The following is a 56,010-nucleotide window of genomic DNA, read 5'->3' as shown; positions in this document are numbered from 1 at the left end:
AATGGATTTGCCTGCCAGCGAAAAATCTAGACCGGTCATGAAGCGAGCGCTGCATTATCGGCCTCAAGCGCGGCATTGACCGCAGGCATCACCTGATCGCAGAACAGCTCCAGCGAGCGCAGGGTGTTGGCAAACGGCATCGAGGCGATCTGCATGAAGACGCTCAGATGGGTGATGCCGAATTCTCGCGCCTCGGCCACGATGCGTTGCGTGACCTCTTCGACATCGCCGATGATGGCGCGTTGCAGAACTGTGTCGATGTCGGGCTCATTGTCGAAGGGCACGATCTTGAGGTCCGCGCCGTCCATCAGCGGTTCGGGGCGGCGCATGTTGTTGGCCATGCGCGCATGGATCAGAACCTGCACGGCCGCGGCGCGGGCATCGTCCTTGTCATTGGCGACGTAGACATAGCGCTGTACCGCAAACGGGAAATCATCGCCCATCAAGCCGTTCTCGGTCCGCGTTTCCTTGTACAGCCGCCGAGCGGTGCCCACGATTGCGTTTGGCCCGATGGCCGGGGTGGTCAGCGTTTCAGCCCCGTAGTCGATCATCTTCTGGCGCATTTCGGGCGCGTTGCCGACTGCGAGGGTGCGGATGCGATCTTGAACCGGCGCGATGGACAGCGCCGCGTTGCTGATCTGAATGTGGTCGCCCTGATAGTCGATCACGCCGCTATAGACGCCCTGTTCGATGCAGTCCCAAATCTCCAGCCCGCGCATCAGACGGTCATTGATCTCAAACCCGAACTTCTTGAATTCGCGCGGCTGATATCCGGTGCCCAGACCCAGTACGAGACGGCCTTCTGTCAACTGATCGGTCAGGCAGATATCCTCGACCAGACGCAGGGGCTCATAGAAAGGCATCACCACAACCGCAGGACCTACCTTGATCCGCTTGGTTTGCGCGGCCATGTGCGAAGCCATCATCAGCGGCGAGGGCGAGATGCAATAGTTCGATAAGTGATGTTCGGCGAACCACGCCACGCCAAAGCCTGCGTCATCAACCATTTTCGTCATGCTGCGCATCTGGTTAAACACATCTGAATGTGAAGACCCGTCAACAGGCTTGGTCATCAAGTTGAACAACGAAAATTCCATGTCCTTCGGGCTCCGGTCTGGCTGCTACATGTATTCCGCGCAGTTTGACGAAACGTTGACAAAGCACCAAATGGTGAATCCTTTATCAGCGACAAAGAATTTCTTATGGGCTTTGTGCCTCTTGCCTCAACCAGGTCAGAAAGGTCTGAACGCGGGGCTGTTCGACGCGGCGTTCGGGACAGATAAAATAGTAGGAAAACGGCCCCTCGACGGGCTCGAACGGCAATTGGACCAAAGCACCTGAGGCCAGCAGATGTCGGGCAATTACATCGCGCACTACACCGATGCCCTGACTGTAGAGAATGGCGTTCACTGTGGCGCTGCTGTCGCCGAAATAGACCCCGTGTTCGAACGCCGCCGGATCTCCGCCATTTATTTCAATCACAGCACGCCATTCATTGTAATTGGTGTCGTGCAGAAAGGGCCGGTCTGCCAGCGCGCCGATATCTGAAATGTCGCCCAACATCGCGGCAGTTTGCGCTGAGGCGACGAGCATGTGCTGTTCACCGAAAAGATACTCTTCATAACCATCCGTGTATCCGCCCGAACCCCAGCGAATGGCGACATCCGCATCCTCTTGCCCAAAGCCTGTCTTTGCCACGGTCGACAACGTCAGCAAGTCGACCGAAGGATTGGCCGCCACAAACCGATGCGCCCGCGAAGCAAACCATGTCGAGGCAAAGGACGGTAGCAAGCTGACCGTCAGCGTCGTCCGCCCGGCATCAGGGGCCAGATTCTGCACACATTCGCCCAGTGTGTTGAGGATCTCAGCCACGTCTTCGGCGAATTGTTCACCTTTTTCAGTCAACAGGATCATGTTGTTGCGACGACGGAAGAGTTTGACGCCCAAACGATGCTCTAACAGTTTGACCTGCTGGCTGACCGCCGGTTGTGTCAGGTTCAGTTCCGCAGCGGCCAGCGTGAAACTATGCAACCGCGCGGCCGCTTCAAAGGCGATCAGGGTCTGTAATGGTGGCAGCGAACGCCGCATACGATTGCTGTCAAAGCCAACCGGTTCAAGTTTCGACAATGCATCGGGCCGAAGATGATCCAGTTTGTTTCGAAGGGCACGTCGCATCGCAGACCTGCATAAGTTTTTGTTGGGCAGAGCTTAAGCAATTCGTTCTTGTGATCAAGGCGGTCGCCCTCGCACAAAGGTATGAGCCAGACGGAGGCGACGTGCTAGACACCACCGAAATCACATCCGCGATGCGCAAAGCGGTGATGCCCGTTACGATTGTCACCACCAGTGGCGAACACGGCACCGCCATCAGCGCGGTCTGTTCTTTGATGGCGGCTCCGCCCGCGTTGCAGATCTGCATTAACAAGAAAAGCCGTATTCTGAGCAGGCTGCAGAACACGGAGCTTACGCTGAATCTCTCGTTGATTGTCCGTCATGAAAACCTCCTCCTTCCCAAAACTGGGATTTTATCGGAAGCCTCCCGAGGGTCTGTATATGTCTTCAGATCTTAAACCGCCGATCTGTGTTTGTGCAATCCTTGTAGTCAATGCCATAGCGATGACCCAACCGGATACAACAGCCGCTGCTGTTCCCAACCAGACCCCGATTTCATTGAATCCCAAAGGGCCAATAAACACCCAGACAAAGAATGCCACTCCGAACCCCTGGCGATACAGGCTGATCCAGACTGTCCAGATCGGTTTCTTAAAGGCCTGCAGCAGCGAGTTGATCGAAAACAACATCATGTAGAAGGGCAAAATCAGGCTATCGACGCGTAAGTAGCTGACGCCGACACGGATCACTTCGGGGTCCGTTGTGAAAAGTCGCATAAGCAAGGGTCCGCCAAACCAGAGGATCGGGATCGCGATCAGTGACATGATGAAGCCGATGCGCCAGCAGTAGAATAGCGCGGCGCGTACTCTCTGATTATCACGTGCCCCAAAATTCTGAGACGCGATTGGCAGTAGAGCGCCTGTCACGCCCAGAATGGGCAGCAGCAAAACTTGTTCCAGACGAATTGCGATCGCGTACCCCGCGATGGCATGTTCGCCAAACAGTTTTAGCGCGAACTGCATGACGAAGGCCGACAGCAGCATGACCATGAAGGAAAGAGCAGTGGGTAGAACCTGTAAAGAGATTTCGGCAAACAGTTTCATGCGGGGAATGAAATAGGCGACACGCAATCGTTTCATCCGTCGCCTCCGGAGCACTTGCCGGATCAGAAAGATCATCACACCGGTCTGACTGATTACGGTGGATAAAGCCAAACCATCAAAGCCGATACCTGGGATCACACCCGGGATCCCGTAGATCAGAAGCGGGTTCAGAATAATGTTTGCCAGAAAAGCCACAATGAGTGCCCGCTGCATGGAAACAGCATCACCATGGGCCTGAAGGATACCGTTACAGCCATGGGCCAGCAGGAACCCCGGCATTGCTAGAAGCAGCCAATAGAAATAGCGTAGCCCCGCGTCACGGTATACGCCGGGTTCAGAAACCAGCTTGATCAGCAAGGGCCCAAACCACAATCCGGCCAGGGCAAGCAGGCAGGATGCAACAAATCCGTATGACATCCCTTGCGCTGCCAGTCGTCGCGCCGTTCTGTTGTCGCCTGCGCCCAAGGCATTGCCGACCAGAGCACTCATGGCGGCACCCAGTCCAACGCCCACCGAGATTGAGATGAAAAAGGCCTGAAACCCTAGCGCGAGCCCTGCTTGCGCGCTGGTGGACAGGAGCCCTGCAAAAAAGATGTCGACAATATTGTATAGCGTACTGAACAACATTCCGACCGCGCCTGGAACGGCCAGGGTCCGAAAGTGACTTGGAATGGACCCTTTGGTCAGTTCAAGATCGATTGCCTCCGCCATGTCATCAGGGCTTCACGGGCGCTCGGCTTGAACGGTCAGAAAGACAAACTTGCGGGTCAGAACATCTTCGAACCCATGGTTGAGCTCAGCGTCAACGCTGATCGAGTCACCGGCCGAGAGCGTAAAGCGGGCCTCGCCATATCGGTAGACGGCTTCGCCCTCGATGGCTTGCACAAAGACCACGCCATGACCCACATAAGTGGGGGGTGGGCCACCTTCGCGCAGCAGCGTGACGCGGCGCGCCTGAAAGCGCAGGTCTTTTCGTGAATGCAGTGCCAGATTGACATATTCGTGGCTGTGCCCCGCCGAGATGCGGGTCGATTTCAGTCCTTCACCGTGGCGTACAAGGGTGTAGTCAGTGTGGTCGGTCCGCGCCTCACGGAACAACGACACAATCGGGACTTCAAGCGCTTCTGCTAATGCAGCTAATGTGTCAATCGACGGGGAAACCAATCCGTTTTCGATGCGGCTGACCATGGCGGCGGAAATACCAGATTGTTCAGCAAGTCGACGCGCGGATTGTTTGCGGCTTTGACGCAGTTCCTTCAGCGAAGCACCAATGGCGCGGTCGATCTGTCTGCCCGGAGGGTCTCCTTGCATGATCCGTCCTTTCACTCGCTGCTGTAATACCCCACAACATCGCCTTTAGTCGTGACGCCAAGGCCATTTAACAATCGGTTGGCGTAGTTGAAATAACCAACGATCTGGTTGATTTCGAGAATTTCTCCATCCGACCATCCGGATTCCCTAAGGGCAGTGACATCTGATTCGATCATCGTTCCCGGTGAGATTGTCAGCTTCTCGGCATATCTAAGTGCTTCAAGATGGGCGCCTTCGAACGCCTCTTGCGGGCGTTGGGCTTTCAGTGCGGCTTCGATCTTGTCAGCGCGCGCGTCGTCGCCGATCAGGTGGCGCGCATTGGCCCAATGATTGGCGTAGGAATACGGGCAAGTGTTGAGTGTGGAGACGTAAGAGCTGATGACTTCCTGAAACCACATCGGAACGGTGTTGACCTGATCGTGAAGGCAGGCCCGATACAAAATCACGTGTCCTTTCATGGTGTTAGGTCGCAGAGAATGGACGCGCATGACATTGTCCACCGTTCCATGTGGCGTACGCGCCAGGTCCAGAGTGGTCCGCAGCTGCGCGTCGGCATCTTCGTCAGATATCATCCTGATCCATGCGGACATCCACAGTTCCTCCTTTGGTCACGAGCACAAATTTCAGGCAGTGTAATCCTTCGCTCTGACTTTTTTATTGACGAGTATTGCATATTAAGCAACCATATTAATTACAGTGCAACAACTTTGAGGAGTCTCTGGCTTTGGCCGACCGCTCCACGCAATCGCAGCGGCCGTCCTATACCGGCTGAATTGTGATGGTCGACCAGGCTGCGCAGCCGGGCGTGGTGCGCCCGTGATAACTTCAAACGACCGACCTTGGCGTCCCGAACCCAGACAGGCACGACATGAACCAAGCCACTCCGATGATCGAAGTGACCAATCTGGACAAGTTTTATGGCACTTTCCACGCGCTGAAAGATATTGATCTGACGGTGCATCAGGGCGAGAAGGTTGTGATTTGCGGTCCGTCCGGTTCCGGCAAGTCGACGTTGATCCGCTGCTTCAATGGTTTGGAATGGCACAATTCCGGTCGCCTCGTGATTGACGGGATCGAGGTCTATGACGGCGCCAAGGAAATTCGCGAACTGCGTCAGGAAGTCGGAATGGTGTTCCAGCAGTTCAACCTGTTTCCGCACCTGACCGTTCTTGAAAACCTTACGATTGGTCCGATGAAAGTGCGCAAAATCTCGAAGGCTCAGGCCGAAGAGACCGCGCGCAATTACTTAGAGCGTGTGCACATCCCGGAACAAGCGGACAAATACCCTGCGCAGCTTTCGGGCGGGCAACAGCAACGCGTGGCCATTGCACGATCCTTGTGTATGGAAACCCGGATCATGCTGTTTGATGAGCCGACCTCGGCGCTTGATCCCGAGATGATCAACGAGGTTCTGGATGTAATGGTCGAACTGGCCGACACCGGCATGACCATGGTCGTCGTCACACATGAGATGGGTTTCGCCCGTAAAGTCGCGGACACGATGGTTTTTATGGAGGCAGGGCGGATCGTCGAGGTCTCGCCACCTGAGCAGTTCTTTACCAATCCTTCCAGTGAGCGGTGCCGCCTGTTCCTGGATCAGATTCTGGCCCACTGAGCATGAGCGACCTGGGCATATCCGGACCAAAGGGTCAGCCGCTGCCAAGGCCGCCTATCCTGAAGCGTTTTTTCGACTCGGTTCTGATTTCGATTGCGATCTACGCCATCATTGTCGGGTTGATCTCATACGGTGCGTATGTTGGTGCGCAAAGCATGGGGTATAACTGGCAATGGTACCGCGTGCCGCAATTCCTGTATCGCAATACCGAGGTCGGGTTTGAATGGGGCGAAATTCCAATCGGGTTGGTTGCTACAATCAAACTGTCGGTGATATCGTTCCTGCTGGCGACAGCGATTGGTCTTCTCATAGCATTGCTGCGATTGTCAGGTCTTGTAATCGGATCAGCTGTCGCGGTGGGGTTTCTGGAACTGATCCGCAACATCCCATTGTTGGTTCTGCTATACCTTTTCTACTATGTGCTTGGCCCGATCTTTGGATTTGACCGCTACACCGCCAGTATTCTGACATTGGCGGTGTTCCACTCGGCTTTGATTTCCGAAATCTTTCGGGCAGGGATCAATGCGATCCCAACCGGTCAATGGGAAGCTGCGAAATCCATCGGGATGAGCCCCTATCAGACCTATCGTTATATCATCCTGCCGCAATCAGTGCGCTTTATGCTACCGCCCATGACCGGCGAGGTCGTTCATCTGATCAAATCCTCGGCGATTGTCAGCGTGATTGCGGTGGCCGAACTGACCACGTTTGGCCGCAACATCATTTCCGATACCTACATGAGTTTCGAAATCTGGTTCACCATCGCTCTGGTTTATCTGGTGGTGACCCTGATCCTGTCGATCGGCGTGAGCCATCTGGAGAAGAAATATGCCGTCGACCAATAAAACTGAGAACTATGTCGGACAACAAGGAGAACCAAGATGAAGCTTTCTCGCAGAATGTTGGGGGCCGCTCTCGGCGCGGTCGTGGCAACAAGTGTCGCCACATCGGGTTGGGCGCAAAGCGCGACCCAGGGCCTGTCCAGCGAAAGTGTAATTGAAACCATCAAACAAGACGGCGTGATCCGCATCGGATTGTCGTTGTTCGTGCCGTGGTCCATGCGAGACAAGAACGGTGACCTGATAGGGTTTGAACTGGATGTCGGGCGCAAACTGGCCGAAGACATGGGGGTTGAGGTCGAATTCGTGCCTACGGCTTGGGATGGCATCATCCCCGCGCTGGTGTCGGGCAACTTCGATGTGATCATCTCGGGCATGTCGGTGACGGCGCAGCGGAACCTGACGGTGAATTTCACCGACCCTTATGCGTTTTCCGGTCTGGCCATTCTGGCCAACAAGGAAATGACGGCTGGCATGACCCGAGAGGACCTGAACTCTCCGGACGTGACATTTGCCGCACGTCGCGGGGCCACGCCAGCTGTTGTTATCGCCGAGAATTTCCCCGAGGCTAATCTGCTGCTGTTTGATGAGGACGGCGCATCGACCCAAGAGGTTCTCAATGGCAATGCCCATGCAACCATGGCATCGCAGCCCACGCCAAACCGCGAGGCGGGCCGTAATCCTGACACTCTGGTCGTTTTGGAGGGCGATTTGTTCGACCCGCGCGGCGAAGCCTTTGCTATGCGAAAGGGCGACCCGGATGCGATAAACTTTTTCAACAACTGGATCGCGCAGAACTGGCGCTCTGGCTGGTTGGAAGAACGTCACAATTACTGGTTCGCCACCGAAGAGTGGGCCGATCAGGTTGCGCAATAACTGAACGAACCGGGGGCGGCACCGTCGTCCCCGACCCAGACGCGGAGCGGCCCAGGTGCAAGACTTCCTGAAAAAACTCAGATGGCCCGATTATCTGATTGTCGCGATTCTGATCGCGTTTTTCGGGTATATCTGGCTGTCGATCGAAGGCACGCTGAATTACAAATGGCGGTGGGAACTGATCCCCGGCTATATCGTCGGCTGGCATTCGGGGCGCGAGGAATACTTTGCCAACCTGCTGTTGCAGGGCCTTGTGGCAACGATCCGCATCAGCATCTATTCCGGCATTCTGGCCCTGATCCTGGGCACCATTCTGGGCGTTGCGCGCTGTTCGGGCAATCTGACGATCCGCATGCTGGCCCGCACCTATCTTGAATTTCTGCGCAACGTACCGCCGGTCGTTGTGGTCTTTATCTTCTTCTTCTTCCTGTCCCAACAGCTGATCGACGCGCTGAACCTGGATCGCTGGGCCCGCAGCATTGCGCGGCAAGAGGACAATCAGGTTTGGGAATTCTTCTTTGGCGACATGCGCCGCTTTCCCTCTCTGGTCTCGGGCGTCATCGTTCTGGCCCTGTTCGAAAGTGCCTTTGTCGGCGAAATCGTCCGTGCTGGTATCCAGTCGATTCCCAAAGGCCAGCGCGAGGCGGCCCGGTCCATCGGCATGAGCCGGTTTCAGGAACTGCGCTATGTGGTCCTGCCGCAGGCGATGAAAAAAGTGGTGCCGCCGCTCGCAAACCAGTTTATTTCACTGATCAAAGACAGCTCGATCCTGTCTCTGATTTCGGTACAGGAACTGACCTATAAAACGGTTGAGCTTGTGGCTTCGTCCCGCATGATATTCGAGGCGTGGATCACGACAGCGGCCTTCTACTTTGTGGTCTGCTTTGGCCTCAGTCGATTGTTCGCACGCCTCGAAAAACGCTCAGACAGGCTTTAGCCGATCAAGGGCGAGACCGGTTCAGACTCTGATCTGCACCATGCCGTTCTCAACCCGAGTTTCGAATACCTTCATAACTCTTGTCGCTGGTGCTGAAACCGGGCGCCCATCCCGCACGTCGAACGCACCCTGATGCAAGGGGCATTCGATGATATGCCCATCAAAATAGCCATCGCACAGATCCGCGCCGCCATGATTGCAAAGTGCCAGTGAGGCAAAAATCCCGCTAGATGTTTCATAGACGGCGATCAGACGCCTGCCGACTTCCACCCGTGTGACCCAGTTCTTTTCCAGCCGATCCACCTCGATCACATCCTTCCACGGTTTTTCATCAGCCATGGATCACGCCTCCGCCTTGTGCTGGATCTGGCGCAGAATCTCGCGGTGAGCGGCCAGATATCCTCCGGGCTCGACGTATATGTGGTCTTTCAGCTTCTCATGCAGGCGCGGCAACGCGTGAAACGGAACCGAGGCCACATAGTGATGCTCGGCATGGTAATTCATGTTCCAACACAGAAAGGCCCAGGGCGCCGAGACCAGGTTGGTGCGCGTGTTTTCCGACATCTGCGCCACGGTTGGGCGTCCTACATGTTCCGTCATGCGGATAAAGCGCATCACCGGCTCACCCAGAAACAGCGGTATGATCCAGTACCAGATCAGACCCCACCAACCAGTGATAGCCATACCCAAAAAGATCGCGGCATAGATGGCAAGCATTCGGCGGGCATCGCGATAAACCGCCTGATGTTCGACCTTTGGAATAAACCGCAATTCCGTCTCGCTGAGATTCCCCAAGGCATGGCTAAACAGTTCGGTGAACTTACCGCGCCAATAGGGCAGGGCGGACAGGTACAGCAGGTATTGGCCAAGGGTTTTGGGTAGCGGGATAAGTTCGGGGTCTTCCCCGGTCAGCTGCGTATAGGTGTGGTGGTCGCAATGCTCGTAGCGGAAGAACCGATGCGGTAGAATGATGATCAGACCGCAGATTTGACCGACCAGATCGTTCAGCCAGCGCGTGCGAAAGACGGTATAATGCACACATTCATGCTGCAATGAGAAATGGTGAACCAGAACAATGCCCTGCAGGAACATCGCAGGCCAGATCAGCCAGCTGTTCCAGGCCAATGTGACGAGGGTGGTTGTGAAGGTCAGCACAGCGATCCAAAGCGCCAGGTGGCGCAGGCCGGGCCCGTTTGATCTTTGCATGAATCCCTTCAACTCTTCGCGCGTCAATTTACCTTCGGCCAAAGCCTGAGTCAGAGGCGTTACGATTGCTTGTGACATGTGAATTCCACAATATTTGCCGGAGCGGGGGCTGCGCCCTCATCGCGTAATCCGGCACCGGAGACGGGAGTGCTCCGCACCATAGCGCCCATTCTGACGGGTGCTATTGTTAGCAGGCTAACGTGCCAGGGGGCGTTCAATCAAGACAGAAAGCTTAGCTCGCATTTCGCAGTCCGATATCTATGTCCGGGCTGACAAACAGCCCGGCGGCGCAGGGATAACGCTCCAGTATCTCGGGTCCGCCGGGCAAACGGTCGGCATGGAAAATCCCGTTTTCCCAGTAGGTCACGCCGTCTATCACAATGGTCGGGTCGAATACGTTCCAACTAATCTCGCCCGGAGCGTAGGCTCCGCAGGTGTGGAAATGCAGGATGCGCGGATTGCCAAAGGCGGCACCACCCCAGCGCTCGTAATTGTCGCGCATGTCCCAGGGATAGCCGCAGCCCGGGTGAATACCCGCGTGCCACGAATGCACGAAGTTGCGGTCAATGCCGAACTGCTCGGCAACCCGGTCATAATGCGCTTCGGCTTGGGCGGCGTCTGCAGGATGGCCTTCGAAGCCGATCAGGCGACCGTTGTTGAAGTTGGCAAAAATCGGGTGGTCAAACTCGACGGTATAGTCGTCATAGTATTTCGACCCCGTCCCGGTCAGGAACGTCAATGCCACGCGGCCGGAGAAGCTGTGCGCCGGAACCGGCGTGAAGACCGACATTGGAAACCGCAGGATCGAGGTGTCGCCGGATGGGTCCAGGTTCATCTCTGGCCGACCTCGTACATCCGTGCCCAAGGGGCAGGTAAAGCGCACGTCCTCTGCGGTGTTCAGCACTGCATTTATTCCGGCTTTGAGTTCCATGAACGCATCGTGATGCCCGTTCGAGAACCCTGACCCGAACAGCTCTCGGCTGAGGGCGAAGCTGACGATGACCTTCTTGCCTTGCGGCATGTCTGAGAACCTCAGCTGATCCCCCAGCCGCGCCAGAAACAGAATGATGTCGGCATCTTCGAACCGGGACAGTAACTCGGGCGACAGATGTGGATTGCCGGGATTGAATCCCACATCCACGGCGTCGACGGAAAGACCCATGGATCGGGCAACGCCTGAGACGATAGCTACGCTATCGGCATCGAAATATCCGAACTCGGGCGGTTCATAGGCGATCAACAGCCGTTCCCCGGCCACTGCAAGGGCACAGTTTGACAAGAGATTGCGCGCTCCGCGCTCGGGTGTGATGTCCGACATTGGCGTTTCCTGCGGGTTCGGGTGGGCATAAAGTAAGCTGCGGAAGGACGCCCAATCCATTTGAATGTGATAATGGTTGGCATTAGGGTGGCTAATATGATCCTGAACCTGCCTTACTCCGCGCTGCGCGCCTTCGAGGCGGTGGTCCGGCACTCGGGGTTTTCTACCGCCGCAGCGGAACTGGGCGTTAGCCAGAGTGCCGTCAGCCAGCATGTCCGTTCACTAGAAGAGTGGCTGGGCCGGGACTTGTTGGTGCGCGGTGCGCGTCAGTCGCGCCCAACACGCGAGGGCGAGCAACTTGCGCTTGCAATCTCAGAAGGGTTGGGGCGCATTTCAGACGTGTGCACGCAGCTTCGGGACAAGACGCGGACCGATCGGACGATCGTTATTTCTTGCTTGCCTGGCTTTGCGTTCAACTGGCTATTCCCGCGGCTCTTGCGCTTTGACATGGCGCACCCTGACCTGTCGATTTCGATCGCGACGGATACAGGACAATATCCGTTTTCCGGGGCAGATGCGGATGTCGGTATTCGTTATGGGTTGGGCGAGTATCCCGGCTTTGAGGTGGATTTGTTGATGGGCGAACGGTTGTTTCCGGTTTGCGCGCCCGGCTTGCGCCCCGATTTGCACAGGATCGAGGATTTGGCGCGGCACACCATGCTGATAGATGAGAATCTGCATCACGGGGCAGCCAGCCCGACTTGGGAGTTCTGGGCGCGGCAGTGCGGCCTGACATTGCCGAACGCGATGCGAACCCGTCGGCTGGGGCAATCGAACATGGTTGTTCAGGCCGCAATCGAAGGCTTGGGTGTGGCTTTGGGGCGAGAGCCGCTGGTCATTGATATGTTGGCGGATGGTCGCTTGATCCGCCCCTTCGCCGAGATGACGCAATCCCCGCTGTCCTATTGGTTGGTGCGATCACAGGAAGCCAAAGATAGTGAGAAGGTAGCCGAATTCCTGAACTGGATTCATGCCGAGGTCGAGGCGCAACCGGAGATCCCCGATCCAGCCACCGCTTTAAATTAGCCAGGCTTATACAAGATATTACCTTTCCGGCATGGCACAGGGGGCCTCTACCGCCCATACTGTTATAAGCCATCTGACCAAATGGAGAGCCTATCGATGTTTCTGAGAAACTGCTGGTACGTCGCCGCCTGGAGCAAGGATATCGGACGCGAATTGAAGGCCGAGACGTTTCTTGGTGAAAACATTGTGTTCTACCGCCAGCAGGACGGCACCCCGGTCGCGCTGGAGGATGCCTGCCCGCACCGCAAACTGCCGCTGTCCAAAGGCAATCTGATCGGCGATGTGGTGGAATGCGGTTACCATGGTCTGAAATTCGATTGCTCGGGAAAATGCACTGACAGTCCGACCCAGCGCGGCATGACCCCGCGCCGGGCAGTCGTTAAATCTTATCCTGTGTTGGATCGTTACCGCTTCTTGTGGATCTGGATGGGAGATCCGGAATTGGCCGATCCCGACAAAATATTTCCGATTGAAAATTTTGATGATCCAAGCTGGGGTAAGACCGACGGTGGCGTGATGGATATCGACTGCCATTACCTTTGGGTCTGTGACAATCTGCTTGACCCCAGCCATGTGGCCTGGGTTCATGTGTCGTCCTTTGCAGGGGCTGGTACAGACGAAGAGCCACTGAATGTCGAAAGAACGGATCGTGGTGTGATCGTCTCACGCTGGATCGAGAACAAGCCGCCCTCGCCGTACTATGCCAAGCTGGTGGCATTCGAAGGGGATTGCGACAGGTTACAGCATTACGAAATGTGTATGCCTGCGATTGGTTTGAACAAATCCATCTATACGCCCGTCGGGACCGGAGGGTATGACAAGCAAGCGGTTGCCGAGACGTTCATCAACATCTCTTACAATTTCATGACTCCGATTGATGAGGACCGAACACGGTATTTCTGGTTCCAGCATCGCAATTCAGATCCTGAGAATGCTGAGGTTTCCAAATTCATGAATGACGGTGCTCGAATGGCGTTTCTTGAGGACAAGGAGGTTCTGGAGAAGGTGCATTTGGGCATGAAACACGCCAAAACGCCCCATATAGACTTGGGGTTGGACGCGGGCGCAAAACTGTTCCGCAAAACACTGGATCGAGCGATCGAAGCCGAGGTTGACCCGGTAGAACTCACAGTTCAGGCATGAAGCGCGAGACAAGCGGTCCAAAGCCCCAATGCGGTCAGGCATCAAGGGAAATGCGAAACCTTGGATGTGTTCCGTGTCGTTGCTCGAATCCACAGGACAGATAGACAGCTTGAGCGGTTGAATTATCGGGATGTGTACCGACCATCATGTAACGACAGGACAGAGCCCGCGCCTTACGTTTGGACCCTTCGATCAGTTGCCGTCCGATCCCCACGCCCCGAAACGACCGCTCGACAAAGAGATGATGTATATCAATGCCGCGCAGCCCCACCTGCAACTGGGCCAAAGGGCAAAGCGCGGCATAGCCGACGATCTGATCGCCCAATTCGGCGACCAGGGCATAAATCCAAGGCGGATTGGCGAACAAATCACGTTTCAAATCTGACGCGTTGACATCTGGAACATCGCCGTGATGTTCGGCCAATGCGCGGATCATTGTTAGTATCTGAGACAGATCACTTAGCTCTGCGTCGCGAATTTGCACAATCGGGTCTGAGTTTGTGTTCTCCATCGTCACCTCCTGTTCGGGCCACAGAAGCGAAACGAAAAATACCGCACTGTGGCGGCACTTTCAGACTAAACATCATTGACCGCTCCACTTTAGGGGGCGTTGTAATAGCGTCCGAAGGATTGGGTCATGATGATCATGACCCAACCATCCGTTTTCGGCAGGCAAACGTCAAGTTACCGAAGACATGACTAGGGGTTATGCCGCACCGTAGATCACCGGAAACCGCCCCCCGGCGAAGGGCGCACCGGGGCTTAGGCTGTCGTCATGCAGCCATTCGGTCACAGAGTCGCGCGGTTGGTAAGTTGCCCCGTCTACAGCAAAGCGGATCGCATAGCCGCGCCTGCGTCGCGTCGAGGTTCGGTTTCCCATCGCCGAGTGCACGGTCATGCCGTCAAAAGCCAGCGCATCTCCGGGTTCCATTTTCGGGTAGTGAAAGATGTCATACGCGGTGCGATTGGCCTCGAAATCCGGCATGTCGATATAGTCGGGATTGTCTTCCTCAAGATAATGCAGGAATGCACCAAGCTGGTCGGTTCTAAAGGGTCGGTACTTGGCACCCCACGCGTGTGAGCCGCGGACAAATTCCAATGCTCCGTTGTCTGGGTCCACTGGGTCCAATGCAATCCACATTGTCATGATAGGCCCCGCGACCGGCCAATAGGGTTGATCAGTATGCCAACCCGTTTGGGTTCTGGTTCCTGGCTCTTTCGCAAAAATCTGATCGTAGATCAGCGAGGTCCATGGGCTGTCAGCCACCTCGGCCACGCGTCGTCCGATATCCGAGCTCAGGCAATATTCCTGAAACACACCCGGATGCTCGCGCATATTCTTGTAGGCAAAATAGCGGTCGCCTTTGGCGGTTTCGTCGTCGACGGCCTGGCGTAGCTTGTTCAACCAGTCCTTCGACAATACGTGTTTCAACAGCACGACGCCGTCGCGCGCATACGTTTCCTGAATGGATTTCAGGTCAGAATTGTGTGTCATGTAACGTCCATTTCCATCGCCTCACCCTCTGAGGCTGTTACAGATAGAGGGCGCATCGCGCCCGGTTGATCTGGCGTTACAAGGCAGGTGAGCTGCGGCAGTTGATGATGAAGCAGGGCCATAGTGACCGCGCCGACCACTTGCCGGCGAGGCGTTGATGGAACTGCGCTACGCGTAAACTCATGGCTATACATTACCTGAATTTTTCAAAACCGCATAGGGCTGAGCTTATCGAGCTATCGAAGGCAAACGGGCAAAAACTCATTGACGAAAAGTGCATATTAATAAATATTATTACTATCATGCAAAGATACTCCATCTTCTCTCTTGCCCGGAATGCGCTGTCCGGCCACCGTAACTGGCAACTGGCCTGGCGCAGCCCACCGCTGAAAGATCAGTATGATGTGGTTGTGATCGGGGCGGGGGGCCACGGGCTGGCAACCGCCTACTATCTGGCCAAGGAATTCGGCATCACAAACGTTGCGGTGCTTGAGCGCGGCTGGCTTGGGGGCGGAAACATCGCCCGCAACACCGTCACGATCCGCTCGAATTACATGCGGGACGAGTCGATTCCGTTCTACGTCAAATCCGTTGCCATGTACGAAGGGCTCACGGATGAGCTGAACTTCAACATGATGCACTCAAAGCGCACCATGGTGGATGTAGTGCAGACCTGGCCCAAACTGCGTGAGTTGCGCAGGCGGCAGTTGACGATGGATATTTACGGCTCGACCTATGAGCAAATCACGACCGAGGAATTGCGCCGACGCATTCCGGCGCTGACTGGGGGTGGGCCTGATGCACGCCTGCCGGTGATCTGCGGGATGGTGCATACGGATGCGGGTGTGAACCGGCATGACGCCGTGGCATGGGGCTATGCGCGCGCGGCGGACGCGCGCGGGGTTGAAATTCACCAGCAAACCGCAGTGCAATCCCTGATACGCGGGGCAGATGGCAGGATCGAAGGGGTTGAGACAAATCGCGGCGTCGTTAAGGCAAACAAGGTGGTGGTGGCCGTTTCGGGACATACGACAACGCTGACCGAGACGGTTGGGCTGAAGCTGCCTTTGCGGACGATAAACCTGACGGCATTTGTGTCCGAGCCGGTGAAGCCTCTGGTCGATGTGATCGTGAACTGCCCCGATAGTGGGTTCTATTTCAGCCAGTCCGACAAGGGCGAATTGGTAATTGGCGGGGCACCCGATATGGGGCAGAGCTTTCGCCGCGACATCAAACAGCACGTCTTCGAGGATACAGTGACCGCGATGCTGTCTCTGTTCCCAAGTTTCAAAAAGCTCAAGCTGATGCGGCAATGGGGCGGGCATCTGGATATTGCGCATGATGCCTCACCCATCATGGACCAGACCGAAGTTCCGGGCCTGTTCGTCACCGCCGGATGGTGGGGCGGGTACAAGGCGATCCCGGCGGGCGGACTGACACTGGCGCATCTGGTTGCCAAGGAACAACCGCACCCGCTGATGGCGCCCTTCACGCTCGGTCGGTTCCGGTATCTGGATTTCGTAATGGAAGCTGGCACCACCACTGCGCGATAGGAAAGGACGGATCATGTTGCTTATAACCTGCCCGTTCTGTGGCAAGCGTAATGAAAGCGAATTCATCTATGGGGGACCGGTTGGGGCGGATCGTCCCGACCCCAATGCGGTCAGCGATGCAGAATGGGTCGAATATCTGACTGTAACGCCAAATCCGCTGGGGCCGGTCCAAGAAAAATGGTGGCACGCGCGCGGGTGCGGTGAATGGTTCACGATCTGGCGCGACACCCGGACCCATGACATTGTGGAGGCACCCGATGGCACAGAGTAACCGCCGCGCTTCGGGTGGGCGTATCGACCGAAACCGCCCTGTGCGGTTTACGTTCAACGGCAAGCCTTATGAGGGTTACGAAGGGGATACGCTCGCATCGGCTCTGCTGGCCAACGGTGTTCGTGTCACCGCGCGCAGTTTCAAATATCACCGCCCGCGCGGGATCATGGGTCACGGCCCCGAGGAACCCGCGACTCTAGTGGAACTGGATGGCAATGATGCCTCGGGCAACCGCCCTGCGACCACCGTACCGCTGCGCGACGGCCTGAGTGCAAGGTCGGTCAATTGCTGGCCTTCACCCGAGTTCGATCTGGGTGGTATCAACCAGCTGTTCACACGCTTCATCCCGGCCGGGTTTTACTACAAGACATTCAAATGGCCCAACTGGCACCTGTTTGAACCGTCGATCCGCAAGGCCGCCGGTCTGGCTGCTGCTCCGTCCAAACCTCCGTCCAAGGGTCATTTCGAGGCACGGCATGCCCATGCCGACGTGCTGATCGCCGGGGCGGGTCCCGCCGGATTGCAAGCAGCGCTTGAGGCAGGGCGTGCGGGCAAGCGGGTGTTTCTGGCGGATGAGGGGACCGAGGCTGGCGGTAGCCTGCTCAATCGGAACCTGACCATCGGGAGCCGCCCGGCAATGGATTGGGTGGCCGATGCGGTGTCCGAGTTAGACGGGATGCAGAACGTGACCCATCTGCAAAATGCAACTGTCTGGGCTTATCGCGAGCATAATCTGATGATTGTCAATGAGCGTGACCCCGAACAGGATGGGATCCTCGAACGTAGTTGGCGGGTTCGTGCAGCCGAGGTTGTGATCGCAACCGGGGCCACCGAACGTGCGATGGTATTCGGCGACAATGATCGCCCCGGCGTGATGCTTGCCTCTTCCGTGCAGGCATATGTGAATCGTTGGGGCGTGATGCCCGGACAACGCGTGGTGCTGTTTACCAACAACAACAGCGCTTATGCAGTGGCCGCTGATTTGGCTGCCGCAGGCGTCACGGTCGAGGTGATCCTTGACAGTCGTAACAAGGTGCCACAGGCGGCGTTGGATCTGGTGTCCGGGGTCACAGTGCATGTCGCGACCGTCGTCAGCGAGGTTCGTGGGCACAAGAGTGTCCGCGCCGTAAGGGCTGTGCCCAAAACCGGTGGGGCAGGAGTTTGGATCGACTGCGACCTGCTGGCGTGTTCCGGCGGGTGGAGCCCAACGGTGCATCTGTGGTCTCAGTCCCGTAGCACGCTCCGGTTTGACGAGGATCTGGCGGCCTTCTGTCCCGATCAGGCAGCGCAGGCCTGTCGAGCCGTGGGCGCGGCGGCGGGCAATCTGACGCTTGATCGGATTGTCGATGGGGGTGAAGACCTTACCTATGCGATTGAACCGCTTTGGCGGGTGGGTGTTCCCGGTCAGCGGGGCAAGGCGTTTCTGGACGTTCAGAATGATGTGTCGGTCAGTGATGTGCATCTGGCCCTGCGCGAAGGCTATGACAATGTCGAACATGTCAAACGCTATACAACCGGTGGCATGGGCATTGATCAAGGCAAGACCGGCAATATCAACATCATCGGCACTGTCGCGATGGAAAAAGGTCTGCCGCTGCAAGAGGTTGGCACGACCACCTTCCGCTCGCCCTACACGCCGGTTTCTTTCGGTGCGATTGGCGGATTGCGCGAAGGTTGGGGGCTGTTCCCATATCGTCATACCCCTGTGACCCAGTGGAACAAGGATAATGGTGCGGTGATGTACGAAGCCGGTGCCCGCTGGCGGCGTCCGGGGTATTTTCCGAAACCCAACGAAGGTCTGCAAGAGGCGGTGAATCGCGAATGTCGTGCCGTGCGTGAGGGCGTGGGTGTCTATGACGGCTCGCCGCTGGGGACGTTCGAATTGAAAGGGCGAGACGTTCCGAAATTCCTGGATTTCGTCTACTCCAACATCATGTCCAGCCTGAAACCGGGTGATGGGCGGTATGGCTTGATGCTGACTGAGGATGGCTTGATCCTGGATGATGGCGTTGCCTTTCGGCTGGATGAGCATCGCTGGCTAATCTCGACTTCGACCGGCCATGCGGATGCGGTGAACCAGCATATGGAGAAACTGCTGCAGACCGAGTTTCCCGATTGGCAGGTGATGATCACTACGGTCACCAGCCAGTGGAACAATGCCACCATATGCGGCCCCAAAGCGCGTGAAGTGATGCAGGCGCTTGGCACCGATATTGACCTCTCACCCGAGGCGTTTCCGTTCATGTCCTTCCGCGAAGGCACTGTCGCCGGAGTGCCGGCTCGGGTCGTGCGCGTAAGTTTTACCGGAGAGCTGTCCTTTGAGGTGAATGTCGCCCCCCGCCACATGGCCGAGCTGTGGGAAAAGGTGATGGAAGCCGGCACGCCCTTTGGCATTCTGCCTGTAGGGTCGGAATCCAGCCATGTGCTGCGGGTCGAAAAAGGGTTTTTGTCACTGGGACACGAGGTTGACGGGACCGTCGATGCCTATGATCTGGGTATGGGTTGGGCGATGTCCAAGAAAAAGTCGGATTATCTGGGCAAACGGTCGATTGCGCTGCGCCGATCGCGCGGTGCGCCACGGCGCGAGTTGGTGGGCATCCTGCCAGAAGATCCCGACCGACAAATCCCAGAAGGCGCGCCCCTGACGCCGGGAGGCCGGAAAGAGGCGACAGACGGGCTGGTCACGGCCTGTGTTTGGAGCGTTGTGAACAACCGCTGGGTCGGGCTGGCGCTGTTGGAAAACGGCCATGCGCGTCAGGGCGAAACCGCCCATGTCCGGCTGAAGGATGATGTGATCCCGGTCAAGGTGACGAAACCGGTGTTCCACGATCCCGAAGGCAAACTGCTGAGGTCCTGAGATGAGCTACGATGTTACGGTTCAACGCTGCGGGCTGACCGCGTTGTTCGACCTCAAGGGAGCGGCTGAGGCGGTCGGGGCCTGGGTTTGCGATACATTGCCGGGTTTTCCGGACCGTGCCAATCACCGGACGGAAGAAGAGGGGACGGAGCTTTTCTATGTCGGTCGTGATCATTGGATCGCCCGAGCGCCGCTGGCGCGGGAAGAGGCTCTGGAGGCCCAGTTGAAACCCACGGACTGCCCGGCTGATATCAGTATCGTTCGGGTTTCGGACACGATGACCTTTTTCCGCGTTACTGGTCCCGATGCGGCCGAGATCATGGCGATTGCCTGCCCGCTGGACCTGCATGACAGCGTGTTCGGACCGGATGCAGTGACCTATTCCGAGGTTTTTGGCCTCAAGGCACTGGTGATGCGGTATCAGGACGGGTTCGAGTTCGCGGTCGAACAGAGCTTTGGTGACATGATCGACGACTATCTGGCGCGGGCCATGGCTTGACCCAACAGGCGCGGGGCGGCACAGCGGATCGGTAATCACCGGGGTGAAAGAGATGCCGCAATGCTGATGACGCTGACCTCAATCCTGCCGATCTTCCTGATCATTGCGCTGGGGCTTGCCCTGCGCAAAGGCGGTATTCCCAGTACCGATTTCTGGAACCTGAATGACAAGCTTGTCTATTGGGTTCTGATGCCCTGCCTTTTGTTCAGCAAAATCTCACTGTCACCTTTGGACAAGTCGGCTTTGGGGCTTTATTCGATGGCTATTCTGGGCGGGTTTGTGGCGGCACTTGTGTTTGCAGTTGTCTCCGCCCGTCTGCTGGGGTTCGCACCGCCTCAGGCGACTTCGATTTTGCAAGGCAGCGCGCGGCACAATTCATTCATTGGTCTTGCACTGGCGGCCAATCTGTACGGGCCGGCGGCACTGGACATCGCTATTCTTGCAACGGCGATATTGGTGCCGACGACCAATATCGTGATGGTCATCTTGATGGTCGGTGCGCTGAAAAGCGACCGCGCCAATAGCCTGCCCATCGCCATTTTGCGAGAACTGGCGCGCAATCCATACGTGATCTCGATCTTTCTGGCGGTTTGCGCCAACCAGTTGATCGGGGACAGGATCGCGGTCGTGCATGATGTAACGGATGTTTTGGGGGCGGGGGCTTTGCCGATTACCTTGCTTGCGGTGGGGGCCAATCTGAGGGTTCGTGCTATGGCTGCCAGCACGCTGCCTTTGATCCTTGCCTTTGCGGGCAAGATGGTTGTGTTTCCTGTGGCGGTCCTGGTGATCGGCTTGCTGACCGGGCTGCCACGCGATGTGCTGCAGATTGCGGTCGTCTATTCGGTCGTGCCGACAGGTGCCTCGTCCTACACGCTGGCCAAGCAACTGGGTGGTGATGCACCGCTGATGGCGGCTATTGTTACGCTACAGACGCTGATTGCCGCCGTCAGCATTCCGGTCTCGCTCGCCGTGCTGTTGCCGCTGATCCCGTGATGGCTAATCGCGATAGATGTTGGTGAACCCAGGCCGCGGTATCTAATAGGCGGGCATCACCACCTTTTCGTCCGATCAGTTGAATGCCTAGTGGCAGCCCGTTTTGATCGGTCCCAAAGGGCAGCGCCACCGACGGCACTTGCAACAGGTTCCACATGCGAGAATAAAGCGGATCTCCGGTCGCCTCCAATCCCATAGGGGCCGGTCCGGGCGCAGAGGGAACCAAAAGCGCATCTATGTCGCGGAACATTTGATCCAGCATCGCATCTGCACGGTCCCGCAGGTCCAGAGCTGCACGGTATTCCCTGTCGCTGACTGCCAAACCTGCGGTGACAAGCTCATGAAACTGCGGGCTGATACCGGGAACGCCGACCGCGTACTCCGTCGCGCGTTGTCGCGCGACCTCGTACCCCATAACAGCGATCTGAGCCTGAGTGAGTTCGGAAAAAACAGGCGGGTGGGCGATCTCTCCGACCTCAGCGCCTGTGGCGGCAAGGGCGTCCAGGGCGCGGATGCAGGTGTCCCGCATTTCGACTGAGCCGTCCTGCCAATATGGGCCGCGCATTAGGCTGATCCGGGGCAGAGCATCATCGAACTCAGGTGGCGGACGCAGGTCTGTACCGCGTAGCACAGCGTCGGACAGAGCCAGGTCCCGAGGGTCACGGGTCAGAATACCCAGCGTATCAAGGCTTTCAGACAGACCCATGACACCCGTCAGATCATACCGCCCGGTCGTTGGCTTGAACCCGCATACCCCGCAATAGGCGGCAGGTCGGATCAGCGACGCGGCCGTTTGAGACCCGAATGCGAGCGGTGTCATGAAATCGGCCACAGCCGCGGCCGAGCCGGATGACGATCCACCAGGAGTGTGTGCTGGGTTGGCCGGGTTGGCGGTCTTGCCCGGTCTGAAATAGGCAAATTCGGTAGTGACGGATTTACCGATCGGTATTGCACCGGCGTCTAGAAAGGCCTGTACACAGGCCGCATTGCGCTCTGGGCTCCGCCTGGCATACAGGTCGCTGCCCCACCCTGTTGGCATTTCGTCTGTGTCGATGATGTCCTTGATCACAAAAGGCACGCCATGGAGCGCGCCGCCAGAGGGGAGTGCATCGGCGGCATAGGCCCGCTCCATGGCGCGCGCCGCATCGAGGGTCTGGAAGGCCCCGATGACAGGTTCACGATCTTTGATCCGGTCCAGATGTGCGGCCATCACCTCGGACGGTTTCACCTCACCCCGCTGGATCATCGCGGCAAGCACATGGGCAGAGTGTTGATTCAGCGCGATCATGCCTCCAACGCTTTCAACGCTGCTGCAAACGGTGTGACGGGCATGTCGTAGATGCCACCACCCAACCGTCCGGCTTGACCCAGCCGGTCAAGGATACCTAAGCCGATCACTGGCCCCGACCCCTGCGTAACGGCACCGCGCGCCGTGCTGCCCAACCTTACATCCAACGCTCGGAAGTAAGGGTGCGCCCCAACCGATAGGCCCGACATGCGCGCTTGTGCGTCATCGGGCAGATAGGCACCAAGCCCTTTTTGCTGTTCGGGGCTCAATTCGATGGCCATCGCGCCCAGCCCAAAGGCTTCGACCACGGCGCTGTCACCAATCGCGCCCAAGGCTCGGTCTTTTGGCAAGTCCACGTCGAATGTGCCTTTCGGCGTGCCGGCTGGAATCGTGAACCATTGGTTCGGAAGGCCGGAAACCTGAATGCCGACCTCTCGCCCATTGCCGCCTGCCGCCGTCACGAAGCTGGAACCGTCAATCCCTTCGGCCAGTTTCATCATGCACTTGGTGGCGGCCATCCATAGGTTCAGAAACAGCGAAGGCGAGCTGTTAATGAATGCCAGCACATCGTGATCGTTGATCCCGCCGGGCGTTCGATCCTTGAGTTCTGCAATCAGTGCCTGCGCGGCCACAGGCGTACGCCCGTGACAGTCATCCCCGCCCAACAAGCCGATTACGGCCAGTGGTACCAGTGCGATCCCCTCGGCAAGCCCTTTCTCCAAAACATCCAGAAACCGGGTGTTGAGCCATCGGATATGATCCAGAACCGCCTCGGACCGCAGCCCCAGCCGCATAGCGGGGCGACTGCCTGCGTTGATCGGTGCATAGACCCGTTGCTGCCCGCGCCATGCATCATAGATCGTATGTAGCGGCATATCGGCCGAGACCACGGCAGCCAGAGGTGTCACGACGTCGTGGTCCTGCGCAGGCTTCAAAACGATCTCACCCCCGCTGATCATCGCCTCGGCCTGATCAAAATCCTTCGCCAGACCTTGCCAGACGGCAGCAACACAGGCCGAATTCAGGATCGGTACAGTGATCTGATCCGGGTTGGCAAAGGCAGGACCGGCGTGCAGAAGCACATTTTCATCCAGACCCAGCGCCTCAGATGCCGTATTGAACCGGTTCCAGACCGGTTGCGTCACCATTGCCCGGTCAAAGGCTAATTGATCGGCCGGATGCAGCATCACGCGCCCTCTGGTGGAATGATCCAAGTTTCTGAGAAATACAGAAATGCAGTCGTCGTCTCGTATCCGGCCTGCACGCGTATGCCCAGCTTGCCCGGCAGCGGGTGGCCATTGACGATGATCTGCGCTGAATGTGCGGGCACCAAAAGCGAGAACATGTTCTGCTCGCCCGAGGCGACCTCATGCGGAGACAATTCCAGCGCGCGGGGTGGTTCGAACCCCTCCCAGATCAGCTCAATTGTCAGGTTCTCGCCGACGATGGTCTCGGTATAGCGATGGCTCATGGGATCACCGGTTGAGCGTACGACCTGCGCGCCGATCTCGGGTAGGGTTGCAAAGGCTGGGGCGTTGGCGAAAGCGGCCAGTTTGCTGATGAAATTGGTCTTCAGAAACGCCGTAAGGTCTGGATTGTCACTCAGGATCACGTTTGGTGCGTCAGGCGATCCCTCAATCCGATCCGGTGCTCCGTAGAGCAGCAAAACCTGCCCCTGACCTACCGGAGACCATGCCACGCGAAAAAACAGTGCCATAGCCGAGAATTTGTCGTTGTCGTCTTTCAGCAGGATGCCGGGGTTTTCGCCGGTCCAATCAACGGTGCCGGGGGTGATCGGTTCATTCAAAGGCATCACAGATCCTCCTGCGGGGTCACCCAGGTCTCAGAGAAGGCGAGAAACGCGGTCGACATGGTGCGACCAAAGAACTGGCGGCTGGCAACCTGACCGGGCAGGGGGGTGCCGTTGACCACAATCTGTGCCGCTTTGGCCTCAAGGAACACAGAATACATCTCATGCGCTTTGGTGGCCGAGTTTTCCTTGGCCACCTCAACTGGCAAAGGCGGGCCCATATCCTGCCAGATCATCTCGACCGTCACGCCCGATCCGCGCAGGGTTTCGGAGTACCGGGATTTCAAGTCGCCGGGACGCTTTTCCACGCTGTCGCAATCCAGCCATGTCATTGCGCCTAGCCCGGCCTTGCCGATAAAGGTTGGCATTTTGGTCACCCAGCCATCTACGATCCAGCGCATCATTCGCTGGTTGTCGGTCATGATAAGGTTAGGCACTTGCGGCCAGCCCTGCGCCTGATCCGGAGCACCCAGGATCAACGCTGCATTCCCGCGCCCATAGGGCGACAGAACCACCCGAAAGAACAGCGCCAGCGTGTCGTAATGATCCTGTTCGGGATCCCGTTTCAGATAGATGCCGGGGTTTTCGCCGGACCAGTCAACGCGGCCGGGGTTGTGGGGAATGCGTGTAGTCATGACCAGCTTGCCTCGTAGTCTTTGAGGGCGTCGATGATGAACGCCCTACGGGCGTCGCCCTGAAGATGGTCGCCGGATTTGTAGATCTCGGCCACTTGATGCGAAATCTCTTTCAGCACCGCCCCATCGTCGCGACCCTCCTGCAACGGAATGCGCAGCATCGTATCCCCGGCATAGGTCGGGATCACCTTGTCTGCGAAATTGTCGGAGGGTTGTGGCGGGCGTTCACCGTTTTGCAGGGCGCGAATGGCGTTGCGTAGCAGGCGGCGCGCCTTGGCGACACCCCGGTCGGTAAAGCTGAGGTTTTCGCGCGCATGGATGTTCTTTGGTCCTTGGCTTACCCAGGCATCGTAGTCGCCCGGATCACGCTGGCGCATCTCATAGGGACGTTCCGGGTCTTGGCCATAGAAATCTGTCATGCCGTAGCCAACCTTGCTTTTGTCCGTCAGCCCCTTGGGGTCGTCATTCGCCGCAGCATCCCGAAAATGTCGCCAGGCGATGACCATCGTGTTGGTGTCGTCAATTGGAGTGATCCAGCGCGACAACCCGCAGCGCCCGAAATAGCGCGGCCCGTCCGGAACCGGGAAATGACCCCCATTCTGCGTGAACGACGGCAGCATGTGGTCATGTATCCGGACCCAGACGATATCCTCGACGCGTCGGACATTGGTGTAGAAATCGCCGGTTTGACTTTCATGAAACTCGATCATCGGCATTTCGGCAAAAGCGTCGATGAACTGGCTGCGCACGGCCAGCGTGTGCAGGTAGACCACGTGGAAGGGGTCCCAGGCGTTTTCCATCACTTGCAGCCAGTTGCAGGGGGATTTGATGAGGTAGGGCACCAGTTCATCGCCCTCTTCGTCAAACGTGTCCATCACCGGGAAGGGCGGCTGTTCACTGGCCGGGCCCATATAGGCAAAGGCCAAGCCCTTGTATTCGATCACCGGATAGGCCCCAAGACAGGCCTTTTTCTTGACCTGAGAAGCGGGCGGTTCGCACGGGGTTTCCAGAACGGTGCCGTCCAGCCCGTATTTCCAGCCGTGATAGGAGCAGCGAATGCCGCCTTCCTCGACAATACCAAACTCAAGGCTCATGTTGCGGTGGCAGCAATGCAGATGGGTCAGCCCCAGTTTGCCCTCTTTCTTTTCGCGAAACAGAACCAGATCTTCGCCCAGAATGCGGATGCGATAGGGCAGGTCACCGATCTGGTCCGTCATCGCAACTGGCATCCAGAATCGGCGCAGATACTCACCGCAAGGTGTGCCGGGGCCAACTTCGGTCAGCTCAGGGTCAGGGGTTTCGTGCCAGACATTCTGCTGGTCATGGCCGCGGAAATTGCCTTTGGGGGCCGAGAAATGATCGTTCATTGCGTCCTCCGTGCACGCCAGTGGTCAGGGGAAGGGATCAGGCACCGGTTTGGCACCGGTCCAGATCGATTTGGTTTGGCAAAAATCCTTGATGGCGTCGGGACCAAGCTCACGGCCATAGCCCGACAGCTTGATCCCGCCGATGGGGCTGGCGGGATCGACGCTGCGATAATGGTTGATGTAAACCGTGCCTGCTGCAATGGCTTCAGCAACCCGTTCGCCTTTCTTGGAGTCTGTCGTCCAGACCCCTGCGGCCAGACCGTAGTCACTGTCATTGGCTAGCGCGATGGCTTCGTCTTCGGTTTCAAAGCTAGTGACTGCCAGTACAGGGCCGAAGACCTCTTGCCGCCAAAGCTGCATCTCAGGCGAAACACCGTCGAATATGGTCGGCCCGACATAGAACCCGTCGCGCCCTGCAGTGGATTCCAACCCGTCCAGTATACAAACGGCCCCTTCGGCTTTGGCTTGTTCGATCATCGCGATGACTTTGTGCAGATGGGGTTCGTTGGCGAGCGGTGCGATCTGTGTTTCAGGGTCCATCGGATCGCCCATCTTCAATACGCGCGCGCGGTTGATCAGGCGCGAGACCAGCGTGTCTTTCAAACTGACCTCGACGATCAGGCGCGAACCGGCGACGCAGGTCTGGCCATTGGACAGGAAGATCCCGGACAAAATCCCATTGACCACGTTGTCAAGATTGCAATCGGCGAACACCAACTGGGGTGACTTGCCGCCCAGTTCCAGTACGGCGGGGATCACACCTGCCGCCGCAGCCTCGGCCACTTTGCGACCGCCTAGATCTGATCCGGTAAAGGTGACTTTACGTGTCAAAGGGTGCCGTACCAACGCTTCGCCGACCTCATGCCCCAGCCCGGTGACGACGTTCAACACGCCGGGTGGCAAGCCCGCGTCATGTGCCAGGCGCGCGAATTCCAAAGTCGAGGCCGACGCCATTTCCGATGGTTTGACGACCACTGTATTGCCCGCCGCCAAGGCCGGGGCCAGTTTCCATGCCAGGATCATCAGGGGTGAATTCCACGGCGTAATGGCAACAACTACGCCATAGGGAATGTGATGGCCGACGCTGTGGACACCGTGGATGGAGTTCGCTTGTGCTTCGGGTCCCAGCTTGCGCACTTGGGTGGCGAAGTAGCGAAACCAAGTGTGCAGCCCGGAAAACTGGCCCCGCACTTCGGTGATCCGTTTGCCATTGTCGCGGATTTCCGGTGTTACAAGCTCTTCCCATCGATGTTCCAGAACATCCGCCAGCCGGTCGAGCATATCGGCGCGTTCATTTGGGCCCGTTTTGGCCCATGGCCCGTTGCGAAAGGCGTAATCAGCGTCTCGGATTGCCTGATCGGCGGTTTGGGCATTGCCGCGGGCGATGGTGCTCCACCCTTGACCTGTTGCGGGGTCGATGCTGGTCAACATTTCGCCGCTCCAGTCCACAAACACGCCCGAGATGAATGGAGTGTACGCCCTCATTCAATGTCTCCGACCGCAGGTTGTGCCACCAGTGCCAGCAGATCGCCGCGGCAGACCACGCCCCGGTTGCCATGGGCCAGAACATACCCCGAGGCAGAGAAGTTCAGATCTATTGATGCACGCTCAGGCTCCGCCGGGAAATGCAACCTTCCAGCGAGTGTACCACGTTCGACGTATTGGCCAGCCCTACTGCGCCGATCAAACAAACCATCCGCGGGGGCGTATATCGATTGCGACGGGTCAGCGATCTCCACGCATTCTGCTGCTACTTGCTTGGGCTGATCGCCCTGCAAGATTCCCAGATGCCTGAGGCATCGAAGCAAACCCGTTTCAGCCAAATCGGTGATTTCGGGATCAACTCCTCCTCCTCCGCCCAATTCGGTCGCGATCATGGGCGTGTTGGTCCGCGCGGCTGCCGAGTTTACAGATCGATTGTCATTATGTGTGCCCAGCACCCAGATCAAAGGCAATCCAAAGGCACGGGCAAGATCCATGTTGGCGGAGGTGAGCGCCTTGTCTTGCGTACGGGCGGCTAATGCGCAGGGTTCGAAGACCGAGGCTTTGCCCCCGGAATGCAAGTCGATTGCGGCGTCCACGCGTGGCAAAAGAACCGTCTCGACAAAATGCGCCAGCATTGCGGTTGGACCGCCATCGGCTTCTCCGGGAAAGGCACGGTTCAGGTTCTGACCATCCAGCGGAGAGACACGGGACGCAGCCGCCAGCGCCGGTGCGCTTAGCCCGGGGATCAGGATCACCTGTCCAGCCAACTCGTCGGAGTTCAGGCGCGCCGCGAGCCGCATTATCGCGGCCGGTCCTTCGAATTCATCCCCATGCGTACCGCCAAGGACCAGAACACTCGGTCCCGGCCGCCCTTTCAGGCTGATCACCGGTACTGGGTGATAGCCCAGCGGCACCGAATTGTCCGACCACTTCAGCATCAGATCGCCCACCTGCCTGCCCGGCGCATCAAGATCGATGGTCAGGTGCAGCCTACTAGATTGGTGAGATTCTGTGCGGGTCATCCGATTTCTTTTTGCTGGCGCATCCACTTCATATCATAATTTTTTTGAAAGTGAATTGTAAAAAATCTATTGTTATGTGATATGAAGTGCGATGGCGCAAAGCCATCCTTGGCTCTGCCGGAGGAACTCTATGACTCTGACGCGCGCGAAAGCGGGAATCGAAAAAATCAAACCTCATATGGTGGGCGGGGCGTCCGACGACGTGCCACCGCCAGCGGCTCTGCTGAATTCAAATGAGAACGTTTTTGGCCCGAGCCCGAACGCGCGTGCCGCCGCTTGTGCGGCCATTAGTTCGGTCGAGCGGTACATGGAAAATCCAGACCAAATTCTGGCCCCTGCCATTGCCGCGCATTTTGGGCTGGACGCGGCGCGGATCACAACCGGGCAGGGATCGGACGATCTGTTGGCACGGCTGGCCCGCGCGTATCTGGGGCCAGGAACCGAGCTGATCCGCAGCGCCAATGGCTATCTGAAAGTGCCCAACTACGCCTATGCCAATGATGCCGAGGTCGTGTCTGTTGATGATGACAGCTTCAAGCCGTCGGTGGACCGAATGATCGACGCGCTAAGTGAACGTACGCGCGTGGTCTACCTTGCCAATCCCGAAAACCCGGCTGGAACCTACCTGAACCGGGCCGAGTTGCGACGGCTACATGCGGCATTGCCCGACCATGTTTTACTGATCATTGATGCCGCATACGAAGAATATGTCGATGCCCATGATTACGAGCCTGCACACAGGCTGGTCGAGGATTCAGAAAATGTGGTTATGTGCCGGACATTTTCCAAAATATACGGGCTGGCCGGGGCACGCGTGGGGTGGATGTACGGGCCCAGCGACGTTGTGGACAGCGTACGGCGGATCGGGTTGACGTTCCCGGTTGCGTCTCCTTCGGTTGCCGCGGCCATCGCCGCGTTGGAAGATAAGGCGCATACGCAGGCGGTTTTCCAAGCCAACGCGCAGGGACGGCGCTGGATCGAAACAGAATTGCGTGCTCTGGGGTTGGAGGTTGTACCAAGTCAGGCCAATTTCGTATTGGTTCGCTTCCCGGACCAAGGAAAATCTGCCGAAGCGGCCGATCGATTTCTGCGACAACGTGGCGTTGCCGTGCGCAGATTCGCCTCGGCTGCTTACCACGACTACATCCGCATCACCGTTGGTCACCCTCATGAAATGCATGCGGCGCGTTGCGGGATCGCCGCGTTTCTGGACGGAGCTTCGTGATGGTCGCTGCACCGCAATCCCGCAACGACGCGCCGTCGGTGGCGCATGTGTCCGGGGCCGCTATCATTGCAGCTATCAAAGCGTGCCACATCGGTGAAGTTGTGGCCCTGCCGGACATAGTGACCAGCGATGGTCTGTTATGGCCGATCTCGCGCGATCCCGATTTTCGCCTGACCCGGATCTGCAAGGAAGATGAAGGCGTCAGTATTTGTGGCGCGATGTCTTACAACGGCACGCGGGCAATACTGATGATGCAGCAGACCGGTTTGATGGATTCATTGAATGCGATCCGGGCGATTGGTGTCGACTACGAATTGCCCATCGTCATGATGGTTGGCCTGCAAGGGAAAGAACCGCATCTGCTACCGGATCAATCGGCCGCGTACGGTGTTCGGATCATCCAGCCGGTTCTGGACGCGATGAACCTGTCGCATTCTTTGATCGAGGCACCGGGGGACGAGGCTCAGATTCCGTCCATGGTTGAGGCTGCCTATGCGGCGTCCAGACCTCATATCTTCTTGATTGGCCGATCGCCGGAGGCCCCATGATCATGTATCGAGACGCGGCTCTTAAGGCATTGATCCCGCATGTACGCGAAGAAGATATCGTGGTCGCGGTCTACCAAAGTTGTTTCGACTGGTTGGCGCTGAACCCGCGCGATCTGAACTACGTGGCTGTCGGAGCGATGGGCCAGGCATCCTCACACGGTCTGGGGCTGGCGCTGGCAAATCCTGACCGGCGGGTGATCGTTCTGGACGGGGACGGCAGTTTGCTAATGAACCTCGGCTCGCTTGTGACGATTGCCAATGCCGGGGTCAGCAACTTGTATCATTTCCTGTCCGCCAACAGGGTGTATGAAGTAAACGGATCACATCCCTTGCCTGGTGCTGAACGCGTCGACTTTGCGGCCATGGCATGGGCCGCGGGCTATGCCGGAGTGCAGCGCTTTACAGCGCTTGACCAATTCTCAGAGTCACTGCCACATGTCTTGTCGGCCAGCGGCCCGCAATTCGTTTCAATGGAGATACAAGCCGGAGAATCGCACCCGCGAGACTACGCCTATATCCACAGTGCGCAGGCCCGCGAAACATTTCGCGAGGCGCTCAATCGCGGGTGACTTTCGTCTGGACGATGTTCAGAAAAGATTGCCCAACGGCCGTGAGTGGTTTGTTCTTGGACCAGAACAATACTGCCCGAAACGTCAGCGGCGCGGCAAAGGGCAGGGCGACGCAGTCGGGTAGTGTCTTGAGGTATTCAAGGCTGGCCCCGACGACAGAAACGCCAAGGCCTCGAGCGACCAGACGACAAACGGCATCGGTGGTCCGGGTTTCGTACTGCATGTGCCGTGCGATGTCTTTTGCTTCAAAAAACTGATCGATCTCGAACCGGAAGCGTGAAGACGGCATGTAAGATATGAAGTTCTCACCCTCCAAGTCCCGCGCCTGCACGATTGTATTATCTGCCAGACGGTGGCCAGTGGGCAGCACGCAGCACACATCGCTGTCACGGATAACAAGGCTTTCGAAAGAGGGATTGGCCGGTTCAGTCGTCGTGATCCCAAAATCATAGTTCTGGGATACCATCCATTCGACCGCATCGTCGCTGGGGGCGATTTCCATGCGCGCCATGGCGTGCGGCCAAGCGGTTGCGAATTCACCGAGTAGATCGGGTGCCAGTTGAGAAGAGACCCCCGGCGTGATCACGAGATTCAGCCGGGCATGACCGAATTTACCGATTGCAGCGGCCGAGTCTTTGATGTGCTCCATACCGCTGACAGCCTGGCGCACCTCTTCTACCAGCAACCGGGCTTCATCGGTGGGCACCAATACCCGTCCTGACCGTTGGAACAGTTGAAAACCAACCTCGGCCTCGAAATCCGAAATCAACCGACTGACCGCCGGTTGCGATATCCCAAGCATCGCTGCAGCCTCGGTCACCGTTCCGGTCGATACAACGGTACGAAACGCGTCAACCTGTTTGAATGTGATCTTCATATGGGGCAACGCTGTCGTTCTTTGGGTTGGCTACTCATAGTAAAATATTATGTAACGACCGACAATGGTCGAGGAAAGTTATGTTGTAAAAGTCCGCGGACAACGTGAGGCCATCATTATTGTGGGCGTGTCGAGACAGTAATGAATTCGATGCTGTCTGACACGATCTCGGAAAACCCATGAGGCAATTTGGCATCGAAACTCAGGGTATCGCCGGTTGTCATGGCAAAGTTTTCTGTACCGCACCGATACACTGCATCACCCTTGATCAGGTACAGAAAGACGTATCCTTCGTGCTGATAACTTGGCAACGTTTCTGACTGGTCTTTCGAGATGCTGATCCTCGCAGATTGAAACATGCCGCCTGGCCCGCCATGCTTGCCAAGCAACAGGTAGTCATGCGCGTGTCCTTGTGTGATCCGCCGCGAGGCCAATCCTTCGCAGGCTTTGACATGATGCACGTCTGCTGAAACCTCGGTATGTGCGAACAATGCCATCAGAGGGACATCCATTGCCTCCGCCAAAGCCTGAAGCGTCCCAAGAGAGGGCGAGACGCTACCATTCTCGATACGGCTGATCATCGACGTTGAAATCTGCGCTGCAGTGGCCAACTCAGAAAGGGTCAGATTACGTTCCTGCCTCAATCTCAGCAGCGTTTGTCCGACATCGTGCTCAATATCTCTTTGTTTGATCACAGTCTTCCGTGCCGATCTCGAAGATGGTTCGCCTAAAGCTAATTTCTATAGTTGCGCCAATTTTGTTGGCCCAGTCAATCATTTGTACCGCCGTTGGCGAAAGCAACTATACGGGAAAAACTCGAACCTTGGTTTACTACTCGACTGGCGTCCAATCTGGTTCGAGATCGAATACCGAAAACCCCTCTGCCACTTCTAGCGACTCACGACCGAAACTTGCCTCATAGACAATGCCAGTTTCGCCAACCATGAAATAAAGGATGCCAATCTCGCCATAATAAGAGGGAACCTAGGCTGGATGTGTCGCAAACTTTTGTGACATCCAGCGCCAGCGACTTACTGGACACACCTATCCTGCGATCTCAGCAAACATCCGAAAGCCCGCAGTCGTAGTGCTGGAGAATTGCCCTTCTGGATCATGTTCGCGACTTCGATGCCGTCCAAAGTAGCCGAGACAAATCTGAACGATTTGAACCCACACATGTGCCCGATGAGACGCTTGATGAATCGATGATCCTGTTCGATCATGTTGCTCAGATACTGGGGCTTGATTGTCTGTGCTTTGGCGGGGCACCCAAATCGCCTCAGAATTCTGTTCACTTCTCGCATGCCGGTCGCATCAGCACCGCTTTTGTCGATGACGATCTTACTCGGGAATTGACTTGACGACAGCGCTTTGCCAAAGAGCCTGGTCGCTACTGGACGGTTCTTTTGCCCAACCCAAGCACCTCAATTTACCGTAGCTTCGTGATAATCTCTTCGGGCTTGTGTCGTTTCGTTTCCATTTTGATTCTCCGTTCGCTAATGATGGCAGAAGACTATTTCAGCAGGGGGGATCAGGGTTGAGTGACCCCATCTGCCGGGTCCAATTTGATTGTTAGTGCATGATCGGCCTTTGGCCTATCGGCACGATGGGTTCTGGCGTTGATGGGCGATAAGCCAATGCAATGTGTGGTCTTCTGGTGTTGTAGTGCTTTTTTCAATTTTCGATGACGATCTGCGCTTCGCGCAGGTTATGGAATATCTCGCCATTGAGCAGTTTATCCCTCATTCGACCGTTGAAGCTATCGCAACATCCATTCTCCCAAGGCGAGCCTAAATCAATGTATGCCGTTCTGGCGCCGACAGCGGCAATTCCCAAGTGTAATGACATCCGGTTTTCTGCTGTTTACCGAAGTCGCAGGACAAGTGCGCCCACAACTTCGTTGACGTAGTCCCCTCTAATAGTTTGGGCACGACCAACTACATGCGCCCGGTGAGTATCTTAGCAAGATCGGGTTCAACCTTTTGGGTTTGCTCCAGATCCAGGCTGTTTTTTATATGGAGAAGGTGGTGTCGGATGTTGTCTTCTGCGGATTGCGGGTCGCCACTCACGATTGCATCAATGATTGATGCATGCTCATCATCTGGACAAGATGAATCCTTGTGGGTGCCGAACAGTGCTACGATCAGAGACGATCGGGTCGCCAGTTCCTTAACGACGCGTGTGAGTACCGCGTTATTGTGGCATTTAGCCAATTCGACATGAAACTCGCCGGAAAGTCTGATAACCTCAGTTCTGTCGTTTCTTGCGCGAGCTTCGTCTTCTTTTTCGATATGTGTTCGCAACGCATTGACACCTGCGCTGCTGATCTCACGTGTCAATTCTCGCACGATGCCCGTTTCGATCATCAAGCGAGCTTCGAAAACCTCCTGGGCTTCCTTAGGACTCGGGCAGGCAATAAAGGCGCCGCGATTTGAGCGCAGTTCGACAATGCCTTGGCTACTCAGCAGCAGCAAAGCTCTTCGGACCCGCATCCGACCGACGCCGAAAGTTTCACATAAAGTTTGTTCGCTCAACTTGGTTCTGGGTGCCAGCTTTTGTTCCATGACTGCCGAATAGATACGGTCGACGATCAATTGCTCATTCGGATCGGTTTGAACGGTGTCGAGTTTTTGCTGGGCGTCTGTCATCTTGTTCCAATTTGGCTGGAATACACGTCGATCGTATTTAGCCGTACTACTCTTAACTGACAATATATTGGACTTCTGTTCACAAATTCAACAGATACGTTTACTAAAAACGTTGACATAGATTGTTAACAATGCAGTATCCAAGGTGCATTCCGGGATTCGACCCGACGCATTGTTTACTTCGCCAAGCGCACAGAAGAGGCGCCGAGACCTCATAGGGAGGAAAGAATGAAACGTAGAACCCTGATGAAAACTTCAGTCGCCCTGGCATTTTCCGTAACGGCGCTGGCTTCTGCGGCCTGGGCGGAAAACCCTGTCCTCAAGATCGGATTTGTGGGCGTGACATCCGGCCCGGCGGCAGCCTGGGGGATTTCCAACCAGCGCTCAATGGAGGCTCGCGCCGAGTGGCTCAATGAAAAGGGCGGGTATAAGATCGGCGATACGACCTATGATATCGAGATCGTATCCTTCGATGACCAGAAAGACCCCAAGCGCGCAATCGCGGGCATGGAAAAGATGGCGCAGGAAGGCATCCACTATGTGGTCGGCCCGAATGTCGATGACGGTGCTGCCGCCGTGCGCCCCGTGGCCGAGGCCAACGGGATCATGTATTTCCCTTACGCCTTCCCGAAAGAACTTTATACCGCACCCGCATCCAACGCGGTTCTGGGGATGGTGGCGAATTACCAATCTGGTCCTGCGATCTATAAGTACCTGAAAGACGAGAAGGGCGTGAAGACCGTGGCGTTTGTTGCCGCGAACGAATCCGACCCGCTAAGCCAGCGGGACGGTGGTGTGGAAGCGGCCAAGGCGCTGGGGCTTGAGGTTGTTTCGGACAACGTCACCTATCAGGTGGATACCACCGATTTTACTCCGGTCCTGACCCCGGTCATGCGTACCCAGCCCGATTTGCTGGTTCTTTCGGGCGTCTCTCCGGCCAATGCGCCGCAACTGATCCGCTCGGCACGTGAACTTGGATTCCAGGGCCTGATCTCGACCGAAACTGCGCAGGACGCGACAGTTCTGCGCGAAGGGGCAGGGGATTTGGCCAATGGGTTCATTTCTGTCGGTGGCGCGTCAACGCCCGAGATCGCATCGGATGACATGAAGGAGTTCGTCAAACGCTATACCGATATGTTCGGCGAGTATAACGACGAGTCGAACACCAAAGTTTATGCGCTGGAATACATTCTGGCGACGTTGAACGCCAACCCGGCTGGCATTGACGACGTTACTGCTTTCCAGACCACGATGGATACGTTTGAGGCCCCCAATCCCTTCATGAAAGGCGACGCCACGATGCGGTATGTGGGGACCACATCGTTTGGACAAAAGCGTCAGATTGCCGTTCCGCTGGTAGTGAATGTCTATCAGGACGGAGAGTTTGACACGCTTTTCGTCGCTGAAGTTGACTGAGGCAATACTCCCAATCAAGGCAAAAGCCTAACGAGCCACTCACTCTCCCGGGCTGACAAACAGCCCGGGAGACCCGAACCTTTCGCGGGACACTCATGGAACAGATATTAGCAAACGGTATCTATCTGGGGGCGCAATATGCGATGATCGCCCTGGGTTTGACGCTGATTTTCGCCTTGATGAACGTGCTGAACTTTGCCCATGGGCAGATGTATGTTCTGGGTGGGTTTGTCACTTACACATTCTACGGGCAGCTCGGCTGGCCCTTTGTGCTGGCTTTGCTGGCCTCGTGCATCACTCTTGCCGTATTGGGTGCACTGATCGAAAGGTTCCTGTTCGCACCGGTTATACGAAGGTCATCGCGCGAGGAAAGCACGATGTTGCTGGCGGCTGGGCTGGCCTTCCTGTTCGACGCCATAATCTTGCTGGTCTTTGGCGAGAAACAACGCGGTGTCCCCAAAATCGTCGACGGTGTTTTCAACTGGGATTTCAGGTTGATCATGCCGTATGACCGCATTCTGATCTGCGTTCTGGCCATTTTGTCCATCGTCTCATTCATTCTGTTCATGCAGTATTCCAAAACCGGTCGCGCCCTGCGCGCGTTGGCGCAGGACAGAACCGCGGCGCAGTTGATGGGCGTCAATGTCGACCGCTATTCCATGATCGGGTTTGCACTGGGTGCGATGCTGGCCGGTCTGGTCGGCGGGCTGCTGGTGACCATCACCGGCGTCAATCTGGGGATGGGTGGCCCAACCTCGATCAAGGCCTTCATGATGGTAATGATCGGTGGTGCGGGCGTGATTTCCGGTGCGATAGCTGGCGGTATCATCCTTGGGTTCCTGGAAGCCATCGGTTTGGCCGTCCTCTCGCAATACGGCGACATCACCTATCTGCTGATTTTCGTCTCGCTGATGATTTTCCTGGCCATCCGCCCGCAGGGGCTGATGGGTAAGCCGTGGGGATAGCGCAGTGCCGAAACTCAACATGATCCAATGGGCCGGTCTGGCAGTGTTCCTGCTGGCGATATTCATCCTGGTGCCTGGCTTCGTCGCGGCCTCAGGACGGTCCGATCTGTACTATACCCTGACCTCGGTGGCACTTTTGTCCATCGCCAGCGCGGGTGTCTGGTTGACCTTCTATATCGGCCGCATCAATATCGGTCAGGGTGCCTTTGCGCTGATCGGCGCTTATGTCTCGGCCATTCTGGTGACAAAGGCAGGTATGTCTTTCTGGTTATCACTGCCGCTTGCGGGGCTGTTTGCTGCCGGGGTGGCGGTTGTGATCGGACTGCCGATCCTGCGATTGCGCGGCGTCTATTTCGCCATGATCTCGCTGGTGTTGACACAGGTGGTCACGCTGACCGCGCTGGCCCTGCCCATTACCAACGGGGCGAAGGGAATTACTTCGATCCCGCTTCCCGGAGGCGTCTCGGTCCTTGGACTTACACTGATCCCGGATTTCGCGACGCTTGAGAACCCGAGGCTGGCCTTCTACTACACCGCCTGCGTGCTGATGGTTCTGACCTTTGCCGCAATGTACCGGCTGGTGAATTCGCGGCTTGGCCACTTGTGCCGGTCGATGCAGCAGAACGAGGAACTGGCGAGTTCGATCGGCGTGAACATCTCGTACATCCGGGTCATCGTGTTCGCCATTTCGTCCTTTCTGGGCGGCATTGGAGGGGCGATGTTCGGTTCCATTGCCCAGTCGGTTTACCCATCCAGCTTTCAAGTCGCCGATAGCGTGAATTTCATGCTGAACTGTTTCCTCGGCGGGTTGGGCTATGTCTTTGGTCCGATGCTGGGCACGCTGGTTCTGTACTTCGGTTGGGACTTGTTGTTTGAACTTGGTCGCTTCCAGTTGTTGGCCTATTCCAGCATGTTGATCATCCTGATGCTGTTCCTGCCTAACGGGCTGCTCAGCCTGCGCCTGCCGGGTCACAAGGGGGCGGACAAATGAGCCATCTTCTGGAAGTCCGTCATGTCACCAAGAAGTTCGGAGGGCTGACTGCCAACAGCGATATCTCGTTCAATGTGAACGAGAACGAGATCTTGTCAGTGATCGGGCCAAACGGGGCAGGCAAAAGCACGTTGTTCAAGATGATTTCGTCTTTCCTGCCGACGACATCAGGCGAAGTGTTGTTCGAAGGTAAACGCATCTCGAATCTGAAGCCGCATGTGGTGGCCCGAAAGGGGGTTGTCCGAACCTTTCAGGAGACGACGATCTTCAAATCGATGACGGTCCGCGAAAGCATCGTTGTCGCGCAGCATCTGCGGGCCAGAGCTTCGTTGGCCGGGTATTTCTGGGGGACCAAAACGGCGCATGAAGATGTCGACAGTTTTGGGCAATATGCGGACGATCTGATCGATTTCCTCGGCATGACAGACATCGCCAACGAGCAGGCCTCGAACCTGCCGCAGGGCAATCTGCGGGCGCTGGGGATCGCCATTGGCCTGGCGACCGATCCAAAAGTGCTGCTGCTGGACGAGCCCTTTGCGGGAATGAACCACGATGAAACCATGAAAATGGTCGATCTGGTACGCAAGGTGCGCGATGACCGGGGTGTCACCGTATTGTTGGTGGAACACGATATGCCAGCGGTGATGAAAATCTCCGACCGGATTGTGGTTTTGAACTTCGGCGAAATGATTGCCGAGGGTACGCCGGCAGAAATCCAGAACAACGAAAAAGTCATCGAAGCCTATCTGGGCAGCGCAGATGACGAAATCGGGATCTGAACCATGAGCAAGATGTTGGAATTCAAGGATGTCGAACTCTACTACGATCACGTCTATGCGCTGAAAGGTGTATCGATTGATTTGGAACAAGGTGAAACTGTCGCTCTGATTGGCGCTAATGGCGCGGGCAAAAGTTCGATCTTGCGGGCGATCACCGGGCTGGCGAAGATCAAATCCGGTTCAGTGGCGTTTGAGGGCGAACAGATTGCCGGAACCAACCCGGCCGAAATCGTCTCGAAAGGCATCGCGATGGTGCCCGAGGGGCGGCGTGTCTTTCCTTACATGACGGTGAAAGACAATCTGCTGATGGGGGCGTTCACCCGTTCGGACAAGGCGGAAGTGCAGCGCACGCTGGATTCGGTTCTGGAACGGTTTCCGCGCCTGCGTGAGCGGTATTCGCAATCGGCTGGCACACTGTCGGGCGGCGAGCAGCAGATGATGGTAATCGGGCGCGCCCTGATGGCCAAACCTCGCTTACTTTTGCTGGATGAGCCGTCGCTGGGAATTGCGCCTAAACTGGTGCAGGACATCGCGCGGTCCATCGTGGCGATCAACCGGGACGAAGGCGTGTCAGTACTGCTTGTCGAGCAGAACTCGCGCATGGCGCTATCGATTTCGCACCGTGCCTATGCGCTGACCACCGGAAATGTGGTGATCTCAGGCAATTCCAAAGAGCTTTTGACCGATCCCCGGATCAAAGCCGCTTATCTGGGCGGGGAAGTGTGAGGATATTGTGAAACTGTTAGTCGTCAATCCCAACACCACCGGTTCTATGACTCGAAAGATCGAGGCGGCGGCCCGCGCCGTCGCGAGCCCTGATACCGAGATCATTGCCATCAATTCGCAGGATGGTCCCGCCAGTATCCAAGGGTATCTGGATGTTTCGACCTGTGTTCCGGGCTTGTTGGATGTGGTCAAGCAGCATCCGGATGTGGATGGCATCGTAGTGGCCTGTTTCGATGACACAGGCGTCGACGCTGTACGTTGCATCACCTCGGCTCCGGTCGTTGGTGTTGGTGAGGCCGCCTATCACGCGGCGTCTATGATCAGTCCCAAGTTCAGCGTCATTACGACACTATCCCGCTCATTGGCGGGACTGGAAGCCAATCTGTTGCGCTACGGTCTGGATCGCCGCTGCGTTAGGGTCCGCGCGTCAGATGTACCGGTTCTTAAGCTGGAAGAGAACGATCCGAATACGGTTGATATTATCCGCGCTGAAATCCGCGCGGCCATCGACGAGGATCGGGCCGAAGCCATTGTTCTGGGTTGTGCCGGAATGACTGACCTGATGTCGCATTTGTCCGAGGAATTCGGCCTGCCAGTCGTCGATGGGGTTGCTTGCGGAGTTACGTTTGTAGAGGCCTTGGTTAAGGCAAAACTGACGACTACAAAGCTTTGCTCTTATGCTTGAGAATTCTCTTCGGGCAACGGCATCTTTTGGCATTCCTTCTGATGGATCTGTTAAATATTTTTTTGGGCATTGCCTCAAGCGGGCTCAGCGCTTGCTTGATCGCGTGATGTGCGGATTCAGAGTCAGCTTCGAATTCTTCGACGCTCTGACCGAATTTGCGCAGGGTTCGTTCCTGATAGTAGTCTTTGCGCAATTCGTCGTCAGGGGAAAGCGCATGGCTATCTTTGGAAACTTAGACGCATAGAAATAATCGAGGGGAAAACACCAACCTGGTCGACGGAGTGCGCGAAGTTCTTATGACCAGAGATTTGAAGGGTAACCTCCTGACGTTACCCTTCGTTGTCTTTCATTTGGGATCAGAGCACGCGCTACTTTGGGATGCTGGAGCACGAAAACCCATCACACAACGAGAACGTACCGCACCCTTTAAGCAGGCATCCCTTGTTTGTAACGCACCAGCTGCAATCCCCGAGACTCTGAATGCCGAAGATTATTATGATAATAGGTTTGGGCTGACCTTCTGAATCCGAGAAGGCACCGAGTTGTTCTGTCAAGAATGTGAGCCTCTCAACATCGTCAGTTAATGACTCTGGAGGTAGTCTGACATCTAGATTTTCCTACTCTTATCGTATGCGCTGAAGCTATCTGACAGATTGAGGAAGAAGTTCTGCCCTTCGATCTAAAATATGACGGTATAACTGGCGCCATCGCCTAGTTCTCAGGGCCGATCAGAGACCGAAATTTGAAGCAACTCATTCTCTCCTGTGAATTTATTGAGGTTCGAGGCACCACCCTTTAAGCGATATTGATTCAAGTCAAACATCGCAGCTGTGACGAAGGGATAAGACGAGCATAGCTTCTCCTTTTACGCAGTCCTTGTGATTTGGATCGACATGCTCGCAATAGTAGCAGTCTACCAGCCGACTCAAGTATGGCGTGTTGCTGTGTTTTGCTATGTCCGATACGGCGTGCTCTATCGGGATCTGGAAGAGTTCATGGTCGAACGCAGCATAGCCCAGCTACTGAAATTGCCACTTCTCCAATATTCTTTGAAAAGGCTAGGTCTGATGAAATCACCCGAAAAACCGAAATCTATCTGTCGTCTCGTTGCCGCAAAAAACCAAGCCCTGAACAATCTCAGCAACGGCAACACCCCGATCTGGAAAGTTGGTGATGCTGATTGTTGTTGACGGTTCGAAGGAACAGTCTCATTTCTTACGACCCACTCTGAGCCTTCTATCAACACGATCTAGGCGGAACTTATAATAACAGCATGGAGGTTGCGATTTCTGACACAAGCCAATCGCAAATTATCCCCGTCTTTCAGACCAGCCTCTTCTGAACGAAGTTGGTGCTTCACCATAGCGTTTCTTGAACCGCACTGTCAGCTGGGTGGCGCTTCCAAAGCCCGTAGCGGCTGCGATCTCAGATACGGGCATCTCGGTTTCGCTGAGCAATGCGTAAGCCCGTTCAACGCGTAATTCGATGTAAAACTGCACTGGTGAAGTTTCGACATACTTTTGGAAAAGGCGCTCTAACTGACGACGAGATATCTGTACGGCCTCCGCTATTTCAGAGATATCCAATGGGTCTTCAAGATTTTCATGCATGATCTGCATGGCATTGATCAGGTATTGGTTGCGGCTGCCCAACGCCACCGAGAACGCTGATTTCTGAAGCGTTTTACTGTTGTTGGACCGAAAGTGGATGCACATGTCTGAAACGATGACCGCGAGGTCGTTTCCAAAATCGGATTCGATTATGTCCAGCATCATGTCAATTGCAGCGTTGCCACCACCGCATGTCATAAGCTCGTTATCGATCTCATACAGGTTTGCCGACGGTTCCAAATCATGAAAGTGTTCGATAAAAGCAGGGCGGTTTTCCCAATGCAAAGTGAATCTTTTCCCTGACAAAACTCCAGCCTTTGCAAGGGCAAAAGCTCCAGTACAGATACCACCCAAGTTACAACCATAGGCCTTCTGGCGGCGAATCCATGACAGCACATTGGGGTTGGTGCTTTCTGCCGGTTCAATACCCGAGCAGACAAACAGCCGCGAGGATCGCGGTAGGCTACACAAGGCGAAATCCGGCGTAATCTCAATTCCATTCGAACAAGAAACCGGATTTCCGTCTTCTGTGATCAGAAACCACTTGTACAATTCCTTGTTTGTGACCTGATTGGCGATCCGTAAAGGTTCCACTGCAGCGCTAAAGGCAAGCATGGTCAGTTTAGGCAACAGCAGGAAATATAATTCTTTGGCCGACCCATCGAAGTCTATGCGATAGCTGGCCGCGCCCTTTGGAATAAAGTTTCTCGGGTTCATTTTAACTTCTCCCAGTGGCAACCAAGATGGATGAATGGCACCAACACTCCATAGAGTATAGGTGTAGAACAGTCAGGTACTCATCCATGCAACAGGTTCACAGCTTTCCTTTCAGGAACGGATCTTCGTTTCACTCGCTCTTGGTGAGAAGAGCCTAGTCATGGCAGAGAAGATATCGAAGGCTAGCGACAACCAGCAAGCAAACACGGTCACCTGGCACGTCCGTCGCTCAGACGTTGCCAACTTCTGGCGCGTGTGAATGACGGCCTGACGAAACTCCTCTGTGGGCGGGTCCCGGGTTTTAGATGGCTCAAGCTCTCCTTGAGGATCAGCTTGTTCAGCTTAAGTTCAGCCACGATATTCTTCAGCCGAGCGTTCTCTTTCTCCAGGCGCTTCTGCTCGGGCAGCTGTGCTCGGCCCATCCCGCCGAAGCGCTTTCTCTAGTTGCAGTACGTGGCATCGCTGGTGCCGACGCTACGACATGCCGATGCCTCATCGTGACCTGCTGTCAGCTTTAGCTCGATCTCACGCCGCCAACGCAGCTGCGGCACAGAGCATAGCGTGGAAATGCAGTTAGTATCAAAGTGATTGAAAAATCATGACATTTCTGCATCAGAAGCGAACGAACCTAAGCGTTAACGAAAGGTTAAATTGAAATCTGTTGGAAACTATCCTGCTCTGAATCACGTCCGGCGTTAAACGTCATCCAAGCAAAAACAAAGCACCAGGTTACGAGTACCTATTCTGGGATCTCGTCAAATAGCCGAAGGGTATCGGATGATCTGTCGCAAGCTTTGGGGTGGTTCAAAGCTAGCGCTCAGGTTGGATATAGTCATCTTGTGAGCTCTGCAAATTGAAGGAATCCGCATATTGAGGATCCGAGTTATCCCTTCCTGCGCGAATATGCTGACCTGAGTTGGTATAGAAGAAAGGAAAGGGAGAGAACTAAACCCAATCAGTGTCGATCACGACCGCACTCGCCGCAGATGCTCGTTCCCCAGGAAAAGTTACTTCCAAGCCGCATAAAGACGTATTTTCTCCCGATATCCAGCCGCAAGTATTACACCGCCTGAGCCGGTATGGCCGATTGTCGTTGACATTCCATCACTCAAATATGGCGGGCTAAGTGTTCCATTTTACGGCTTGATTTTGGTGTGACCCGACGGTCAAACGCGGATGCTGCAAGATCGTCTCTAATTGCAGGAGGGTCCCAACCAGAACAACCATCTCTACCAAGCCGAGCTTTGAGCAACTTGGGTGTCGCCCCCATATCATCTGCATCAAGGGCACCCAGCGGGCTACTGTGAGGTTTGGACGGGGAGGCCTGAGTCGCCTAATCCGCTTTTGATTGCGCATATCGCCGATTGTTCTCTAAAAGCGAGCTTTTGCCCACGTCTTCAAGCCCTTGGTCGTAGATTTCCACCGCGCGTTGCCAGCCATCATTGTTGAAATACAGCCTCGCCCATTTCTCGTAGGCGTATACTTTAACATCGTGCGTCGTGTCGGGATCAAGAACAACCGCAACGTCGTCAATGAGTTTCAAGGCGGCGTCCGGCCTATCGTCATTGATCATCACTTCAATCCGATCAGACAAAACGTTGTCTAAAACATCTGACATGGTTTTGCTGTCGGGAAAGGTCTGTTCCATCTTCTCAACTGCAGCGATCAAGCCAACCGGGCCATCCGCGTTGAGTGCAGTTTTGGACCATTCTTGAAAGGCATAAGGAACATTGCGTCGCAAATCGCGCGAGTCCGGAACCAGCTCAAGCCCAGCGGCATAGGCAAGCAGTGCGCCTTGCCAATCACTTTGCTCCAATCGCGCGTTCCCCCAGTCACGGTAAAGCACAATGGTGCTGCTGTCGAAATCCTTGGGCGAAAGAAACGGCCTTGCGCTCGCCAGTTGTGTCTTCGCAAGGTCAATCTCGCCGGATCGAACGGCTTCGGAGATCAGTTTCTGTATTGTTCGCGTGCCCATTTTCGCGACCTTGTTGTCGCTTGGAAATAAGATACCCAGCTTTTCTGCCGCAGTGGCCACGCCCTGAGCGCCCGATTCAGCTCCGGCCGAACGCGTCCATTCCTGCGCCACGTACGCCACGTTATTGGAAAACAGTTTGGCGTCGTTTAATTCGCTGCGGCCATTAGAATATAGTATTGCGGCTGTTTCCCAATCTTTGTCATTCATTGCGAGTTGTGCGCGATGATCAATGATTAGAACTCTGAGTTTGCGAAAGCTGTCGGGTGATAGTAGCAGCTGTGCACTTGCCAGAAATCGCTCTGCATCATCATAGTCTCCATCGCGCAGTTGCGCGTTCACCTTTCTGATAATCTCATTCTCTTCAAATCCTGGGTCTATCGCGAAGGTCGGAAACAACTGACGAAGCAAGGCGTTGACCGCTTCCAGGTCAGCGGTTCCCCCTTCTGATAGCGCAGTTGCCTGCCACCTCTGTGCAACAAAGCGCGCATTCCTAGATAGGTAATAGTCATCGGGGTGCGCTGTCAGCCCATCTGAATGCAGTTCAGCAGCCGCTTGCCAATCCTCTCCATCGATCAGCGCGCGGCTATAAGCGTTATAGGCATACGCTCCGGCGTCAAAATCGGAACCCGCTTTGGCAATCAAAGGCTGAATTTCTTGCGCCACGGCCAATGTTTCTTCCAGTGTGCGGGCTCCGAGTCCCGCATTGATTTGCATTATGGCAAAGTTTTCGGCCACGGCATCAAATTCCGCAAGGGCCGCAAATCGGTTTGATAGATCCGCAATTCTGGATAGCCCTTCGACAATTCCACCGCTGTCCTTGGCCCATTCCTGCGCAAGGAAGCGTGCCAGTCGCTGAACGCTTTTGGAGTCGGCGTCTGCGCTGAGACCCTGCATCAGCAGATCCGCAGTGACCTCATAGTCTTTTGTGCCAATCAAAGACCGCGCCTGTCGAAGATAGAGGTTTGACTGCCACTTACCAACTTCGGCTTGTGCCGCACCCTCCAGGAGATCGACCGCCCGGTTCGATATTGCAAAGGCTTGCTCCCATTCACCGCGAGATATGGCTACCTCTGCCGGCCTCAAAAAAACTGCAATGCGGTCGGGATCGAAGTTTTGGTCTGGAATCTCTTTCGCTGCCCGATCGAGTATTTCAAGCGCTGCAACATAGTCCCCCGAAGCTGATAGAGAGTCCGCCCATTTGCTCCATACCGCGCGCTGGTTTGCGGCAAGAATTTCGTCATCTGCAGACAATCGTCGGCCCAAAGCAGCAACGGCCGTGGCCTGCTCCCATTCGCTGGCTTGCCCCAGCGATCTGGCCCATCCGTTCAACGCCGCCAGTGCATTCGTGATGGCGGATGAGAATTCAGGGTCAAGGCTCATGGCGCGGAAATTGGCAAGTAGAGCTTCACGGAATTTTCCGTCGCGATAATATTCCACTCCGTGATTATAGTAGATCAACGCAGCCGTCCCGTTGCGGTCAATCTCGCGTCGTAGATCTTTGTTCGACTGGGGAATGTAGTTGAACCCTGTGAGCTCGCGGAATTCCTCGATTTGTTCACGGGCGGGTGCGAACCCACGTCGGGTCGTTGTCTCGACGTCCACATGGTCAATCCCGTCATAGAGTATTGAAAAAGCATGGTCGGGAACTTCAATAGTTCTTAGGTCCAAACCCAAACGCCAACCAAGAATGTTATACAGGGCTGCTGATGAGACACAGTTAAAAATACCTTGGTCGAGAACCGTTGATACATCCGTTTGTCGCAGTCTGTACCCGTTGGAAAACGTGTTCTCGTGCAACCATTCCAAAAGGTTTGCACCAAGCACAAAAGGGGATGCGTTCTCATCTAAATCTGCACGAATCTGGGCTTCGATCCCATCAAGCTGTGCACGGTAGGCATCGCGATCGGATTGTTCGATCACACCCGAAGCCAATAGGGCAATTTCCTCCAGATCGCGCATATCGAGCATTTCAGTCTTCGCTCGCTCAAAAATGCCCTGCTCAGCCGCTGTCAGCGAAAATCCGATTTCACCAAGAGCTTCAAGTTCTTCGATCATGGTAATCGCTGTCGCCGGAGCTTCGCCAAATGCGTATTGCGGCTCTGGTGGGCCGTCCCGGCCCATCAACCACACGTCGGTCAGGGCGAATTGTGTCTGACCGTCTGCCGGGAAAAGGCGAATTAATGCCCAGGACGCCGCGGCGGGCGCCAGCGTGATGACCTGTTCGGGCTTCAGTGCATCTATGCGTTCTTCGAACATAGATCGAAACCCGGAAGTCGGAGAGTAGGTTGAAATCAGAATATCCACTCGGGCAGGTGGCGTGTCTGAGGGATTGTTTGACAGGGCAAGAACAAGTTCCGTCGCACTGGCAACGCGTCCTCCGAAACCAATCACCACATCCACCGGTTCCCCGCCAACAATGTCAAATCGAGCGACCGTATCTGCATTGCCGTCCAACAGCGCGGCAATGGACGGCAAATGTTCCGGGGCAGTCAGATCGGCTTCAAGCCCAGCGCCCTGGAGCGTTAAGAGCGACGTCGCATCTTCTTGAGCAGACGCATCGCCGGGATAACTGACACCAGCGACAAGTACGATCGGAAGCAAACAAGAATTACGTGAAAAGAACATTAGCCTACATCCCATTGGATATGAGTGCGCTGTCCTTGACCGGAGCTTTCAACGTGAAATGTGTTTCCAAATAAACAAAATACGCTTCGATGCGTGACTTCCCGTGGCGAACGAGCGATTTTCGCATCCACCATGGAAGTGCTTCAAAGTCTTTACGAAATTCGATCATACAATCGTGGAAGATCATTTCCTTCCCCTCGGCTGAACTGTAATGCGTTCTCGTCTTTACTGCATTGTCGGCATGCGAACCTCCTAGACGACCTTTTTATACTAGGCGCGCGCAGTGCATTTCGTCCACATTGTCACCTAGACTTACAACCTGACCTAACGGTGTAGTGGATAGTTTCACGCAAAAAGGGTTTCATCCCTCCGGTTGTTACTGCAAAAATCGGCTTCGTCCCTGACTGCTACTGCGGTAGTGCATACCGGCGTAAGCAAGGGACTACTGGAGGCGCCCGTCGAGCTTTGCAAATTCTGCCTACTGCGCATCGCCGCCATACTTGCGAGGCGTAACATCGTTCGGTTTGGGCAGCCAGCTTCACAAAGCCAATTGTAGCCCGATGTCACAGGCCGCTAATTGCTGGATGCTTGCTTCAGAAAACTATGCAAAATCAGTTTAAAAATTGTGCTCTCAATTTCTGGACTGTGTCACCAATTGCCGGACTGTACCCTTAATTCCAAGACTATGCATTTTGGGGATAAGTAGCGTTTCAAACTGGCTGAACAGGGAAGGTGGTTCAGCGAGCTGACAAACAAATCGCATCTGGTTGGGGTGGTGATATTGATCAACGGCAAGAAACACTGGTGGTAACATGTCATTGATTCAAATGGCGATGGGCTGGATATCCTAGTTTAATCGCGCTGAAAAAAGGGTTCAGCTAAGCGCTTCTTGCGAAAGCTGTTTTGGTGTTGGGGCAGGCCACGCCCGGGCCGATGCTTTTCAATATTGAGCGAGAGTATGCGTCCGAAGTGACCGCATGGTTGTCGCTCAGGACACGCTTTTCGGTAAAAGGTGAACAACCTGACAAAGCCAATGGAACCTATTCGCGTAGCTTTCCAACACTGTTTCTCGTCACGATGGAGTGTTCCAGAAACACTGAGCCAACCGGATATTCGTTATTCGCCAGAAGTTCCAATAACATCTCCATCGCGCGTTGCCCTATAAGGTTTCGCGCCTGGTGTACGGTCGTCAGTTCAGGTTGAAAAATTCGGGAAAACGGTATGTCGTCAAAGCCCATCACAGATATCTGGTCGGGCACGGTAAATCCATGTTGCTGAAGGCCCCGGATTACCCCCATAGCGGATTCATCGTTGGCGCAGAAAACGGCGGTGGTTCGCGGATATTGGGTGATTAACTGATCTGCCGCCTGCTCACCATATTCATAGGTGAAGCCACCGGGGATGGTGTGGATGTGGTCTGTCAGGCCGGCTTCTTCCATCGCCTGAACATAGCCAGCGCACCGGTCATTGGTCAGCGGATTGCCTTCGGGTCCGGTGACATGCGCGATTCTTCGGTGTCCCTGAGCAAGCAGATATTGCGTGGCATCGAACGCCGCTTTCCGGTTGTCGGTCCCGACATGAGCATAGCTTGCATCATCCAGTCGTTCTGAGATTGAGACGACCGGGGTGCCCTCCGGCAGCATCCCATCCGGAGGCGCGGCACCGTTCAGAATCAAAGCACCATCCGCGCGTCCGTTGCGCAGGTTTTCGAGGATATTCGCATACCGCGCGTCTTCCCCGTTGGTGTTGCCGATTAAGATCGTCAGATTGGCGCGGGTCGCAACTTCTTCGATGCCTGACAGGATCTTGGAAAAGAAGGGGTTGGAAATATCCGGCAGGATGACCAGCACCGTACCCGACCGATTTCGCCGCAGCATCTGCGCAGCAGTGTTGACACTGTACCCAGTTTCCGAGACAGCCGTGAACACAGCGTCGCGTGTTTTTTTGGAAACGATATCAGGCGATTGCAACGCCCGGCTTACTGTGGCGGTAGAGACACCGGCCACCCGCGCAACGTCCCGAACCGTGGGTCTCTTATTCGAGTTTCTTGTCATGCTGACGATTTATAGCAGCGAAAAACGAAGAATGTAATGGTTTACATAACAAATGAAATCGATTACATAGATTCGCACCGTGACATCTTCTGAGCTCTGGGGAGGGGACATGAAGCTGGGTGTGAACCTGCTGTGCGTCGGTGGGCTGATCGACAAGGCGCGGCTGGAGTTTTGCCAGCTCGCTGCCGAAGCAGGGTATGACGGTGTTGAAATTCCAGTCCTTGAAGGGTCCGCCGATCACTATGCATGGCTGGGGGCTGAGCTGGATGCGCTGGGGCTGGAACGGACCTGCACAGCGATTGTCCCTGATCCCAACGCAGACCCGACCAGTGCCGACCCAGATATCCGGGCGGGCGGTGTTGCTCATCTGGACTGGATACTGGACTGCGCGACAGCACTGGGTGCCGAAACCATCGGCGGGCCCTTTCATGCGCCGATCGGGCATTTCACCGGCAGCGGGCCAACCGCTGACGAATGGCAGCGCGGTGCCGAAGCGCATCACCGAATGGCTGAAAAAGCGGCTGAGCGGGGGATGCGACTGGCGCTGGAGCCTCTCAACCGATTTGAAACCCATTTTCTGAATACGGCCGAACAGGCAGCGCGGTATCGTGACTTGGTCGAGCATCCCGCGTTCGGGATCATGTACGACACGTTCCATGCACATATCGAAGAAAAGGATCAGGCGCAGGCGATTGCAGCACTCTCTGGCCGGATCAACGTTCTGCATATCTCGGAAAATGACCGCGGCACGCCTGGAACTGGGCAGATCGACTTTGGCACGATCTTTACGGAGGTGAAGAAAACCGGGTTCGATGGCTGGGTGGTGATGGAGGCCTTTGGTGCAGGTGTCCCGGAACTCGCTGCGGCCACCCGCATCTGGCGCCCGATGTTCGAAGACCACCCGCAGCTGTTTCACGATAGTGCTGCGTTCATTCGTAAGGGCTGGGCGGAGGCATGAGCAGTGATGTCATCTTTGAGATGAAGGGGATCACCAAGGTCTTTCCGGGGATCAAAGCGCTGGACGCTGTCAGTTTTTCGGCGCGCCCTGGCGAGGTCCATGCCCTGGTCGGAGAAAATGGCGCAGGCAAATCCACGCTGATGAAGGTACTGTCCGGCGTGTATCAGGCAGAAGAAGGCGACATCTTTCTGCGCGGCCAGAAGGTGCGGTTTCAGCACCCGCTGGAATCCCTCGCTCAAGGTGTCAGCGTAATCTATCAGGAGTTTTCGTTACTGCCGGACCGGACCGTGGCCGAGAACATCTTTCTGGGCCGGGAGCCCACGCGTAGTTGGGGCCTGTTGGACATCGACAGGATGCGGCGCGAAACGCAGGAGGTGTTGGCGTTGTTTGGGGATCGCCATCGCTTTGGCCCGGACACCTTGGTCAGCGATCTGGACGTCGCGCAGCAGCAAATGGTCGAGATTGCCAAGGCGTTGTCGCTTAACGCACAGGTGATCGTCATGGACGAGCCGACGGCGGCGTTGAACGATGCCGAATGTGATCTGCTGTTCCAACTGATTGACGATCTGCGCGGGCAGGGGCGGTCGATTGTCTATATCACCCACCGCATGCGCGAAATTCGCCGTCTGGCCGATCGCGTCACCGTCATCAAGGATGGCAAGGTCGCGGCCGCATTCGATCATGTGCCGGAAACCGGTCAGATAGTCGAAGCCATGGTCGGGCGTGACATTGGGCATTTCTACCCAGAACCCGCGACGCCGGATGAGGTTGGCGAGGCCGTGCTGAATGTGCGCGGGGGCGGCAATGACCGCCTGTTCGACATTGATCTGGACTTGCGCGCGGGTCAGATCACCGGGTTTGCGGGCGTTCAGGGTGCAGGCCGTACGGCGCTGGCCTTGGCCCTGTTTGGCGTGGAGCCGTTCGAAACCGGCGCGGTGACGGTTGAGGGGAAACCGGTCCGGCTGACCAATCCGCGCAGCGCCGCCAAGGCCGGGATCGCCATGCTGCCCGGCGACCGCAAGGCTGAGGGGCTGATGCTGATGCAATCGGTCCGTGACAACGGCATGATCTCGGCGCGGGCGTTTTCCGAGGCTCTGGGCGCGCCGAACAAGTCGCCGATTGCGACTCTTGATCAGATGGATGCGCTGTTTGATGCGTTTGATTTACGTGCGGCGAATTATGAGGTCGAAATTCAGTCTCTGTCCGGCGGCAACCAGCAAAAGGCTATCGTTGCACGCTGGCTGTCGCTGGCCCCGAAGATTCTGATCTTTGTCGAACCCACCCGTGGCATCGACGTCAACACAAAGGCCGGGATCTACGCCCAGATGCGTAAGCTGGCGCAAGAGGGGGCGGCGGTCATGGCGATCTCGTCTGATTTGCCCGAAGTTCTTGGCATCTCGGACCGGGTTCTGGTGATGAGCGACGGCAAGATCGTGGCCGAGTTCGGATATGGCACCAGCGAGGCCGAGGTCATGCATGCCGCGACCGAGGCGCATCTGGAACTGGAAGCCTCATGAAGATCGGCAAACCCCGGAACCTGGCAGCTCTTGCGCCGTTTCTGTTGCTGCTGGTGGCGGTGGCGATCTACGTCATTGTCGCGGTGGCGACCGGGCAGACGCAATATCTGACCGCCGAAAACCTTCTGGGCCTTCTGGGCCGCTCAATTGCGCTGGGGATCACGGCGATTGGGCAGACCTTTGCCATTCTGATCGCGTCCATCGATCTGAGCGTGGCGAACCTGATCTCGGTATCTGCGGTGTTGGCCTCGTCCATCATGTCGGGCGATCCGTCGATGATGCTGCCGGCGATTGCCGCCGTCCTGGCGGTGGGCGTTGTGGTTGGCCTGATCAACGGGCTGGTAATCACTCAGTTCGAGGTCAACCCGTTGATCGCCACCCTTGGTATGGCGCTGATCCTGCAGGGGCTGTTGAGTGCTACGTTCAACAATTTTGCCGGGGAAGTTCCGGAAGAGTTTCAGGTCTTCGCCTATGGGCAGGTCGGGGGCATCTCGATCAGCCTGATCTTTCTGATCGCCCTGGCGGTGGTCGCCTGGGTGTTCCTGCGCTTCACTCGTGCAGGATCAAACATCTATTCGGTTGGTGGCAATCCGGATGCGGTCAAATTGGCCGGTATGCGCACCGCGCGCGTGGTCATCATGGCTCATGTGATCTGCTCGGTCTGCGCAACCATAGCGGGGCTGTATCTGGCCAGTCGCCTACGCTCGGGCGCGCCGTGGATCGGGCGAGACGGCGTCTATGATCTGGAATCCATCGCTGTGGTTGTCATCGGAGGCACCGCCTTGTCCGGCGGGCGTGGGGGCGTCTGGGGTACTCTGATGGGGGTGATGATCTTCTCGCTGATCGACTCGATCTTCAACATCGCGGGCGTCGATGCCTTTGCCAAACAGATCCTGCGCGGGGTTATCATCGTAGCCGCCGTTGCCGTCTATGCCGTGCGCAGCCGGAGGATCGAGGCATGATGGCGCGGCTGAAGCAGATAAATCCTGTCTTTCTGGTGCTGGCGCTGTTGTTTGTGGCGATTGCGATCCTGTCGCCGTATTTCCTGCAGCCGACGGGGTACATGAATTTCCTCAAACGTGCGGCACCGATTGCGATCCTGGCGGTGGGGCAGCTTTACGTCATCAACTCGGGCGGGTTTGATCTGTCGGCAGGAGCATTGGTGACGCTGACGGTGATCGGCAGTTCGATCCTGCTGGACGGGGATGCCAGCGCGACGTGGTGGGTGATCCTTGTCATGCTGGGGTTGGGCGTGATCGTGGGCACGGTGAACGCACTGGTGGTGTCGTGGCTCAAGGTGCCGTCGATCATCGCCACGCTGGGGATGATGATCACGCTCAGCGGTGTGGCCCTGACATGGTCGGGAGGTGCTCCGCGCGGGTATCTGCCAGAGAACTTTCGGTTCTTCGGCCGCTACCTGATCAAAGATCTGCCGCTGATCAAAATCCTGCCCGTCGCGGTGATCGTGATGGTCGTAGTCTGCGTTGCCATGTGGTGGCTGATGCACCGCACCAATTATGGCAAGCGCTTGATTGCGATGGGCGACAATCCAAAGGCCGCATTGCTGGCCGGAATCCCACTCACGGAAACGCGGATTGTCGCCTTTATTATGTCCTCGATCTCGGCCGTCATGGCTGGGATCTTGCTGGGCGGCTTCGCGGGCGTATCCACAGATGTGGGCGTCGGGCTGGAGCTTCAGGCGATCACCGCCGCCGTCATCGGCGGTGCACAATTGCTGGGCGGGCGCGGCACCGTAGGAGCCACTATTGCGGGGGCGCTGGTGTTGCAGGCGATGTTCACGCTGCTCAACATCCTGGGCTTTCCCAAACCCATTCGCGACGTGGTGCAGGGACTGATTTTGATCTCGGCGGTGGTGATCGCCGGATACCGACGACGCCGATCCGGGGGATAGGCGCCCGAAACTATTCAGAGGAGGAAACAAGAATGATCAACAAATTCACGGCAACAGCCCTGACTACGCTAGCGTTGGCCTTGCCCGCCCAAGCGCAGAACTTCGACGACCCGGCCGAGTTTGCAAAACAAAAAGACATGCTGGGCGCAACCGCCAATGGTGATGCCGCAACCCCATGGTTGCAACACTATGGCGATGTGATGGCCGATACCTCGGGCTTCAAGAAGGACGGCCCGCATACGATCTGTTTTTCGAACGCAGGCGTGAACAACCCATGGCGCGTGGTCGGTTGGAATACCATGCAGGCCGAGGTCGAACAGCATGACAGCATCGCCGAGTTCATTGTGACCGACGCCGAGGGCTCGGACGACAAGCAGATCGCCGATATCGAGGATCTGCTGGCCGGTGGCACTTGTGACGCCCTGATCGTGTCCCCCAACACGACCGCAGCCCTGACCCCCGCTGTGGAAAAAGCCTGCGAACAGCTGCCCGTGATTGTGTTCGACCGAGGTGTGAACACCGATTGCCCGGTCACGTTCATCAAACCGGTTGGCGGATATGGCTTTGGCATCCAGTCCGGTGAATTCATCGCCGCCAACGCGCCCGAAGGCTCGGACGTGCTGATGCTACGCATCCTGCCTGGTGTAGACGTTCTGGAAACCCGGTACTCCGCTGCGAAACGCATTCTGGAAGAGGCCGGTCTGAACATCGTCGGTGCGGAATTCACCGATGGCGACCGCGCCAAGACCAAAGCGATTGTCGAGGATTATATTCAGCGCGGCACCCAATTGGGCGCGGTCTGGATGGACGCGGGCGCAACTTCGGTCGCGGCGATTGAAGCCTTCGAGGATATGGGTTTGGACGTGCCGATTGTGACCGGCGAAGACCAGCAGGATTTCCTGCAGAAATGGCAAGAGATCGGCTTGAACACCATCGCGCCGACCTACCCGACCTATCAGTGGCGCACGCCTATTCTGGCGGCGCTGAAAATTCTGGATGGCGAAGCGATCCCCGGACCTGAATGGAACCTGCCGCAGCCGGCAATCACCAACGACAATCTGGCCGATTTCGTGAACCCGTCGATGCCGCCGCTGCACTATGCGGCTTGTGGCTGCGAAGGCATGCCGGGCTATCCCGAACGCTGGGGCGGCAAGTAATCGCCTGAACCCGTCAGGCCCCGGTCGGGGCCTGACATACAGGATATTCATGGGAGGCTGATATGCCGGGTGCGATCAAAGGACCGGGGTTGTTTTTGGCACAGTTTGCGGATGACGCGGCTCCGTACAATTCGTTGGGGTCGATTTCGGAATGGGCAGCGGGTCTGGGGTACAAGGCGGTACAAATCCCGAGTTTCGACGGGCGGTTGTTCGATCTGGACAAGGCCGCCGATAGCCAGACCTATTGCGATGAGATTGTCGGCACCTGCCGCGATGCGGGCGTTGAGGTCAGTGAGCTGTCGACCCATCTGCAGGGCCAGCTTGTTGCCGTCCATCCCGCCTATGACCAGTCTTTCGATGCCTTTGCCCCCGAGACCGTGCACGGCAACCCGCAGGCGCGACAGGATTGGGCCGTCGATCAGGTCAAAAAGGCCGCCATCGCCGCGCGGCGCATGGGGCTGGATACCACGGTCAGCTTCACCGGATCGCTGGCCTTTCCCTATCTCTATCCGTGGCCACAACGGCCTCAGGGCTTGATCGAAGAAGCTTTCGCCGAGCTTGCCCGGCGTTGGCGTCCGATCTTCAACGCGTATGCGGAGCAGGGCGTGGCTATTGGCTTCGAAATCCACCCCGGCGAGGATGTGTTCGACGGAGCGACCTTTGAGATGTTTCTCGATGCCGTTGGCGGGCACGAGGCCTGCCGCATCAACTACGACCCCTCGCATTTCTTGCTGCAGCAGATGGACTACCTAGAGTTCATCGACCTCTATCACGAGCGCATTTGCGCCTTTCACGTCAAGGATGCCGAGTTCAACCCGACCGGTCGCCAAGGCGTCTATTCCGGCTATCAAGGCTGGACCAACCGGGCAGGGCGGTTCCGCAGCCTCGGCGACGGGCAGGTGGATTTCGGTGCGATTTTCTCGAAGCTGACGCAATATGGCTATGACAGCTGGGCGGTGTTGGAATGGGAATGCTGCCTGAAATCCCCCGAACAGGGTGCAGCCGAGGGCGCGCCCTTCATCGCGCGCCATATCATTGAAACCACAGATAAGGCCTTTGACGATTTCGCGGGCGGTGAAGTGGATCAGGCCATGATCCGATCCATGCTGGGGCTGGACCAGTGATGCCTTTGAAACTGGGCATGGTTGGTGGTGGGCAGGGCGCATTCATCGGAGGTGTGCATCGTATCGCGGCCCGGCTGGACGGGCAGTGGCATCTGGTAGCGGGGGCGTTGTCGTCGGACCCGAAGCGGGCCGAGGCTTCGGCCAAAGAACTGGGGATCGAACGGTCCTATT

At 56.4% G+C, this 56,010-nt stretch carries 54 protein-coding genes and 2 pseudogenes (2 of these 56 cut by a window edge); 29 read left to right on the top strand and 27 right to left on the bottom strand.

All coding sequences use genetic code 11. The features are described 5' to 3' along the window. The 3 genes from ACR0NF_RS14165 to ACR0NF_RS14155 form a co-directional block, all read right to left on the bottom strand. Positions 1 to 39 carry the 5' portion of an SDR family NAD(P)-dependent oxidoreductase gene (locus ACR0NF_RS14165; protein ID WP_480472196.1) on the bottom strand. The gene continues 741 nt to the left of window position 1, outside the view, so 39 of the gene's 780 nt are visible here — the first part of the coding sequence; it begins with the start codon at positions 37 to 39; the stop codon falls past the left edge of the window. After that, complete coding sequence (locus ACR0NF_RS14160) at positions 36 to 1,097, bottom strand: LLM class flavin-dependent oxidoreductase (RefSeq protein WP_480667649.1); 1,062 nt, start codon at positions 1,095 to 1,097, stop codon at positions 36 to 38. Before ACR0NF_RS14160 ends, ACR0NF_RS14165 begins: the two co-directional genes overlap by 4 nt. Positions 1,098 to 1,200: 103 nt before the next feature. Next, positions 1,201 to 2,175: a LysR substrate-binding domain-containing protein gene (locus ACR0NF_RS14155; protein WP_480472198.1), complete on the bottom strand. Its 975-nt coding sequence runs from the start codon at positions 2,173 to 2,175 to the stop codon at positions 1,201 to 1,203. Here ACR0NF_RS14155 and ACR0NF_RS14150 point away from each other — a divergent pair. After that, entirely contained in the window at positions 2,067 to 2,570 is a 504-nt protein-coding gene (locus ACR0NF_RS14150; protein ID WP_480667648.1) for a flavin reductase family protein, read from the top strand. The genes ACR0NF_RS14155 and ACR0NF_RS14150 overlap by 109 nt on opposite strands. On the opposite strand, the gene ACR0NF_RS14145 is transcribed toward ACR0NF_RS14150, so the two are convergent. From ACR0NF_RS14145 to ACR0NF_RS14135, 3 genes are read right to left on the bottom strand one after another with little or no spacing between them, the layout of a single operon-like run. Beyond that, complete coding sequence (locus ACR0NF_RS14145) at positions 2,526 to 3,926, bottom strand: MATE family efflux transporter (RefSeq protein WP_480778453.1); 1,401 nt, start codon at positions 3,924 to 3,926, stop codon at positions 2,526 to 2,528. The two genes, ACR0NF_RS14150 and ACR0NF_RS14145, sit on opposite strands and share 45 nt — an antisense overlap. 12 nt (positions 3,927 to 3,938) lie before the next feature. Further along, complete coding sequence (locus tag ACR0NF_RS14140; protein ID WP_480472200.1) at positions 3,939 to 4,526, bottom strand: helix-turn-helix domain-containing protein; 588 nt, start codon at positions 4,524 to 4,526, stop codon at positions 3,939 to 3,941. A gap of 11 nt (positions 4,527 to 4,537) precedes the next feature. Next, positions 4,538 to 5,116, bottom strand: a complete 579-nt coding sequence (locus tag ACR0NF_RS14135; protein WP_480472201.1) for a carboxymuconolactone decarboxylase family protein — start codon at positions 5,114 to 5,116, stop codon at positions 4,538 to 4,540. A 278-nt stretch (positions 5,117 to 5,394) separates the two neighbouring features. Here ACR0NF_RS14135 and ACR0NF_RS14130 point away from each other — a divergent pair, with 278 nt between their 5' ends. Genes ACR0NF_RS14130 through ACR0NF_RS14115 form a run of 4 tightly spaced genes read left to right on the top strand, consistent with a single transcriptional unit; the run spans position 5,395 to position 8,793 of the window. Then, on the top strand, positions 5,395 to 6,141 hold the full coding sequence (locus tag ACR0NF_RS14130) for an amino acid ABC transporter ATP-binding protein (protein WP_480472202.1): 747 nt from the start codon (positions 5,395 to 5,397) through the stop codon (positions 6,139 to 6,141). 2 nt (positions 6,142 to 6,143) lie between these two features. After that, a complete protein-coding gene (locus ACR0NF_RS14125) occupies positions 6,144 to 6,986 on the top strand; it encodes an amino acid ABC transporter permease (RefSeq protein WP_480472203.1) in 843 nt (280 codons plus the stop codon). 36 nt (positions 6,987 to 7,022) lie between these two features. Next, positions 7,023 to 7,856 carry a transporter substrate-binding domain-containing protein gene (locus tag ACR0NF_RS14120; RefSeq protein WP_480472204.1) on the top strand — a complete coding sequence of 278 codons (834 nt, stop codon included), beginning with the start codon at positions 7,023 to 7,025 and terminating at the stop codon, positions 7,854 to 7,856. Positions 7,857 to 7,911: 55 nt separating this feature from the next. After that, on the top strand, positions 7,912 to 8,793 hold the full coding sequence (locus tag ACR0NF_RS14115; RefSeq protein WP_480778452.1) for an amino acid ABC transporter permease: 882 nt from the start codon (positions 7,912 to 7,914) through the stop codon (positions 8,791 to 8,793). A 21-nt stretch (positions 8,794 to 8,814) separates the two neighbouring features. On the opposite strand, the gene ACR0NF_RS14110 is transcribed toward ACR0NF_RS14115, so the two are convergent. The 3 genes from ACR0NF_RS14110 to ACR0NF_RS14100 form a co-directional block, all read right to left on the bottom strand. After that, positions 8,815 to 9,132 carry a non-heme iron oxygenase ferredoxin subunit gene (locus ACR0NF_RS14110; RefSeq protein ID WP_480778451.1) on the bottom strand — a complete coding sequence of 106 codons (318 nt, stop codon included), beginning with the start codon at positions 9,130 to 9,132 and terminating at the stop codon, positions 8,815 to 8,817. Between the two features lie 3 nt (positions 9,133 to 9,135). Next, the gene (locus tag ACR0NF_RS14105) at positions 9,136 to 10,077 is read right to left on the bottom strand and encodes a fatty acid desaturase family protein (protein WP_480778450.1); all 942 of its coding nucleotides are present in this window, start codon (positions 10,075 to 10,077) and stop codon (positions 9,136 to 9,138) included. A 154-nt stretch (positions 10,078 to 10,231) separates the two neighbouring features. Beyond that, positions 10,232 to 11,317: a hypothetical protein gene (locus tag ACR0NF_RS14100; RefSeq protein ID WP_480778449.1), complete on the bottom strand. Its 1,086-nt coding sequence runs from the start codon at positions 11,315 to 11,317 to the stop codon at positions 10,232 to 10,234. 96 nt (positions 11,318 to 11,413) lie between these two features. Here ACR0NF_RS14100 and ACR0NF_RS14095 point away from each other — a divergent pair, with 96 nt between their 5' ends. Together ACR0NF_RS14095 and ACR0NF_RS14090 are read left to right on the top strand one after the other, a co-directional pair. Beyond that, positions 11,414 to 12,343, top strand: a complete 930-nt coding sequence (locus ACR0NF_RS14095; RefSeq protein ID WP_480472209.1) for a LysR substrate-binding domain-containing protein — start codon at positions 11,414 to 11,416, stop codon at positions 12,341 to 12,343. A gap of 96 nt (positions 12,344 to 12,439) precedes the next feature. Further along, positions 12,440 to 13,486 (top strand): aromatic ring-hydroxylating dioxygenase subunit alpha, encoded by a 1,047-nt coding sequence (locus ACR0NF_RS14090; protein WP_480667646.1) that lies wholly within the window; start codon positions 12,440 to 12,442, stop codon positions 13,484 to 13,486. 34 nt (positions 13,487 to 13,520) lie between these two features. Here ACR0NF_RS14090 and ACR0NF_RS14085 read toward each other — a convergent pair whose 3' ends face one another. Then, entirely contained in the window at positions 13,521 to 13,997 is a 477-nt protein-coding gene (locus ACR0NF_RS14085; protein WP_480660973.1) for an N-acetyltransferase family protein, read from the bottom strand. A 195-nt stretch (positions 13,998 to 14,192) separates the two neighbouring features. Then, on the bottom strand, positions 14,193 to 14,981 hold the full coding sequence (locus ACR0NF_RS14080) for a phytanoyl-CoA dioxygenase family protein (protein ID WP_480667645.1): 789 nt from the start codon (positions 14,979 to 14,981) through the stop codon (positions 14,193 to 14,195). A 302-nt stretch (positions 14,982 to 15,283) separates the two neighbouring features. Between ACR0NF_RS14080 and ACR0NF_RS14075 the strand changes: the two genes are divergently transcribed. Genes ACR0NF_RS14075 through ACR0NF_RS14055 form a run of 5 tightly spaced genes read left to right on the top strand, consistent with a single transcriptional unit; the run spans position 15,284 to position 21,154 of the window. Beyond that, on the top strand, positions 15,284 to 16,534 hold the full coding sequence (locus ACR0NF_RS14075; protein WP_480472213.1) for an FAD-dependent oxidoreductase: 1,251 nt from the start codon (positions 15,284 to 15,286) through the stop codon (positions 16,532 to 16,534). 13 nt (positions 16,535 to 16,547) lie between these two features. Continuing rightward, complete coding sequence (locus tag ACR0NF_RS14070) at positions 16,548 to 16,805, top strand: sarcosine oxidase subunit delta (protein WP_480472214.1); 258 nt, start codon at positions 16,548 to 16,550, stop codon at positions 16,803 to 16,805. Beyond that, positions 16,792 to 19,662, top strand: coding sequence for a 2Fe-2S iron-sulfur cluster-binding protein (locus ACR0NF_RS14065; RefSeq protein WP_480778448.1), 2,871 nt, complete (start codon positions 16,792 to 16,794; stop codon positions 19,660 to 19,662). Before ACR0NF_RS14070 ends, ACR0NF_RS14065 begins: the two co-directional genes overlap by 14 nt. 1 nt (position 19,663) lies before the next feature. Next, positions 19,664 to 20,161 carry a sarcosine oxidase subunit gamma family protein gene (locus tag ACR0NF_RS14060; protein WP_480472216.1) on the top strand — a complete coding sequence of 166 codons (498 nt, stop codon included), beginning with the start codon at positions 19,664 to 19,666 and terminating at the stop codon, positions 20,159 to 20,161. A gap of 60 nt (positions 20,162 to 20,221) precedes the next feature. Next, on the top strand, positions 20,222 to 21,154 hold the full coding sequence (locus tag ACR0NF_RS14055; RefSeq protein WP_480472217.1) for an AEC family transporter: 933 nt from the start codon (positions 20,222 to 20,224) through the stop codon (positions 21,152 to 21,154). Here the strand turns inward: ACR0NF_RS14055 and ACR0NF_RS14050 are convergent. The 7 genes from ACR0NF_RS14050 to ACR0NF_RS14020 are packed head-to-tail and all read right to left on the bottom strand — an operon-like array spanning position 21,108 to position 28,761. Then, complete coding sequence (locus tag ACR0NF_RS14050) at positions 21,108 to 22,442, bottom strand: amidase (protein ID WP_480778447.1); 1,335 nt, start codon at positions 22,440 to 22,442, stop codon at positions 21,108 to 21,110. The genes ACR0NF_RS14055 and ACR0NF_RS14050 overlap by 47 nt on opposite strands. Beyond that, on the bottom strand, positions 22,439 to 23,629 hold the full coding sequence (locus ACR0NF_RS14045) for a YlbE family protein (protein ID WP_480778446.1): 1,191 nt from the start codon (positions 23,627 to 23,629) through the stop codon (positions 22,439 to 22,441). The genes ACR0NF_RS14050 and ACR0NF_RS14045 overlap by 4 nt, the downstream gene beginning before the upstream one ends. Further along, positions 23,629 to 24,255 carry a hypothetical protein gene (locus ACR0NF_RS14040; protein WP_480778445.1) on the bottom strand — a complete coding sequence of 209 codons (627 nt, stop codon included), beginning with the start codon at positions 24,253 to 24,255 and terminating at the stop codon, positions 23,629 to 23,631. Before ACR0NF_RS14040 ends, ACR0NF_RS14045 begins: the two co-directional genes overlap by 1 nt. After that, positions 24,255 to 24,887 carry a hypothetical protein gene (locus ACR0NF_RS14035; RefSeq protein ID WP_480778444.1) on the bottom strand — a complete coding sequence of 211 codons (633 nt, stop codon included), beginning with the start codon at positions 24,885 to 24,887 and terminating at the stop codon, positions 24,255 to 24,257. Before ACR0NF_RS14035 ends, ACR0NF_RS14040 begins: the two co-directional genes overlap by 1 nt. After that, a complete protein-coding gene (locus tag ACR0NF_RS14030) occupies positions 24,884 to 26,254 on the bottom strand; it encodes a Rieske 2Fe-2S domain-containing protein (protein ID WP_480472222.1) in 1,371 nt (456 codons plus the stop codon). The genes ACR0NF_RS14035 and ACR0NF_RS14030 overlap by 4 nt, the downstream gene beginning before the upstream one ends. Positions 26,255 to 26,278: 24 nt before the next feature. Continuing rightward, positions 26,279 to 27,739, bottom strand: a complete 1,461-nt coding sequence (locus tag ACR0NF_RS14025) for an aldehyde dehydrogenase (RefSeq protein WP_480472223.1) — start codon at positions 27,737 to 27,739, stop codon at positions 26,279 to 26,281. Then, on the bottom strand, positions 27,736 to 28,761 hold the full coding sequence (locus ACR0NF_RS14020; RefSeq protein WP_480472224.1) for a succinylglutamate desuccinylase/aspartoacylase family protein: 1,026 nt from the start codon (positions 28,759 to 28,761) through the stop codon (positions 27,736 to 27,738). The genes ACR0NF_RS14025 and ACR0NF_RS14020 overlap by 4 nt, the downstream gene beginning before the upstream one ends. Positions 28,762 to 28,891: 130 nt before the next feature. Between ACR0NF_RS14020 and ACR0NF_RS14015 the strand changes: the two genes are divergently transcribed. The 3 genes from ACR0NF_RS14015 to ACR0NF_RS14005 are packed head-to-tail and all read left to right on the top strand — an operon-like array spanning position 28,892 to position 31,103. Continuing rightward, entirely contained in the window at positions 28,892 to 29,986 is a 1,095-nt protein-coding gene (locus ACR0NF_RS14015; RefSeq protein ID WP_480472225.1) for a pyridoxal phosphate-dependent aminotransferase, read from the top strand. Beyond that, entirely contained in the window at positions 29,986 to 30,534 is a 549-nt protein-coding gene (locus tag ACR0NF_RS14010) for a decarboxylase (RefSeq protein WP_480472226.1), read from the top strand. Before ACR0NF_RS14015 ends, ACR0NF_RS14010 begins: the two co-directional genes overlap by 1 nt. Next, positions 30,531 to 31,103 (top strand): thiamine pyrophosphate-dependent enzyme, encoded by a 573-nt coding sequence (locus ACR0NF_RS14005; RefSeq protein WP_480472227.1) that lies wholly within the window; start codon positions 30,531 to 30,533, stop codon positions 31,101 to 31,103. The genes ACR0NF_RS14010 and ACR0NF_RS14005 overlap by 4 nt, the downstream gene beginning before the upstream one ends. Here the strand turns inward: ACR0NF_RS14005 and ACR0NF_RS14000 are convergent. The 6 genes and pseudogenes from ACR0NF_RS14000 to ACR0NF_RS13975 all read right to left on the bottom strand — a co-directional run bounded on the left by ACR0NF_RS14000 (position 31,090) and on the right by ACR0NF_RS13975 (position 34,628). After that, entirely contained in the window at positions 31,090 to 31,980 is an 891-nt protein-coding gene (locus ACR0NF_RS14000; RefSeq protein WP_480660943.1) for a LysR substrate-binding domain-containing protein, read from the bottom strand. The two genes, ACR0NF_RS14005 and ACR0NF_RS14000, sit on opposite strands and share 14 nt — an antisense overlap. A 116-nt stretch (positions 31,981 to 32,096) precedes the next feature. Next, complete coding sequence (locus ACR0NF_RS13995) at positions 32,097 to 32,675, bottom strand: helix-turn-helix domain-containing protein (RefSeq protein ID WP_480472229.1); 579 nt, start codon at positions 32,673 to 32,675, stop codon at positions 32,097 to 32,099. Positions 32,676 to 32,811: 136 nt separating this feature from the next. Continuing rightward, positions 32,812 to 32,949, bottom strand: a pseudogene (locus ACR0NF_RS13990) (DUF2950 family protein); the annotation flags it as partial. A 62-nt stretch (positions 32,950 to 33,011) separates the two neighbouring features. Next, complete coding sequence (locus ACR0NF_RS13985) at positions 33,012 to 33,347, bottom strand: DDE-type integrase/transposase/recombinase (protein ID WP_480778494.1); 336 nt, start codon at positions 33,345 to 33,347, stop codon at positions 33,012 to 33,014. A gap of 205 nt (positions 33,348 to 33,552) precedes the next feature. Then, positions 33,553 to 33,810 (bottom strand): annotated as a pseudogene (locus tag ACR0NF_RS13980) (integrase core domain-containing protein); the annotation flags it as partial. A gap of 107 nt (positions 33,811 to 33,917) precedes the next feature. Next, on the bottom strand, positions 33,918 to 34,628 hold the full coding sequence (locus ACR0NF_RS13975; protein WP_480472230.1) for a GntR family transcriptional regulator: 711 nt from the start codon (positions 34,626 to 34,628) through the stop codon (positions 33,918 to 33,920). Between the two features lie 228 nt (positions 34,629 to 34,856). On the opposite strand from ACR0NF_RS13975, the gene ACR0NF_RS13970 reads away from it, so the two are divergent. From ACR0NF_RS13970 to ACR0NF_RS13940, 7 genes are all read left to right on the top strand, one after another. Continuing rightward, on the top strand, positions 34,857 to 36,044 hold the full coding sequence (locus tag ACR0NF_RS13970; RefSeq protein ID WP_480472231.1) for an ABC transporter substrate-binding protein: 1,188 nt from the start codon (positions 34,857 to 34,859) through the stop codon (positions 36,042 to 36,044). A 95-nt stretch (positions 36,045 to 36,139) separates the two neighbouring features. After that, positions 36,140 to 37,009, top strand: a complete 870-nt coding sequence (locus ACR0NF_RS13965) for a branched-chain amino acid ABC transporter permease (RefSeq protein WP_480472232.1) — start codon at positions 36,140 to 36,142, stop codon at positions 37,007 to 37,009. Between the two features lie 19 nt (positions 37,010 to 37,028). Continuing rightward, positions 37,029 to 38,000 (top strand): branched-chain amino acid ABC transporter permease, encoded by a 972-nt coding sequence (locus ACR0NF_RS13960; protein WP_480660990.1) that lies wholly within the window; start codon positions 37,029 to 37,031, stop codon positions 37,998 to 38,000. Next, positions 37,997 to 38,779 (top strand): ABC transporter ATP-binding protein, encoded by a 783-nt coding sequence (locus ACR0NF_RS13955; protein WP_480472233.1) that lies wholly within the window; start codon positions 37,997 to 37,999, stop codon positions 38,777 to 38,779. Before ACR0NF_RS13960 ends, ACR0NF_RS13955 begins: the two co-directional genes overlap by 4 nt. Before the next feature lie 3 nt (positions 38,780 to 38,782). Then, positions 38,783 to 39,505 (top strand): ABC transporter ATP-binding protein, encoded by a 723-nt coding sequence (locus ACR0NF_RS13950; RefSeq protein ID WP_480472234.1) that lies wholly within the window; start codon positions 38,783 to 38,785, stop codon positions 39,503 to 39,505. Positions 39,506 to 39,512: 7 nt separating this feature from the next. After that, entirely contained in the window at positions 39,513 to 40,190 is a 678-nt protein-coding gene (locus ACR0NF_RS13945) for an aspartate/glutamate racemase family protein (protein WP_480472235.1), read from the top strand. Positions 40,191 to 41,083: 893 nt separating this feature from the next. Then, a complete protein-coding gene (locus tag ACR0NF_RS13940; protein ID WP_480778443.1) occupies positions 41,084 to 41,380 on the top strand; it encodes a hypothetical protein in 297 nt (98 codons plus the stop codon). 120 nt (positions 41,381 to 41,500) lie between these two features. On the opposite strand, the gene ACR0NF_RS13935 is transcribed toward ACR0NF_RS13940, so the two are convergent. The 3 genes from ACR0NF_RS13935 to ACR0NF_RS13925 all read right to left on the bottom strand — a co-directional run bounded on the left by ACR0NF_RS13935 (position 41,501) and on the right by ACR0NF_RS13925 (position 49,171). After that, on the bottom strand, positions 41,501 to 42,517 hold the full coding sequence (locus tag ACR0NF_RS13935) for a GlxA family transcriptional regulator (RefSeq protein WP_480472237.1): 1,017 nt from the start codon (positions 42,515 to 42,517) through the stop codon (positions 41,501 to 41,503). Positions 42,518 to 43,850: 1,333 nt separating this feature from the next. Then, the gene (locus ACR0NF_RS13930) at positions 43,851 to 47,117 is read right to left on the bottom strand and encodes a transglutaminase-like domain-containing protein (protein ID WP_480778442.1); all 3,267 of its coding nucleotides are present in this window, start codon (positions 47,115 to 47,117) and stop codon (positions 43,851 to 43,853) included. A gap of 1,040 nt (positions 47,118 to 48,157) precedes the next feature. Continuing rightward, positions 48,158 to 49,171: a LacI family DNA-binding transcriptional regulator gene (locus ACR0NF_RS13925; RefSeq protein ID WP_480472239.1), complete on the bottom strand. Its 1,014-nt coding sequence runs from the start codon at positions 49,169 to 49,171 to the stop codon at positions 48,158 to 48,160. Positions 49,172 to 49,280: 109 nt separating this feature from the next. Between ACR0NF_RS13925 and ACR0NF_RS13920 the strand changes: the two genes are divergently transcribed. The 7 genes from ACR0NF_RS13920 to ACR0NF_RS13890 form a co-directional block, all read left to right on the top strand. Further along, entirely contained in the window at positions 49,281 to 50,129 is an 849-nt protein-coding gene (locus tag ACR0NF_RS13920) for a sugar phosphate isomerase/epimerase family protein (RefSeq protein WP_480778441.1), read from the top strand. Continuing rightward, on the top strand, positions 50,126 to 51,646 hold the full coding sequence (locus ACR0NF_RS13915; protein WP_480778440.1) for a sugar ABC transporter ATP-binding protein: 1,521 nt from the start codon (positions 50,126 to 50,128) through the stop codon (positions 51,644 to 51,646). Before ACR0NF_RS13920 ends, ACR0NF_RS13915 begins: the two co-directional genes overlap by 4 nt. Beyond that, positions 51,643 to 52,608, top strand: a complete 966-nt coding sequence (locus ACR0NF_RS13910; protein WP_480778439.1) for an ABC transporter permease — start codon at positions 51,643 to 51,645, stop codon at positions 52,606 to 52,608. Before ACR0NF_RS13915 ends, ACR0NF_RS13910 begins: the two co-directional genes overlap by 4 nt. Continuing rightward, positions 52,608 to 53,558, top strand: coding sequence for an ABC transporter permease (locus ACR0NF_RS13905; RefSeq protein ID WP_480472243.1), 951 nt, complete (start codon positions 52,608 to 52,610; stop codon positions 53,556 to 53,558). The genes ACR0NF_RS13910 and ACR0NF_RS13905 overlap by 1 nt, the downstream gene beginning before the upstream one ends. A 32-nt stretch (positions 53,559 to 53,590) precedes the next feature. Further along, on the top strand, positions 53,591 to 54,715 hold the full coding sequence (locus ACR0NF_RS13900; RefSeq protein ID WP_480778438.1) for a substrate-binding domain-containing protein: 1,125 nt from the start codon (positions 53,591 to 53,593) through the stop codon (positions 54,713 to 54,715). 62 nt (positions 54,716 to 54,777) lie between these two features. Then, complete coding sequence (locus ACR0NF_RS13895; protein ID WP_480778437.1) at positions 54,778 to 55,839, top strand: sugar phosphate isomerase/epimerase family protein; 1,062 nt, start codon at positions 54,778 to 54,780, stop codon at positions 55,837 to 55,839. After that, positions 55,839 to 56,010, top strand: partial view of a Gfo/Idh/MocA family protein gene (locus ACR0NF_RS13890; protein ID WP_480472246.1) — the 5' portion only. 941 nt of this gene lie beyond the right edge of the window; only the first 172 of its 1,113 coding nucleotides appear in the window; its start codon is at positions 55,839 to 55,841; the stop codon falls past the right edge of the window. Before ACR0NF_RS13895 ends, ACR0NF_RS13890 begins: the two co-directional genes overlap by 1 nt.

It is taken from the genome of Ruegeria sp. CF4, assembly GCF_056537345.1.
The sequence above is the reverse complement of the archived record's forward strand: the minus strand, read 5'-3'. Positions and strand labels throughout refer to the sequence as shown.

Excerpts from the sequence above, each read along its gene's own strand:
- ACR0NF_RS14045 (WP_480778446.1), bottom strand. The coding sequence starts at position 23,629 with ATGCTGCATCCGGCCGATCAATTAGCCTTTGACCGGGCAATGGTGACG.
- ACR0NF_RS13935 (WP_480472237.1), bottom strand. The coding sequence starts at position 42,517 with ATGAACCCGAGAAACTTTATTCCAAAGGGCGCGGCCAGCTATCGCATA.
- ACR0NF_RS14080 (WP_480667645.1), bottom strand. The coding sequence starts at position 14,981 with ATGACACACAATTCTGACCTGAAATCCATTCAGGAAACGTATGCGCGC.
- ACR0NF_RS14060 (WP_480472216.1), top strand. The coding sequence starts at position 19,664 with ATGAGCTACGATGTTACGGTTCAACGCTGCGGGCTGACCGCGTTGTTC.
- ACR0NF_RS13930 (WP_480778442.1), bottom strand. The coding sequence starts at position 47,117 with ATGTTCTTTTCACGTAATTCTTGTTTGCTTCCGATCGTACTTGTCGCT.
- ACR0NF_RS14105 (WP_480778450.1), bottom strand. The coding sequence starts at position 10,077 with ATGTCACAAGCAATCGTAACGCCTCTGACTCAGGCTTTGGCCGAAGGT.
- ACR0NF_RS14125 (WP_480472203.1), top strand. The coding sequence starts at position 6,144 with ATGAGCGACCTGGGCATATCCGGACCAAAGGGTCAGCCGCTGCCAAGG.
- ACR0NF_RS14015 (WP_480472225.1), top strand. The coding sequence starts at position 28,892 with ATGACTCTGACGCGCGCGAAAGCGGGAATCGAAAAAATCAAACCTCAT.
- ACR0NF_RS14150 (WP_480667648.1), top strand. The coding sequence starts at position 2,067 with ATGGTGGCAGCGAACGCCGCATACGATTGCTGTCAAAGCCAACCGGTT.
- ACR0NF_RS14145 (WP_480778453.1), bottom strand. The coding sequence starts at position 3,926 with ATGGCGGAGGCAATCGATCTTGAACTGACCAAAGGGTCCATTCCAAGT.
- ACR0NF_RS14130 (WP_480472202.1), top strand. The coding sequence starts at position 5,395 with ATGAACCAAGCCACTCCGATGATCGAAGTGACCAATCTGGACAAGTTT.
- ACR0NF_RS14155 (WP_480472198.1), bottom strand. The coding sequence starts at position 2,175 with ATGCGACGTGCCCTTCGAAACAAACTGGATCATCTTCGGCCCGATGCA.
- ACR0NF_RS13910 (WP_480778439.1), top strand. The coding sequence starts at position 51,643 with ATGAAGATCGGCAAACCCCGGAACCTGGCAGCTCTTGCGCCGTTTCTG.
- ACR0NF_RS14065 (WP_480778448.1), top strand. The coding sequence starts at position 16,792 with ATGGCACAGAGTAACCGCCGCGCTTCGGGTGGGCGTATCGACCGAAAC.
- ACR0NF_RS14135 (WP_480472201.1), bottom strand. The coding sequence starts at position 5,116 with ATGTCCGCATGGATCAGGATGATATCTGACGAAGATGCCGACGCGCAG.
- ACR0NF_RS14140 (WP_480472200.1), bottom strand. The coding sequence starts at position 4,526 with ATGCAAGGAGACCCTCCGGGCAGACAGATCGACCGCGCCATTGGTGCT.
- ACR0NF_RS13905 (WP_480472243.1), top strand. The coding sequence starts at position 52,608 with ATGGCGCGGCTGAAGCAGATAAATCCTGTCTTTCTGGTGCTGGCGCTG.
- ACR0NF_RS14005 (WP_480472227.1), top strand. The coding sequence starts at position 30,531 with ATGATCATGTATCGAGACGCGGCTCTTAAGGCATTGATCCCGCATGTA.
- ACR0NF_RS14040 (WP_480778445.1), bottom strand. The coding sequence starts at position 24,255 with ATGCCTTTGAATGAACCGATCACCCCCGGCACCGTTGATTGGACCGGC.
- ACR0NF_RS14090 (WP_480667646.1), top strand. The coding sequence starts at position 12,440 with ATGTTTCTGAGAAACTGCTGGTACGTCGCCGCCTGGAGCAAGGATATC.
- ACR0NF_RS14100 (WP_480778449.1), bottom strand. The coding sequence starts at position 11,317 with ATGTCGGACATCACACCCGAGCGCGGAGCGCGCAATCTCTTGTCAAAC.
- ACR0NF_RS13940 (WP_480778443.1), top strand. The coding sequence starts at position 41,084 with ATGCTCGCAATAGTAGCAGTCTACCAGCCGACTCAAGTATGGCGTGTT.
- ACR0NF_RS13925 (WP_480472239.1), bottom strand. The coding sequence starts at position 49,171 with ATGACAAGAAACTCGAATAAGAGACCCACGGTTCGGGACGTTGCGCGG.
- ACR0NF_RS14050 (WP_480778447.1), bottom strand. The coding sequence starts at position 22,442 with ATGATCGCGCTGAATCAACACTCTGCCCATGTGCTTGCCGCGATGATC.
- ACR0NF_RS14110 (WP_480778451.1), bottom strand. The coding sequence starts at position 9,132 with ATGGCTGATGAAAAACCGTGGAAGGATGTGATCGAGGTGGATCGGCTG.
- ACR0NF_RS14095 (WP_480472209.1), top strand. The coding sequence starts at position 11,414 with ATGATCCTGAACCTGCCTTACTCCGCGCTGCGCGCCTTCGAGGCGGTG.
- ACR0NF_RS14120 (WP_480472204.1), top strand. The coding sequence starts at position 7,023 with ATGAAGCTTTCTCGCAGAATGTTGGGGGCCGCTCTCGGCGCGGTCGTG.
- ACR0NF_RS14020 (WP_480472224.1), bottom strand. The coding sequence starts at position 28,761 with ATGACCCGCACAGAATCTCACCAATCTAGTAGGCTGCACCTGACCATC.
- ACR0NF_RS13895 (WP_480778437.1), top strand. The coding sequence starts at position 54,778 with ATGCCGGGTGCGATCAAAGGACCGGGGTTGTTTTTGGCACAGTTTGCG.
- ACR0NF_RS14035 (WP_480778444.1), bottom strand. The coding sequence starts at position 24,887 with ATGACTACACGCATTCCCCACAACCCCGGCCGCGTTGACTGGTCCGGC.
- ACR0NF_RS14000 (WP_480660943.1), bottom strand. The coding sequence starts at position 31,980 with ATGAAGATCACATTCAAACAGGTTGACGCGTTTCGTACCGTTGTATCG.
- ACR0NF_RS14085 (WP_480660973.1), bottom strand. The coding sequence starts at position 13,997 with ATGGAGAACACAAACTCAGACCCGATTGTGCAAATTCGCGACGCAGAG.
- ACR0NF_RS13960 (WP_480660990.1), top strand. The coding sequence starts at position 37,029 with ATGATCCAATGGGCCGGTCTGGCAGTGTTCCTGCTGGCGATATTCATC.
- ACR0NF_RS13955 (WP_480472233.1), top strand. The coding sequence starts at position 37,997 with ATGAGCCATCTTCTGGAAGTCCGTCATGTCACCAAGAAGTTCGGAGGG.
- ACR0NF_RS13920 (WP_480778441.1), top strand. The coding sequence starts at position 49,281 with ATGAAGCTGGGTGTGAACCTGCTGTGCGTCGGTGGGCTGATCGACAAG.
- ACR0NF_RS14075 (WP_480472213.1), top strand. The coding sequence starts at position 15,284 with ATGCAAAGATACTCCATCTTCTCTCTTGCCCGGAATGCGCTGTCCGGC.
- ACR0NF_RS13950 (WP_480472234.1), top strand. The coding sequence starts at position 38,783 with ATGAGCAAGATGTTGGAATTCAAGGATGTCGAACTCTACTACGATCAC.
- ACR0NF_RS13915 (WP_480778440.1), top strand. The coding sequence starts at position 50,126 with ATGAGCAGTGATGTCATCTTTGAGATGAAGGGGATCACCAAGGTCTTT.
- ACR0NF_RS14070 (WP_480472214.1), top strand. The coding sequence starts at position 16,548 with ATGTTGCTTATAACCTGCCCGTTCTGTGGCAAGCGTAATGAAAGCGAA.
- ACR0NF_RS14055 (WP_480472217.1), top strand. The coding sequence starts at position 20,222 with ATGCTGATGACGCTGACCTCAATCCTGCCGATCTTCCTGATCATTGCG.
- ACR0NF_RS13970 (WP_480472231.1), top strand. The coding sequence starts at position 34,857 with ATGAAACGTAGAACCCTGATGAAAACTTCAGTCGCCCTGGCATTTTCC.
- ACR0NF_RS14025 (WP_480472223.1), bottom strand. The coding sequence starts at position 27,739 with ATGAGGGCGTACACTCCATTCATCTCGGGCGTGTTTGTGGACTGGAGC.
- ACR0NF_RS14030 (WP_480472222.1), bottom strand. The coding sequence starts at position 26,254 with ATGAACGATCATTTCTCGGCCCCCAAAGGCAATTTCCGCGGCCATGAC.
- ACR0NF_RS13965 (WP_480472232.1), top strand. The coding sequence starts at position 36,140 with ATGGAACAGATATTAGCAAACGGTATCTATCTGGGGGCGCAATATGCG.
- ACR0NF_RS13900 (WP_480778438.1), top strand. The coding sequence starts at position 53,591 with ATGATCAACAAATTCACGGCAACAGCCCTGACTACGCTAGCGTTGGCC.
- ACR0NF_RS14010 (WP_480472226.1), top strand. The coding sequence starts at position 29,986 with ATGGTCGCTGCACCGCAATCCCGCAACGACGCGCCGTCGGTGGCGCAT.
- ACR0NF_RS13975 (WP_480472230.1), bottom strand. The coding sequence starts at position 34,628 with ATGACAGACGCCCAGCAAAAACTCGACACCGTTCAAACCGATCCGAAT.
- ACR0NF_RS14160 (WP_480667649.1), bottom strand. The coding sequence starts at position 1,097 with ATGGAATTTTCGTTGTTCAACTTGATGACCAAGCCTGTTGACGGGTCT.